We start from the raw sequence: 57671 nt of genomic DNA, 5'->3' as shown, positions 1-57671 counted from the left end.
GGTTTACACACCTTTTCGAGCGCCGAAATCAGATAGCTGACGCCGCCATCATTCAACGACAACGCCGCATCCCATGCGGCAGGCGGATCGGCAAAATGCCGTGTCACCGACGGGGCAGCCAGACAGCCGGAACGCAGTTCCGAGATACGGGATTGCTTTTCAGGTCGAACGCGGGTTTCACGCTTGCTGGCGTCATACTCCATCAACCCGTCGACATAGTAGTTCGGATTGCGGAGCCAGAAACAGTTGGAAAACGCCTGATCCGGTGTCCATTCCCCGACCCAATTGTCACTGCCGCGCCCGAATTTCTCCAAGAGCGAGGCCGCCATGCGCCGTTCAAACCGGGTCTCGTCCCCCCCTTCGGCGGCGGAGTCGCCAAGATGCTTGTCAAATTTGGTCAGCACCACAAACAGCACGCAATCCGTCTGCGCCCGCAGTTGGGGTGTCGCCCCATGCGTCGTGCCGATCCAGTTCTGAACGAGTCCCGGCAAGTCGACGGTTTCCATATTGCTGTCCGGAACACAAAGCAGCATCGAGGTAATTTCCTGATTTTGCACATATCTGTCAAACAGATAGGCAACTTTTCCGCGCAACAGAAGCTCGGGCAGGATTTGCTCGGCACCACCAGTGAACGCTTTGCTCAGGTGCTGCTCAAACCGGTTTCTGGCACCGGGAAAGTCCAGCAAATCCGTTTCAGAAAACATCGTCGAAGGCAGCGATTGCATCGGCAATACCAACTCTGCCGCCAGACCGCACACCACCGATCGGGGCAGTGTCACCGCAGAGTGCCCTTGCGCGATCACAGACAGCGGCGCACCGTCGGCACTTCCCGACAGCGTCTTGACATCGATAATCGAAGTGTCACGCGGCACCAAAGCATCAAGCCCGGCATATACCTCTTCGGCGTGTCCAAGCTGTGCCAAAGCATCAGCCAAACGGATATAGAGATCGGAAAACGCCTGATGCCCGCCCCAAAGTGGTGCAAGGAACGCGGCCCGGTCCGCAATGCTCAAGTTCGGCGCAATTGTCGCTGCCTCTTCCCAGAATGGCCGCAGCGCCACGGCATAGGCCTCGCGGCCAAAGGCAGCTTCGACATATTCCCCGATTTCGTAGACATCGTCGCCGACCATCCCGGCGCGCGCACCTGCGGCACGGGCCTTGAAGGCATCCAGATGTGTGGCAATTTCTGCCGGTTCGAGGCTGAGTTCCGATCGGTCGCCATCCATAAAGAAACTGTTAAGCAACGTGCGCACGATGTCCGCCTCGCTGAGCAAGGTCAGCCGCACCGGGTATCCGTCGGGCGTAGGCGCGCGATCCATGGTGAACCGGGTGACCAGCCCGGTGCTTTCGCCCTCGCCCTCGGGATTGATTTCGCGGATATAGTCGAGTGTCCCGCCCGGCCCGTCAAAATCGGCGACCAGCGGCCCACCTTCGGGGCGTGCCAGAACCGAGACCAGAAACGACTTGCCAGCCTGACTCGGACCAAAGACGCTGACCGACATGCGCGTCTGGGCAGCACGGGCCAAGCGTCGCGCACGGCGCGCGTTGCGACGCATCATCTGGACCAGTGACTTGGTCTCGGCTCCGACCAGTTCCGCATTCTCCGGGTCTTCGACCCACGCCTGCGCCTGCGCGGTCAACTCGGCAAATTCAGCGCATTCCCCGGCTAGTTTCTGTTGGTGTTCTGCGGTCATACTCGTCAGCCTCTTACAACCGGAACAGGCCGGTATCGATCCAGTAGTCATCCTGGAACCCAAGCGTGTGAAGCCGCAACTCGACTTCGCCCACCTTCATGCCGGTGCCTTCATTGTCTTCAAGTTCAGTCACCACAAACGCCTCGCGCATCGCCTCGCGGCGCAGCGCGGTTTCGCTGGTCTCGCGGTCAGGATCCTCGTCAAATTCGCTCCGCTCAAAGGTCACGGCCAAGGGCGCGCGCGATTGTGCGGATTGGTTTGCAAAATCAAGTCGGTACAGTGGCGTCGTCGTCCAACGTTCCAGCGGAAGCTGCCGCGATCCAAGATAAATCGGCGTATACATGGTGATCCGCGCCATCAGGTCGCTTTCGGTTTTGCGCGCATCCAGATCGACATCAGCAAACAGCACCCGTTCGGCCATGATCTGCCCGGATGTGTCCATCTCGCCGATATAGCGCGCGGTCGATTGCATTCGGAAAGCACTGGTCGTGACTTTGAAATTCGGAATACGTCCATCACTGAGCGCGATCAGCATGCCACCCACCGCGACCGTCGATTTCGGATCACCGATGCGTTGTGTGACCGGATCACGGAACGGATACCAACGCCCAGTCTTGTAATCATGCATGGAAATCAATCGTTTCGGCGACACCACCAGCATCTCTTCGAGGATAGCGCGCACTGCCGGGAGCCGCGAGGGTCGTCCGGTCAACAGCACCACGTCCACACCAAGATGGGCAATCACCTCTGCCAGATTGCTCAGCGCCTTTTGAAACACCTCGCGCGCGATGGCATCCACATCTTCGCGGCTGAAGGTCAGTTGCACATTGGCCAGACGAAAATCGGTGGCCCCCAGATCCCGCGCCGCATCCTCAATATAGGCAATGAGGGCAACCGGCATATGCAGGTCGTCCTCTGCGATCTCATCAAGTGGCAACACGTCGCGAACGCCGAGCGCCAGTGGTTCGAATTCGACCGCCGTTTCGCACGTTTTGAGGATTGCCACCGCAAGCGGCATCAGCGCGCGCAGGGCAAACTGGCGGCGCTTCTGCACGCTCTGCTGGTCCATCCCGCCAATATCGCCTGCGAACAGTTCGCGCAGCTTTTCCCCGACGAACCGCCCGCCTGCCTGCTCGATGGCCTGTTGCAGACCGGGGAGAATGATCGCTGCGATGACCCGTTGCAGCATGTCATCGCCTGCGACGCGAAACCCTTCGCGAAAGGTCTGGCGCGGATGCAGAACCCGCCCCGCTTCGCCCCAATAGGTCGTGACCATCAAGTCGGTTGTGCCGCCGCCGATATCGATACAGGCCAGCCGCAGAGAAGGCGCCGCCGCCTGCCCCGGTTCCTGCGGACGCGGTGTCCCTTTCAGTTTGAGGAACCGATCAATGCGGCCATCGAATTTCTGTGTCAGCTCGGAATAGAGATAGACCATCTGCGTCGCGCTGGCCTCGTCCCATTCGACGATCAGTTCCGGCATCCGGCTGATCGAGCTGTCGCTGTCGCGCAGCCCCATCATCGCCCAGACCAGCGCCAGTGCGCCTTTGGCCTTGGACCGTATGATTGCCTGTTCCTGCGCCGTCGTCGCGGTGGGCAAGGTCAGAATGATCCGGTCAAGCCTGCGTGGGAGCTCAGACTGCGGACGCCGCGCACGGTTGGCCGGTGCGTTCACCTGGATCAGCGCATGGGAGATGATTTCCGCCAACATGAACCCGAATAACGACGCGCGAGAGAACCGGGGGCGAATTGCCGGGGTCTTTGGCGTTTTGCCACGCGGACGCAGACGCGCCTTTTCATCTGCCTCGATCTGCTCGAGCACATCGCCGGCCTCGTTCAAATGGCGCATGGCGGCGCGCAATCCCTTGGGCAGATTGTTGGGATCGGAATGATGATGAAAGCGCCAGTCCTGCAAGACAGGCTTGTCATCCCAGAGATACCGCTTGGGGCTTGAGAGGCCGGATGCGGTCTCGGTGCCTTCCTCTCCCGCCACCAGCCGCAGGGCCTCGGGGCCCATACGAACAAAACTCGGCCAGAGAAAAGCATTGCGCCGCCCCGAACGGCTGGCATAGCGCTCGTCGCCCATGCGATGCTCGGCGAATTCAACCCGGCTTTCGAACAGGCCCGAATAATGGAATTCCGGTCGCGACAGATCGCGCACCTCAAGCGGAAAGGACCGCGCCAGATCAAGCCGGGATTCCCCGGGAAACCTTTCGATCAGGATGCCGCAAGTGCGCGAATTGCCCACATCCAGCACCAGTTCGACCTCAACCGGGGCGGTGCTGTCATAGGCGCTGACGGTGTTAGCAAAGCGCAGTTTCGGAATGCGTACAGCGTGGTCAATCAGGCGCAGATAGGCCAGATATCGCGCCCAGTGTTCGAATTTGTGCGGCAGGTCGTCATGCGTGATCCGGCGCCCTGGACGTTCTGCGCGCTTGTAGGACATGAACAGATCATCGAGCCAGTCTGAGACCCATTTCTGCAAATCCAGCATTTGCCCGTCACTCGCCGGGTCAAGCCGCCGCAGGAACCAATCCATCCGCGCAGGGTCCGCAACAAATCGAAAGTCTCGTGATTTCTCGGCATCGCTGCGCTCGGGCGCCAGATACTGAAAGCTCTGATCGCCATCCATCAGCGCCGTATCAAGCGCGAGCTGCACGCGATGTGTATCGCCGGTCATCGGGTCCGGTTCGCCCAGCTCAACCGTCCGCATCCTAGCCCAGCTTGAGGGGCCGGGATCGAACCGTTCTTCACCCCCTGCCCCACGGTCGGTTTTGACCCGCAGGACCGGCACAGGAATCCACTTTGACAGGAAGGGCTCCAACGCGGCGACGGATCGCACCGAATATTCGTCATCTTCCGGTGTCGCGGCCTCTTCCACCACAACGTCGCTTTCGGCGTCACCGGTCAGCGGCAGTAACGCCCATTCCTCGGCAGCGTCAGTTCCACCAACCACCCGTTCAACAAACCGCGCATTGCGCAGTTCGATCTTGTCCATGCGAAAACCGAAATCGAGGATCTGCGTACCCGAATACGGAACAAGGCTCACCTCGTCCCGCCACTCGACCAACTGCGCCAGGTGTTGAGATTGCTGCATCCTGCCTACCTCGAAATACTTATGTTTAACGACCACTCGGGGGCCTTGTCACTGACTGTACCAGAATATGTCAGGTTTCGGCCATCCCGCCGTAACACATGCAGAGTCACAGGCTTTTCACCTTCGCCTCGGTTGCTCTTGAGACGAACCTTGACCTTGTAGAGCCCCGGTGTGGCCTGATCAAACACGATGTTCTCAACCGGATCCTCGATGGCGTCCGCCCGCGTCACATTTGCGTCCAGATCAAGTGTGCCGTCGCAATCCCCACGGTTGGCATAGGAGATCGTCTGCCCCGAAGGACAGGTCACCGCCAGATCAATGTCATCCAGCGTGTTCCAGGACAGTGCGAAATTCAGTTCGGACAGTCGCGCCCCACGTTCGTCGAGATCTCGAATGACATCCTTGCTGTCCCGTTCAGTCTCGTCTTGCGGGTCGGGGGCTGGCGTCGGCTCAGGCGTTTCCACCTCGGGTGCTTCGGTTGCCGGGGACGAATCCGGCGGGGCGGGCAAGACTGGGATCGTCGGCTGGCAGGCTCGATCCAACAAGGCGATTTCATGCTCAAGCGCAGCGATCTCGGCTTCCAGAACCTGCCGTTCGACCGGAATTGCGGAAACCTCGGGCGCGGGTTCCGGGCAAAAGAACAAACGTCCACCGTTCAGCCCACAAGGTGCAATCATCAGGTACAGAATATAGACCAGCATCGCCGCAAGCAGCAGCCACCCGAGCAACAAGAGCCACCACCAAGCCACGGATCGAGGCGGGTGATCATGGACCACGGCACCCTCTGGCACGAGCGGTTGAGGACGGGGTATCATCGCAGTCAGGATGCCGCGCACGGATTGACGTTCCGCACCAAGCCACGCCCAATGCACCAACACCGGCTGAACCGAACCGTCGGGTTGACTTACCGCGTAAATCATCGACTCCGCCGGGATTTCGATAGCATTGTTCAACGCTTCGGCGAGACGTTGATCCTGCACATCCGCGCTTTCCGCCAATCCTGCTGCGTCGCTGCGGATATCGGCGATCAGCTCGCCCAGACGGGCGCGCAGATCGGCGGCGGCATCCGCGTCCAGATCGCCAAGCGGCACCGCCGTTCCTTTGACCGGAGCATACCAATCTATCATGTCGCCATGCTCGGTCGCCACAGGTTCTGCAAACAGGTTGGCGTGCTCCGGCGACAGTCGGCTGCGCACGGTATCACTCACCAGTTCATAGGACCGCTGCGCTGCAGCCCCCAATGGTTGCAGCCCTTCCGAGGACGTTGTGGCGAGCAGCGTTTCGAACATGCCCGGCCTACTCCGCCTCAGCCTTGCGAGCACCGGCCTCTGCCCTCTGGACAACCGGCGAACAGGCGGCGCTATCGACCGTTGGCGCGGCTGTGGTCCCTTGCAGGAACGCCATCATGTCCGCAGTGGTCAACGCAAATCCACGATTTTGCAGCCGCCCCGCACGAACGAATGTGTTCACCCCGACCAGCCGCCCGCACATGTCTACCAGTGGCCCTCCGGAGTTGCCGCTCGACAACGCTGCAGAGTGCATCAGCACATGCGTCTGAGAACCGATTTGCTGTTCGGTATTGACGATCCCCTCGGTCACGGTCAGCCCCGGCACGGCCTCAAGATCTCCGGCCTTGAGCGCCGCAAAGTTGATATCGCTCGCCAGCACATCGCCGGGATACCCCGCCGCAACCACGTTGCTCAGCTTGAGCGAACTTTGCGGAACATGAACCTGAAACGCCGACACGCCAGTATCGGCAATCTGTAAGAGCGCAAAATCTCCTCCGGTCTCCATCAATGGACCTTGGCTCTTAACCACGGTGGCGACCTGCGGTGTTTCGAGACTGCCGCCGGTCACGAGGATCTGCCCTCCTGCCGTCATCGCAGCCGCAACTACATGTTGGTTAGTCATGATAAGGTCAGGCCCGATGACAAACCCGGATCCTGTCGCGCCCTTGCCGTTTCCGGCGCTGGCGAGCACCAGAACCGTGCGCGCTTCGATTACCGCAAGCAAGTCGGTCGCAGCCTCCGGATCGGTCGCATCCGGTATCACCACCCGCGCCGAGCTGCTGGGCAACAGGGCGTCGGGCGCGATGCTCGCCCGGCTCTCGGGTTGGACACCAAGCGCCGGCGGGGTCAGCCCTTCGGGAGTTAGACCATCGGGCAACACCAGCATTCCATCCGCCCGGCACATCGCCCCCTCCAACGCGGTTGCAAGCGTCTCGCGACGCTCCCGCAAGCTGTCATTGAGTTCGCGTGCCGCGCGCAATGTCGCTTCTTCGGTTATGGCTGGCGGTTCGGCTGCATGAAACAGGCGCGAACCCGGCATGAGAAGCCAGGCAAGAAAACCACCGGCCAACAGCAACAGGATCAAAAGTGGAATCCACGCCAGTCGCGTGATCCGGCGCTGGACAGGCACGTCAGCGACCACAGGTGCCGCTGCCGCAACCGGCGCGACCGGTGGCGCGGCGACCGGAGCAGGTTTGGGTGTTTTTCCAGTCGTTGGGGTCAATGTCAGATAGCGGCCCAAAGTCCCTGCAAAATGCTCCGGTCGGCTTGATACATTGGCACCATGGCAATCCGGCATCAGGCCCCAGTTGATAATCATCGGACGGTCACCGACCATCACGACATCATCGCGTCCATAGGTGCTGAGCGCGCCCAGTGCGAGATCCGCGTTTTGAGGTTCTTCGGCCAGAGCTCGCAAGGGGCGCAGATGGTCTGCGAGATAGGCCTCGGCGCGATCGCGTTCTGCTGGGGAAAGGCTTGAGAGCGCTCGCGGTTCCGCGGTCGTTTCCGCATACCATGCGACAGTCGGGGGAGCGGCGTCATTTCCATGGCTGATCAGTGGCTCGGCAAACAGTGCCGCCACTTCTGGCCCGGCCCGTTCGTTCAGCAAGGCCTGCAAGGCATCGTATCGTTCCAGAACCGGCGTTCCGCCCGCCTCGACAAAATCTTGTGGCGCCACGCGCGTCTTGGACAGAAAGTGGTCGGCCATCGCTGTTATCTCCCGGCCCGGCGCAGGGTCGCTGCGCCGCGTCCATTGGTTTCAGGTTGGTGCGTATCGCAATTCGCGTTGCCGCGTGCGTCCAGCTTGCAGCTAACGTCCCGGCGAAAAATCGATGAACCATCGCTGCATTGCAGGTTTCCCGGTTCGCGCATGGTTAATGTCCCGTTTCCGCGCATGCGGCCAGACAACTGCCCTTCGCATCGCACGCCGTTGGTCGAGCGCATGATCTCTGTTCCATTTCCATTCTTGTCAAAACAGATGCGCCAGTATTTGAACCGGGTAATGCGGCGTGTGTTGATGTCGCGCACGGCATAGTCGGACGACAATTGCCAGCACCCTTCCATCACCGAGATATCGTTCTTGTCGAATGCATCCGGAGCCAACCCGCTCGGCGTCGCGGGCTTGGCCGGTGGCTTGGGTGGCGGAGGCGGAGGGGGTGGTGCAGGCGGTTCAGCCTTGCAGACCAGCCCGCCAAGTTTCTGCTCCAATGCGCCGATCCGAATGGCAAGATCGTCGTTGGCGCGATCTACCAGCGCCAAGTCCGCGCGCGTCTGCAGTTTTTCGTCAGAGTCACAAAAGCTGATGGTTGTCCCGGTGAATGGCAGTCGCAGGCCGCAAGATTGCAGCAGCAGATAGACAGACGCCCCGATCACTATGACCAACGCAATCGCCAGAAGGGTTACGGCAAGTCGCATGCCACCTGTTTTTCCACTACACCTGTCTCCTGCGACGTTCCGGGGTGCGACCGCCAATTGTTCGGCGTGATGAAGTCCCGGTTATCAATAGGTTGAGCCTATGCCGGGGGCATCGACAGCCGCAAGGGTCGAGTTTGAGGTTCGGCGGAAAGAAGAGCCAACTCGCATGAGACGGATCATCAAAACGCATATCTGACGATTCTCATGAATTTTTCCCCTGTACCAAGCGCCAATCTTACCCAGTCGAGGAAACGCTGACTGCGGTGTCCACGCGGCGAACCGCGTATCAGCGTATCAACGTATCAATTAAAGTATCGGATGGAATGGCCTTACGGGATCAGGCCGCGCTCCCGCGTGGCAATGGCCCGATTTCGGCATCACCAAATTGAGTCGGTTCGGAAGCAGCTGCCAACGCCTCATCAAAGTAGGTGTGTCGCCCTCGCCCCGTCCGCTTGGAGGCATACAACGCGAGATCCGCCTTGTGCAGCAAATCCGCAGGGTCGCGACCAAAGGATTGCCCCGACAGCACGGAGCCAATGCTCGCCGAGATGGTGCAGACCTGATCTTCAAACGGAACCGGTTCTTGCAGGCGCGTGATAATGCGACCGGCAATGCCGTCCAGCCGGCGCTTGTCACGAAGTCCTTCAAACAGAATCACAAACTCGTCGCCACCAACGCGCGCAACCATGTCCTGATCACGGGTTTCTTCGACCATGATACGTGCGGCCACCTGCAAGACGTGATCGCCGGCGGCGTGCCCCATCGTATCATTCACCGCCTTGAAGAAATCAAGATCAAGGTTCATAAGGGCAAAGGCTTCGGGTCCCGCCGCCATGCGCGACAATACGTGTTCCATTGCCCGGCGGTTCTTTAATCCGGTCAGCGTGTCGGTAAAGGCCTGTTCCTCGGCGGCGATCTTGGCACCCTGCAACCGTTGGTTAAGCTTGCGCGATGCGTCCATCGCGGCGCTCTTTGCTTCGACGAGATAGAGGAGCTCGATGGTCAGATCGGTGGCCGCAAAATCCGCACTGGTCAGCGCGTAGTCCCTGACCGCGTCCAAGACCGAAATTCCGAAAGACAGGTTCAGGATCGCCCCTTGATCCGTCGCAATGGCAACGCCCTTGAGGGCCGTGCGCGGTTCATCCCGCAATTCAAGGTGCAGTTTGGCACCGGCATGCGCCAACAATCCGGTCACGTTCGTGACGGCCCGTGGCCTGGTCAGCTCGAACAGCTCCAGAAACCGCTGCCCGACCATCGGTGTGTCCGGGCGCAGTTTTTGTAACGTCGGACCGGCACCGGTGATATGGCCGGTCTTGTCTAGCATCACATGCATCGGGCACAGGGTAGTGAGCCAAATAGCAAGCTGATCCCGTGCGATCATGGTGTCGCCGCTCCCAGTTCAAAGCTTCGGCCTTTGGCAAACGCCGTTTCGATCAGTGTGATGCTGATGACATCGCGCCCATTACTGCCGCCTGAATGTTCCAGCATCGCAAGCGCACCGTAGTCATCGGCCATCGCGCGCAGCACTCCGACCAACACATCTCCAAATCCCGGAAGGCCGGGAGCGCAGGTCAGGCTGAACCGCCCCGCCGCATGTTCGCGCAGTTCGAGGGCCGGGAGATGCAAATCCGATACCGCAAGCCGCGCCCTGTCAGGCAGATCATCCAGAGAATGCAGGAAATCCAGATAGCTTACACCGCAGAACCGGAGCAATCGGCGCAGCGATTCCGTGTGGGGATTGGACACAAGGAACGTGCCAATATCCTCGAGCACCTCGTTCAGGGGGCGTTCCAGTTCCAAAGCCATGGCATCCAGCAAGCGGCTGGACTGATCCTTGTCATAGATCAACATCGCCTCGAACTCGGGGCTTTCGAAACCAGCAGCTTCGGTCACACGCAACCAACGTTCCGTCCCATAGGTGGCGCAGAAGAACGATTGTAGTGCCTTGTTGACTAGCCCGTGCATATCCGACCCGCTTATTGACCACAGCGACAGTCGCCCGTGGCCGTTAAGAAAGGCCCAACAAATCAAATGCGATCTAGTTTTGCGACTCATTGCGAGGGCGCCAAGAGTTTTCCTCCGACAGCCAGCGCGTTCACGCCGGTCGGTTTCAGATCGAACGCACCATCCTGAACTTCGGAGATTGTCGCGGCGGGCAAACTGGGCCAGCGGCGAGTAGCCGGATCGAACACATCGCGCATGACAAACCCGTCGTCCGCACGCAGCAAAACATGGCTGACCCGGGTTTCGCCATTGTCACCGAAGAACAGGATCATGGCCTGCTCATCCTCCGGAACCGACGGGACAAACGCGCCCTTGACCAAAACACAGCCGGGTCGATCATCGGCGGTCTTGTGACGGCAGCCATTCAACCACAAATTCAGGGCGAATACCGGTAAACTGCGGAGCGTTTCGGCATCCAAAGTCGCGCCGACCGGCCGAACCGGCAGCACATCCAAAAGTTCGGCAACGCGTTCGGGCAAATCGTGATGCTGGACCTCTTGCTCGAATTGATACCGGTTTGTCGCGGCGCGAACATCTACGATACGTTGAACCAAATTCTGGTCGCCCGATGTGTCGGCCATCGTTTCCAATGTTACAAGACCCGTTTGCCCGGCCCTGCCCCATTCATGCGCAAGCGGCCAGAGCGATAGGTGGTCCTGCGAAGCGCTTTCATTTTGGAACCTGTCAATCTGGCTGGCGGTCGAAATTCGATAGATATCCAGCACAGGCGTCATCCACAAAACCGACACTACAATCACCAGCAAAGCTATGCCGACATTGACCTGTCGAATACGTGCCATCCAACCGCTGCGCAGCAAAACTGCGCCACAATAAGTCACGCCATAGGCCAACAAGAATAGTGCCGCGGTCATAGCCAGAATGCGATCCGGCGTCCAACCATACTGGCGCACGCGCAAGATCACCGCCCAGACTGCCAGCGCGGTCAGCAGAGGCATCAGAACCGCAAGAGCCTGCGTCGCGAGCCGTAATCCCAGCGTTTGCACCGCCATCCCGTCATCCCGGTCCAGCGCCATGCTGATCAGCGACACCGCAACTGCCGCTGCGCCCAGCAATGTCCCACCGGCAGAAAACTCTCCGAACAGACGATCCAATCCGCGAAGCGGCACCGCCAGCAGAAACACCGCGACGACCGCCAGAACCAGCGGCACCAGCAGGCGCAGCAAACGCAGCAGCGGATATGGCGACAGGGTCTGGCGGAGTTCCTGAACAACCGCGAGACCAAGGCCAAGCACTGCGCCGCTCAGGCCAAACCGCACCCAGCCCGGACCCAAAAGCGTGTTGATCACCTCGATGTCGACAAGTTCAAGCAGCGCATCGCTGAGAAAGGCAATCAACCAAAACGCAGCCACGAACACCCAGGCCAACGCATAGCGCGCGGTCAGCATCCAGGCCGCATCAAACAGCATGTCGTAACGCAGCACTGCAGAGCGATCCCGCAACCAAACCAGTAAAAAAGGTGTACAAAACAGAACCATCACCGCAGCGACGCTCATCACCACGGGCTCATCCAGCAGATTGGTTGCCTCAACATATCGCGTACCCGCCAAACTGATCAGCAGCGTGAGAAGTATGGCGAAAGCCAAGGCGCCGAGCAATGCGCGCATGATCGCGACAGGACCCGCCAAGGCAAGCGCGACGCAGGCATACGTCGCGACAAAGGCAAAGAGCGCCAGATACAACGCAGGCGGCACCGATGGATCGCCCCATCGTTCGCCCAGCCCCCAGAGCGCCAGACCCGCAAGCCCGCCCAACCCGACCATGATCAGCCGATGCGAAACTCCCGGCATCTGGACGTGGTGCGTTCCGTTGTTCTCCATCGCCACAAGCCTACCGCGCACCTGATGGACAGGCCAGCGCGAATAACCCGATCAAGACAAAACCCGGATCAGAAATCTGTCGGGGCGCCGCCTGCTTCCTTGCGACGGGCAACAAATGCCGCCAGCTCTTCGCGAATGGCCTCATGCATCGGCGGGGCTTCGAAATCAGCGATGATCTGTTTGAACAGAAGATGCGCCCGCTCGGGCGTCCAGACCGCACCAGCGGCTTCCCACCCTTCGTAGTTCTTCCAGTCGCTTAGAAACGGCTGGTAAAACGCCGTGGTATACCGATCCTGTGTGTGCTGAATGCCAAAGAAGTGACCGGCATTGCCCACAGAACGGATTGCGTCGAGTGCAATGTCATCCGGGCCCGTGGCAGTCAGCATCGGGTCCATATAGCGCTGAATTTGCTGCAGGATCTCGCAATCCATGATGAATTTCTCAGGGCTGGCGATCAGCCCACCTTCAAGCCAGCCCGCCGCGTGATAGACCATGTTGGTCCCCGACTGTACCGCCGCCCAGAGGCTGTTTGATGTTTCCCACATCGCTTGCCCGTCCGGCACATTGGCTGCACACACACCACTGGAGCGCATGGGCAACCCGTAAAAGCGTGCAAGTTGCCCGGTCATCTGCGTCGCCCGCATGTATTCCGGCGTGCCAAAGGCCGGGGCACCGGATTTCATGTCGACATTGCTGGTAAAGGTTCCGATGGCGCAGGGCGCGCCGGGGCGGATGTATTGTGCCAGTGCAATGGCAATCAAACCCTCGGCCAGTGACTGCGCCACCGCTCCGGCCATCGTCACCGGCGCCATAGCCCCTGCGAGTGTGAAAGGCGTCACAACGAGGCCCTGACCACGCCGGGCGAGCCGCATCCAGCCATCCAGCATCGGATAGTCATGTTTGAGTGGCGAAGTAGAGTTGATATTCGTGTACATACGCGGAGTTGCGTCGAATTCCTCATGTGTCAGACCACCTGCGATCCGCACCATTTCCATGACATCCTCGACCCGCTCCTTGCCCAGCGAATAGGCATGCATCACCTTGTCGGTGAGCGTCAGTTTGTCATAAAGAACGTCCAGATGTCGCACGCTGGCATGCAGATCAACAGGTTCAACCGGATAGCCGCCTGCAAAATGGATGCAATTGAAATACTGCGTCAGTTTCAACAGGTTGCGACACATTTCACGAGTGCCGGGGACCTTCTTGCCAATCTCCATGTCCCAATAATTCGGGGGCGACGATACATTGCCGAAGAGCAAGGTCTTGCCGCCAACGGTGATTGTCCGGTCCGGATTGCGTGGAGTTAGCGTGAATTCTGACGGCGCCTTTGCGATCATCTCCATGACGAAATCACGCCCGATCCGTACCACATCCCCATCAATCCGCGCGCCTGCCTCGCGGAAAATCTCGAGCGCTTCGGGGTTGAGGATCGCGATCCCGATATCTTCGAGGATTTCCATCGCGCCGAGATGAATGGCGGCAACACCCTCTTCTGTCAGCGGTTCAACGGGCCGGTCGATGTTGATCGGCGGTTTCCAGGGCATCTGCTCAATGACGACACCGCCGCGCCTTGCCGCATTACCCGCCCGACCTCCGCCGCGCCGCCTGCCTGCTGTACCATCCGCCATGATCCGACCTCCGATATGTGCTTGCCATTGAGCAACACCCCAGCCGTGCCTTCCGGTCTGAACGCGACAGGTCTTGTCGTTTTCGTTTTGAGGAGGTCGCTTTCAGCAGTGGAAGTCTAGAGGCCCAGCCAACGGGGCAAATGACCGATATCTGGCAGCACCACATCGGCGAACGGGTCGAGGTCCTCGGCGCCTGCCATGCCGGTCAACACGCCGACGGTTGTCATCCCCGCGTTGCGACCGGCGATCAGGTCATGCGTGCTGTCCCCGACCATCGCGACCTGTGCAGGCAATACATCGACCGCTCGGGTGAAGGCCAACAATTGGCCCGGAGCAGGCTTGGCACCATATCCGCTGTCAAACCCGGCTACAAAATCGAAACACGCCGCCACGCCCGCCGCATTCAGATGTGCAAGCGCCGGCGTCTCGGCATCATTGGTTGCCACGCCGAGCCGCATCCCACTTGCGCGAAGGGCCTGCAAATAAGGAATCAACGGCACCGCCTCGGACTGCGGTGCGGTCTCGGCCTCTTCATTCAGCATGTCGATCACCGCATTTCGCGACATATGTGGCAGGTGCGGCGCCATGGCATCAGCGATCTCGGCCGGTGTTCCGGCGATGACGATACTATCAGGGTGGAATCGCCCGGCAGCCAGATCAAAGCCGATTGCTTCGCCAAGCCGGTGTGCTCGCGCGTCGTCGCCCTGCGTGGCCCGACGCAAAAACGCGCTGGCCCAAGCCTCCCACGTCGCGCCGAATTGAAACAGGGTTCCGTCCTTGTCAAACAAGATGGCCGAGATTGTCACGGGCGCAGCCTTTCACGATTGGGTTTCATCAGGTCCAATGGATCTGCGCCCCACCCGGCAACGCCGCACGGGCCAGCATCGGGTGTTCGAAGGGGAGCGACTCAGCCTCGCAGAACTTCACCACCCAACCATCATCCATCACCAGGAAGTCCAGCACCGAACCGAGGAACTCGGCGTCCCCGGCGCGTGTTCTTAGATCCTGTTCAGAGGCACCGCTAGCCCCCAGAAACACTGGCAAAAGCTCGTCCTGGCCAAGCAGCCATGTCAGGGCCTTGAGAGCGAGAGTTTCGGCGGCATCGGCGGAATATTGCATGGTGCTCTGGCTTTTCCCTGATCGGAAACAGTTTGTTAACGACTCTCATAAACACTTTGAAACAATATTAACGCAAGACATGAAAGGCGCCACGTGTGCAAGGCACCATTCTGATCATCGACGGCGTATCGACCAACCGCATCATGCTGAAGGTTCAGCTGTCTGCGGCCTATTATCATGTGGTCCAAAGCGACGGTATCGACGGGCTCGAGGCCTTGATTCGCCGGACTCGACCGGAACTCATCGTGACAGCGATGAATTTGCCTGACGGTACAGCGCATGACGTGCGGGCGATCCTTAATCGCGACGACGAAATGCGGAGCACACCGATAATTGCTGTGACCGCACACAATGATCGCGCCGCACGATTTGACGCTCTTAAGGGCGGCATTGATGATGTGCTGAGCCAGCCGCTCGACGATTTGATCCTGCAGGCCCGGATCCGGAGCCTAATTCGCGCCAGAAGCAGCACGGAGGAACTGCACTGGTGTGATAGCTCCCCACCGGCAATCGGCTTTGCGGAACCCGCCGCAACCTTTGCCCCGCCATCCAACATCGCTTTGCTGACCAGCCAGCAATGCACGGGCGCGGTCTGGCGCGCGCGGTTGAAGGAACGAACAAGCCACATTCTGCAATGCCATCGGATTGACGACATTCACGCTATGATGACCGGCCAGCCGCCCGATGCGATTGTCGTGGATCTGACCGACACACAGACAGAGCCACCGCTGCGGTTGCTGGTCGACCTCAGATCACGTGCCTTTACCAGTCATGCGGCACTTATTGCCATAGTGCCTGAAACCGCACGCCATCTAGGGGCCGAGGCCCTTGACCGCGGGGCACACGACATCCTGCAAGGCGGTTTCTGCGGCGAAGAGCTTTCGCTGAGAATCGATGCGCAGTTGCGCCGGAAGAAGCAATCAGACCGGTACCGGGATTCTGTCCGCGATGGCCTGCGGGCCGCCGTGCGCGACCCGATGACCGGATTGTTCAATCGCCGATACGCGCTGCCACATTTGGCTGCGACAGCCAACGAGGCCGCGCGAACCGGCAGCAGTTTTGCGGTCATGCTTGCCGATCTCGATCACTTCAAACAGATCAACGACTGCTTTGGCCATCCGGCAGGCGATTCCGTCTTGATCGAAACCGCACGTCGCCTGCAAAGTCAGGTTCGCGCTCGCGACATGATAGCCCGCGTCGGCGGCGAAGAGTTCATGATCGTGATCCCCGAAGCCGACCAGCACAGCGCCACCCATGCAGCCGAGCGACTGTGCCGACAGATCAACGCGTTGCCATTTCATTGCGCCGGCGTTTCCCAGCCGATCAAAGTCACCACGAGCATCGGCGTCGTCGTCGGCGCGCCACCCTGCTCCATGGCGCAGATGCAGCCCGATCAGCATGCCCAGTTACTCATCAGTCAGGCCGATCGCGCCCTTTATGGCGCGAAGCACGCCGGTCGCAATCAGATCTCGCTGATTGGAGTGGCGGCCTGAAACTTGCCTTTGGATGTGCTCTGCACCAAGCACCCCATCGCCGAGGCAAAACACTTGGCGCCCGGTGCCACGTTAAACACCCAACCACCGACCCAATGTTCGAACGCCAACCCGATACACGCTTTTTATCTTGATTGGTGCGCCGGTGTTGGTCAGACTCGGCATCATGTCTGATCAGTCTAACCTCGTTATCCGTCCGCTGCGCGCTGAAGACCGTCCCCAATGGTCCGAGATGTGGACCGCGTATCACGACTTTTACCAGACCAAGGTCGGGCCAGAAGTCCATGACAGCACATTCGCCCGACTGCTAGGGGATGACCCGCAGGATTTCAGCGCCTTTGTTGCCGAGCAGGACGACCGGCTTGTGGGGCTGACACATTATCTGTTTCACCGCCACGCCTGGAAGATCGAAGACGTATGTTATCTGCAAGACCTTTATGCCCGCTCGGAATGCCGGGGAACCGGTGTCGGTCGTGCGTTGATCGAGGCGGTTTATGATGCGGCGGACCAGAACGGCACGCCAAGTGTTTACTGGCTTACACAGGATTTCAATGAAACCGCCCGAAAGCTGTATGATCGCATCGCAAACGTAACACCATTTATCCGTTACCAACGCCCATGATCCGTATCGCCATCTTTCTTGTTGTTGCCGTTGTTGCCGGGTGCAGCGCCAGACCGTTGGGCGACACTCCGACCCGCGCCGCAATCGCCGAGTCAAGCCTGCCGCCGATGAAGGGCTTTGCATCCACACGTCCAAGCGCGCCGAGACAATCCAATGCCAACATCGCCGCCGACTTCCTGTCGTTGCATTTCGAACTGGAAAGCGGCCGCAGCCTGCCGGTGTTTACCCGGTTTGAGGGCCCGATCACCGTGCGGGTCACCGGCAAGCCACCCGCAAGCCTAGAGCCGGATTTGCGCCGACTGCTTGACCGCCTCCGCCAAGAGGCCGGTCTCCAGATCAGACAGGTTCAGGGCAACAGCGCGAGTATCACCATTCAAGCGGTCAGCCGGGCCGAGATTCGCCGCGCCCTGCCACAAGCCGCGTGTTTCGTCGTGCCGAATGTGTCCAGTATCGAAGAGTTCCGCCGAAAACGCCGCAGTGCGGGTACCAACTGGTCAACGCTGCGCGAACGCGAAAAGATGGCGATCTTTCTGCCCTATGATTCCACGCCACAGGAAATCCGCGATTGTCTGCACGAAGAACTTGCACAGGCGCTTGGCCCGCTCAATGATCTCTACCGTCTGTCCAATTCGGTGTTCAACGATGACAACGTGCATACCGTTCTCACCGGGTTTGACATGCTGATCCTGCGCACCGCCTATGCGCCCGAAATCTATAGCGGCATGACCAAGGCCGAAGTCGCGACAGAACTGCCCGACATCCTGTCCCGCATCAATCCGGGCGGTAATCGCCTTCCGGCGCAGGCCATTGCACCGACACCGCGGAGTTGGATCGACTCGGTGCAGATTGTCCTCGGACCGGGTGCTGGAACGTCCGAACGCCGCAATGCCGCGCAATCCGCAGCGGCAACAGCGCAACAACTTGGCTGGCAAGATCACCGCCGCGCCTTTGGCTATTACATGCTTGGTCGGATGACCCAGCTCGACGATGCCGAACTTGCGCAGCAGTATTATGCCAGTGCAATCAGCTACCTGCGCCGTGCTCCAGGTACAGAGCTTCATCAGGCCTATATCGTCACTCAAACGGCCGCATATGCGGTTTCGCGCGATGAAGGCTCCGAAGCGCTACGCCAGATCGAACCCTATCTGGATGTCGCCGCGCGCTCGGAAAATGCGGCCTTGCTGGCAACGCTCATGCTACTCAAGGCCGAAGCGCTGGATCAGACCGGCCAGAGCGACGCGGCACGCACCGTCAGGCTGGACAGTGTGGGATGGGCAAGATACGGCTTTGGCACGGATTGGGCGGTACGGGCGAAGATGCAGGAAATTGCATCGCTGAACCCTCAAAACAGGCGCAATGGCCAATCAAACGGGTAACAGACGATGATCGTGATCGCAGGTGTTCTGCTGGGGGCCGCATTTGGTGCGGTTCTCGCCAAGAAAAACGGCGGTAAAGCCGCTGATATCGCGCAATATGCCGCCGCTTCGGCAATGGCATTCGGGATCGTTGCCATGATCGCGACTGTGCTGATTGATCGGATCGCGGGCTGACGCGATGTTTGTACCCTTCTACGAAAACCTCCGCAAAGCCGGCATCCCCGTCTCGCTGCGTGAATACCTGAGCTTTCTCGAAGGCATGAAGGTCGGGCTAACCACCTATGACGTCGAGGCGTTCTACTACCTGGCCCGCGTGTCGATGGTGAAGGACGAGCGCAATATCGACAAGTTCGACCGCGCCTTTGCCACCAGTTTCAAAGGTCTGGAACAGATCAGTTTTCAACAGGTCATGGAAGCCGTCGATATTCCTGGTGAATGGCTGCGCAAGATGACAGAGAAACACCTGTCAGCCGAGGAAAAAGCCGAGATTGAGGCGCTTGGTGGGTTCGAAAAGCTGATGGAGACGCTGAAAGAGCGCCTGAAAGAACAGGAAGGTCGTCACCAAGGCGGCAACAAATGGATCGGCACCGGCGGCACCAGCCCGTTTGGCGCCTATGGTTACAACCCCGAAGGCGTGCGCATCGGCCAGAAGGAAAGCCGCCACCAACGTGCGGTCAAGGTCTGGGACAAGCGTGAGTTCAAGAACCTCGACGACACGGTTGAACTGGGCACACGTAACATCAAGGTGGCATTGAAACGGCTGCGCAATTGGGCCCGCGAAGGCGCAGCCGAAGAACTGGATATGGACGGAACCATCCGCGCCACGGCAGAGCACGGTTACCTTGACGTGAAAACCAGACCCGAGCGCCACAACGCGGTCAAGGTTGTCTTGTTTCTGGATATCGGCGGATCAATGGACCCGCATGTCAAAGTGGTTGAAGAACTGTTTTCCGCCGCCCGCAGCGAATTCAAGCATCTGGAATACTACTACTTTCACAATTGCCTCTACGAAGGCGTCTGGCGCGACAATCGGCGTCGCTGGGACGCGCAAACACCGACACATGAAGTCCTGCGAACCTATGGCCCCGACTACAAGTGTATTTTTGTCGGCGACGCCTCGATGAGCCCCTATGAGATCGCCTATCCCGGTGGCGCCAACGAACATTGGAACGCAGAGGCTGGCAGCGTCTGGTTGCAACGGGCGCGCGAACAATGGAGCAGCAATCTTTGGGTTAATCCGGTGCCGGAGAAATACTGGTCCTACACCCATTCGATTCAGATGATCCAAGAGATCTTCGCCGATCAGATGGTCCCCATGACGCTCGACGGGTTGAGCCGCGGGATGAAAGCGCTGACGCGCTAGTCCCGTATAACTTTGGTAAAACAGGTCTTTGCACAGGTCAGCAGTCTGCATAGGCTGATCGCATGTCCGACGCGCCCATCACCAACATCGATCTGAAATCGTTTACCGCCGATCCCTACCCCACGCTCGCGCAGATGCGGCGCAGTGCGCCCATCACCTATGTGCCGCAACTCGGGGCAACGCTGATTACCCGGCGTGATGATGTCCACGCTCAGGAAAAACGGATCGACGTGTTTTCTTCGGTGCAGCCCGAGGGGTTGATGACCCAATTGATGGGTGAAAACATGATGCGCAAGGATGGTGCGCAGCATCAGCATGAACGGCGCATCTTGTTTCCCGCACTCAGCCCGCGCACGGTTCAGGATCATTGGAAACCGATCTTTGAACGTGCCGCGCTGTCGATCCTGCAGGATCTGCACCCCAAAGGCGCGTGTGATCTCGTCCGGGACTATGCGATGCCGGTGTCCGCCGAAGCACTCAAGGCAATCACCGGACTGACCGACATGCAGGCGGCCGAGATGGACGGCGTCAGTCAGGCGATGATCGACGGCTGCGCCAATTACGGTGGCGATCCGGACATCACCACACGCTGCAACACGGCGACTGCGTTGATTGATGCCCATATCGACCGGATGCAGGACGCCCCTCCACCCCGGTCGGCGCTGGATGTACAATTGCAGGCGGGCCTTGCCGATGCGAACATTCGCGCGAACATCAAACTGATCATTTCAGGAGGTCAGAACGAACCGCGTGACGCGATCGCCGGAACGATTTGGGCCTTGCTCACCCACCCGGACCAACTGCGACTGATCCTCGATGGTCAGGCAAAGTTCGCACAGGCCTTTACCGAATACGCTCGCTGGATCAGCCCGATAGGCATGTCGCCCCGGCGCATCGCCCGAACCGAGACCGTTCAGGGCGTGACGTTTGAGCCAGAGGACAAGGCGTTTCTGATGTTCGGTTCCGCCTGTCGCGACGAAGCACACTTTGACAACCCGGACAGCTTTGACATCACGCGCAACACCCAGCCCGCAATCAGCTTTGGGGCCGGACCACATTTCTGCGCAGGTGCTGCAGCGTCGCGATCTCTGATTGCAGAGGTGGCTTTGCCTTTAGCATTCAAGCACCTGAAAAACCTTCAGATTACCGTGGAGGTTCCCTTCACCGGTTGGGCCTTTCGCGGCCCCACCCACATGCCGGTGAGATGGGACTGCTGATGCCATTGCATTTTGACGCCGCCGAATATGCCACCCGCCAGTCTGCTGCCACCCGCGCTGTTCAGGAGGCCGGTCTCGACGCATTGTTGATGTTCGCGCCGGAAAGCCATTTCTGGATTTGTGGATATGACACATTCGGGTTTGCAATGTTTCAATGCCTCGTTCTGACGGCCGACGGTGATTTGCACCTGTTGACCCGTCTGCCGGACATGCGCCAGGCGCAACTGACCTCGACACTGCCAGATGATCACATTCATATCTGGCCAGAACATCAGGGGGCAACGCCTGCGGAAAACCTACGGTCCCTGCTTGCCGATCTGGGCGTGGCACAGGGGCGCATAGGATTTGAAAGCCAGACCGCAGGGTTGACCGATGCGAACGGCCAATTGCTGCGCGCGGCGCTGCCCGATCTGATCGACGCCTCTGCTCTAATCCGGGATTTGCGGCGGGTAAAATCAGCTGCCGAAATATCCATGCATCGTCGGGCGGCGAACCTCTCGGATGATGCGCTGGATGCCGCTGTTGAGGCCACAGGAGCAGGCGCGTTTGAAGGTAACATTCTTGCGGCAATGCAGGGCGCGGTGTTCAAGGGCGGTGGCGATTACGCTGGCAACGAATTCATCCTTGGATCGGGCCCCGGCGCCCTGCTCTGCCGCTATTACTCCGGTCGCAGACATCTGGATGCACAGGATCAGCTCACGTTGGAGTGGTCGGGCGCCTATGCCCGATATCATGCGGCGATGATGCGCACGCTGGTCATCGGAAGTCCCGATCCCCGACAACGCGCGATGCAGGACGCGGCTGAAGAAGCTCTCGCCGCCTGCGAAGCGGCCATTCAACCCGGCAACCCAATGGGCGATGTGTATGACGCGCATGCCCGCGTCTTTGATGCGCATGGGTTTGCAGAGTCCCGATTGCAGGCCTGCGGCTATGGGATGGGCGCGGTCTATACGCCGATCTGGGTGGACTTTCCGATGTTCTACGAAGGCAACCCGCTGGTCATGCAGGAAAATCAGGTCTTCTTTCTTCACATGGTCCTGATGGATAGCGATGCAGGTCTTGCAATGTGCCTCGGTCATAGCGTGCTTGTGACCGCAACCGGTGCCGAGCGACTGTCGCGACATGGAACCGAATTGATCACCTGCTGATCACTTGCCGAAGGGCAGTTCAAGGACCATATCTTATACATGCTCAAGTTCACGCCGATCCTCCTGGCCATTCTTTATGCTCTGGCGATGTATCGCTTCTCTGTCTGGCGGACGGGCAAGGAACTTGACCAGAAATCAACCGAACTTGCCGATCCCCATCTCAAGCGGCTGACCGACAGGCTCGCCGCCTCGCTCGATCTGCATCGGATCCCGGTTTACGTCTACGAGATCGACCCGGTAAACGGGCTGGCCGCGCCGGATGGGCGGATCTTCATCACACGTGGATTTTATCGCAAGTTTCAGAACGGCGACGTGACGGGTGAAGAGATGGCCAGCGTCATCGCCCATGAACTGGGCCATGTGGCCTTGGGTCATGCCCGTCGCCGCATGATTGATTTTTCAGGTCAAAACGCGTTGCGCACCGCGCTGATCATGGTGCTCGGGCGGTTCATACCCTTTGTCGGCATCTGGATTGCGAACATGCTGACCAGCTTGCTTGCCGCCGGGCTATCGCGTTCGGATGAATACGAGGCGGATGCCTATGCTGCCGCCCTGCTGACCAAAGCCGGCATTGGCGTCGAACCACAGAAATCCCTGTTTCGCAAACTTGACGCGCTGACCGAACAGCGGGCCGGTATGGCCCCGGCCTGGTTGCTGAGCCATCCGCATACCGATCAGCGGATCGAGGCGCTCGAGCAACTGGAACGCCAGTGGCACGCCCCCGGCTAAGGTCAGGAACCGCGACCGACCGCCTTGGCTAGTCGCGGCAATCTTGCCTTTTTCAAAAGCGACCGCATCTCCCAATTGTCACCAGACAACCGACGGGCCTCTGCAAGGACACGTTCGGCAACCGAAGTGATCCCGTCGGGATCGATTTGCCACAACGAATGCAGAAAGCCGTCGGGATCGAGCCGCTTCAGACCTTGCTCATCCAACGTACGACGCGGAAAGTCCTTGGCGTTCAGGGTCATGATCGCATCAGCCGAACTTGCAACCGCAACGGCGAGCACATGGACATCGGCTGGATCGGGCAACCACAGTCGCTGCTCCAACCCCGATGCGGGCGGGTATTCGGCATCCGGCCAGGCATTGCGCAACAACGCGATTTCCGCCCGCGCCTGCGCCTCGCCCTGTGGCCCCAGCTTGATCGCCGCCCGCGCCCACTCTTCCAGTATCCGCGCCGACCACACTGGCACGAAATGCCCTGCTCGGGCGGCCCCAAGAACAACTTCGCGCATCACCGTCGGGTAGAGCACGCAGGTGTCGATAACGATCTTCACAGGCGAAAGAACAACGACTTGAGATAGCCACTTTCAGCAAGCTGCGGAAGTTGCGGATGATCCGGTCCGGCAAACCCCGTGTGGATCAGCTGTGCCTGCCGCCCGCCGCGTCCGATACCGCGCGAGCTTGCGGCGTGGAATCGAGCGAGATCAGCCGCATGCGAACAGGAACACAGGCACAGATAGCCTCCATCGGCCACCAAGGGTGCCGCCAGCTTGGCAATACGTTCATAGGCGCGCAAACCCGGTTCAAGCGCGGATTTGGATGGTGCAAAGGCGGGCGGATCGCAGATCACCACGTCAAACTCTGCGCCCTCGCTGCCAAGTGCGGTCAGAACGTCAAACGCATCCCCCTGCCGCGTCGCAAACCGTTCGGACATCCCGGCCGCTGCGGCACCCTGTTCAGCAAGCGCAAGCGCCGGGGCAGAGCCATCTACCGACAACGCTGTCGTCGCGCCGCCCGCAAGCGCGGCAAGGGCAAAGCCGCCGACATGGGAAAACACATCCAGAACCCGTGCGCCGGAGGCGAGCCGTGCTGCAAAGGCATGGTTGGGTCCTTGGTCAAAGAACAACCCGGTCTTCTGGCCGCCCGTCAGATCCGCCATATAGATCGCGCCATTCATCGGCACCGGGATCGGTGCGTCAGGGGCTGACCCGCGCAACACGCCCGACACGTCATCCAGCCCCTCAAGCGCCCGCGTGCGTCCGCCAGCGTTTTTCAGGACAGTCGCGACACCGGTGGTTTCGATCAGGGCTTCGGTCAGCGTTTCCAGATGGGCTTCGGCCCAGGCGGCGTTGGGTTGTACAACGCAGATGTCTCCGAACCGGTCGATGATGATACCGGGCAGACCGTCCGCCTCGGCGTGGACAAGCCGATAAAACGGGTCAGGAAACAGGCGTTCCCGCAACCGCAGAGCCTTTGTCAGCCGCTGTACGAACCAGTTCTTGTCCAACGGTATGGATATGTCGCGCTCCAGCATCCGGCAGATGATCTTTGAGTCGGGATTGACCGCGACAAGGCCCAGCGGACTGCGTTTGTCATCCTCAAGCACGGCAATTGTGCCCGCAGTCAGGGCGCGTGTGCGCCGGTCTGTCACCAGGTCACTGGCATAGACCCAAGGAAAGCCGTGGCGGACGCCACGAGCATTGGCCTTGGGTTTGAGGCGTACACGAGGCAGGTCGGGGGTTGGCAAGGTATCTGTCATGCCGCCCTCATAGCCGCACCGCCAGCGCGATAACAGCCTCGATGACGCAACCAACGCAGCCAGCGTTCAGTTTCTCGGACGCGAGCGCCATCCGCCCCGCCGCTGAGGTGATGCGACCGACGTCAGCCCGTCGCGCAGGACGCCCGACATCGGATGATCCGGTGCAGGTTCAGCATATTGCGCAATAAGGTGGCGGAGCGCCGGACCGGTTTCGCGTCCTTCGGGCAGGCTCAGCGCCCAGTCCAGAAAGATGGACCGACATTCGGCGGCGCCGATATCCTCGATCTGGTAGGCTTCAAAGATCAGCCCCTTTGGATCCATGTCACTGCGTGATTTCATGGCTCTTTCCCTGACGCCAGCAACGACCCGATCACCGTGGTCGCCGCTGCATATGCAGTTTCAAGTGCTGTGCTCAGCGCGTCAAGCGTGTCGTACCCGGTGCTCCGACACAAGAACGCGGCGCCGCCCTCGCCTAGATCTTTCAGCTGAAGGGTCTGACCCGAAAGCAATCGCGCCGCTGCCTGTACCGACCAGTAGAGATCATAGCATTGGTTCAGTTGCGTCGCGTTCTCTTCACTGATCCAGCCGCAGGTCACCCCGCCTTGCAATCCTGAGGGTACATCGCGCGCGCCTGATCCTGAAAGCAAGGCACCGGCCTGAGCAACCAGTTCGATGTCCTGCATCCGCCCGGCACCGATCTTGGCATCCCACACACCGTCGGGCGATTTGGCCCCGGCGATCTTCTCCCGCATCTCGGCAACCTCGCTCAGCACCTGTGCACGATCGCGGGGCGATGACAGAACATCTTCGCGGAACGCTTCGATATCATCCGACAGTTCCTGAACCCCGGCGATCACGCGCGCACGGGTCAGGGCAAGGTGTTCCCACACCCATGCCTCGTCCTTTTGATAGTTCTGAAAGCTCGACCAGCTGGTTGCCACGGGACCCTGATTTCCCGAAGGACGCAGGCGCATGTCGACCTCATACAGTCGCCCTTGCGACATCTGTGCGGTCAGCGCGGTTATCAGCGCCTGTGTCATTCGCGCATAATAGGTGCGTGTTGCCAGAGGGCGCGGCCCCTCGGACGCATCGGCATCCTGCGGATCGTAAATGACGATCAGATCAAGGTCGGACATGGCATTCAGCCGCCCCGCGCCCAATGATCCCATCCCCAGAACTGCAGCGCCGCGTCCAGGTGGCGGCCCGTGTTTTTCGGAGAATTGCCTGACAACCAGAGGACAAAGCGCAGCAATCACTGCACCCGCGAGATCCGCATATTGCAACCCCGCCGCCGTGGCATCAATAAGGCCCCGCAAGTGGTGGACACCAATACGAAAATGCCATTCCTTGTTCCAGCGACGGGCGGTGTCCAGTTGGGTCTCATAGTCTGGTTCATCCCCTAACAACCGCGTCAATTCGGCCTCAAGCGCGTCTATTCCGGGCCAGTCGGAAAAGAAATCACCGCCAATCACCGCGTCAAAAACCCCGGCGTTGCGTGACAAATGCCCCGCCAGCGCGGGTGATGTGCCAACGATATCGACCAGCAGGTCAATCAGTTGGGTGTTTGCCTCAAACAACGAGAACAGTTGCACGCCTGCAGGTAGCCCCGACAGGAAGCCATCAAGCGCGATCAGCGCTTCTTCGGGTTTTGAGGTTCGCCCCAGTCGCGCCAACAGTTCCGGCTTGAGACGATCAAATATCTGTTGCGCCCGCTGCGACCGCAGCGCGGGATAGGTTGGCCATCGTGCGAGAATACTGTCATCAAAGTTGACAGGCTCCTCCGAGGGGGGCGTCGCATGATCGGGTGCAAAGAAATCCTCGGTCAATGCGTGAACTTCATCCAGCCGTTCGCCAATGTTCTCCAGCAAGTCCGCCGGGTTCATGTCCATCAGACAGGCAATGCGGGCAATCCCTTCCTCGGATTGCGGAACTTTGTGAGTCTGCGCATCGTTCACCATCTGGATCCGATGTTCAACCTCGCGGTGAGCGCGGTAATGATCGCTGAGTTGCGCTGCGACCTCGGGCGGAATCCACTCCTTCTCCGCAAGTGCGACGAGCCCAGCCACGGTCTCGCGCTGGCGCAACCCGACATCCCTGCCCCCGGCGATCAATTGCCGGGTCTGGGTAAAGAATTCAATTTCGCGAATGCCGCCGCGCCCCAGTTTCATATCGTGCCCGGGCACCGAAACCGCACCGCCGGTACCCTTGGTCTCGCGAATGCGCAAACGCATATCGTGGGCGTCCTGAATGGCCGCAAAATCCAGATGCCTGCGCCAGACAAACGGCGTGAGCGCGGTCAGAAACTGCTCGCCCGCCGCAATGTCACCTGCCGCTGGCCGCGCCTTGATATAGGCGGCGCGCTCCCATGTGCGACCCAAGCTCTCGTAATACCGCTCTGCCGCCTCTGCCGCCATGCAGACCGGGGTGACGGCGGGGTCCGGACGTAGCCGCAAATCGGTCCGAAACACGTAACCGTCGGCCGTCCGCTCGCTCAGCAAAGTGCACATGTTGCGCGTCGCCCGAACCATGCCCTGACGCGCCTCGTAAAAATCATCAGGGTCAAAACGGGTTTCGTCAAACAGGCATATCAGATCGATATCCGAGGAATAGTTGAGTTCGTGCGCGCCCATCTTGCCCATCGCCAGCACAAACAACCCACCGGCGGTTGCAACATCATCCTCGGTCAGGCCCGGTAGTTTCTTGCGGCGGATCAGGTTCGCAATCTCTGACTTGATCGCCACGTCACAAACCTGTCCGCCCAGATCGGTAAGAATTCCAGTCACACGTTCCAATGGCCAGACACCGGCCAGATCGGCCAATGCGGTCATCAGCGCCACCCGCCGTTTGGCCTGTCGCAACCCGGTTTTGAGTTGGTCGGGCGGCAGCGCGGCGAGGTCGGAAATGCAACTTGCAATGGCGGCGTCGGGATCGTCGGCGGCCTCGAGCAACCACTCGGCCTCGCTTTCGATCAAGGCCCGCAGATAAGGGCTGCTGCCGGCCGCGCCTTCAATCAGCGACGCCAGATCACCGGTCGCGCCCGGCACGGCGGCGCGGGTTTCTGCCCCGAGTTCACGGTCATAGGCGCGCGGCATACGGGATATATTCTTACACAACGACATGAGCGCAGATTGAAGCCGGGTGGCGAGCGCGTCAATGCAGGAACGGCTTGCGAAAGCGAACTGTTTCGGGTCAGGGTGCGCGCCATGAGCAAAAGCATGAGACGTGTCCGCGCAGCGTTAGAGGCGGCTGGATTTGAACCCGAGATCCAGGAAACCAAACTGGCCCGCACGGCGCTGGACGCGGCCGATGCCGTGGGCTGCGAGGTCGATCAGATTGCCAAATCGATCATTTTTCAAGGACAGAACAGCGGTGACGCCATCCTGTTTCTGACCGCTGGCGGCAACCGCGTCGATGAGACCAAGGCCACTGCGGTGGCTGGTGAACCGCTTGGCAAGGCAAAGGCGGCGTTGATCCGCACGCAAACAGGCTTTGCCATTGGTGGGGTCGCGCCTGTTGGGCACCTAAACCCGATCCGTGCGTTCATGGACCCAAAACTGCTGGAATTCGACGAAATCTGGGCTGCAGCGGGGACTCCGCACCATGTTTTTCGCACCTCGCCGGATGATCTTATAAAAATATCAAACGCGCAAATATATGAATTTACATCATAAAATAAGTAAATGTAAAAAACATTCACATTAACTCTTGCAATACGCCCTCTCAATCCCGATCTTGGTGATGTGAAAGACATTCACATTGAAACACCTTCAGGAGAGAGACGACCATGACCATGATGACCGAAACCGTTCCCGCCACGGCCCATCCGGGCTGGTTTTCCCGCGCCGAGTCCTGGCTTGACAGCAAGGGCAAAGGAGCCTGGATCGCTGCAATGGTCCTTGGCTTCGTGTTCTTCTGGCCCGTCGGCCTCGCCTTCCTCTTTTACATGATCTGGAGCAAACGCATGTTCAGTAAATCCTGCAGCCGTCGCACGTCGCGCAAACTTCACCGCATGACCATGTCGTCCTCGACGGGAAACAGCGCGTTCGATGCTTACAAGACCGAAACGCTGCGCCGCCTGGAAGAGGAACAGAACAATTTTGAATCCTTCCTCGAGCGTCTGCGCGAAGCCAAGGACAAGGCCGAATTCGATCAGTTCATGGACGAACGTGCCAAACAGGCCGATCGCGACCGTGACGAAGGCGAAGCAGCCTGATATCGTACCAACCGTCCCCGCCGAAATGCGGGGACGGGCCGCGTTTAATAGGTCAACTCAGGGTATACACAATGTTCAACCTGCCGGATCCGGATCGCCAGCCGGAATTTTATTCCTCCGTTCCGCTCAAACGCCTGCTCGCCTGGATCATCGACACGTTCCTTGTGCTGCTGATGTGCATCGTTGCCGTGTTTCTGACATTCTTTGTCGGGGCATTCCTCTTTGGCATTTTGTGGATCGTTCTCAGCTTTTGCTATCGTGTTGTCACAATGGCCAACGGCTCCGCGACCTGGGGTATGCGCTTTGTCGGAATCGAGTTCCGCACCGCCGATGGCAACCGGTTTGACCTGCCAATGGCCCTCGCCCACACCACCGGCTACACCGTCAGCATCGCGCTTCCGATCCTGCAGGTCATTTCGATCGTTATGATGTTGACTGGCGCACGGGGTCAGGGTCTGACTGACGCCTTTCTGGGCACTGTTGCACTAAACAAAAGGTCTGAACTGCGCGCTTAATTCCGCACTTGGCGACCCAGAGATCGGTTGTTATCATTTTCATGAAAGCAACTGCGGACCGTTCATGCGACACACTCTACCCATTGCACCACAATTCTATGTAACGGCACCTCAACCCTGCCCTTATCTTGAGGGCAGGATGGAGCGTAAACTGTTCACCTCGCTTCAGGGTGACAATGCCGATCGCCTCAACAACGGGTTAAGCCAGCAAGGCTTTCGGCGCTCGCAGAATGTGCTCTACCGACCGTCCTGTGCAGAATGCTCGGCCTGCCTGTCCGCCCGCATTGACGTCAGCCGGTTCAAACCCACAAAGAGCCAGAAACGCGCCGCGCGCCGGAACGCGGGTCTGGTTCGGCACGCCACTTCGCCTTGGGCCACAGAGGATCAGTATGACCTCTTCCGCCGCTACCTTGATGCGCGTCACGCTGATGGCGGCATGGCGGACATGGATGTTTTTGAATTCTCAGCGATGATCGAAGAGACCCCTATTCGCAGCAGGGTCATCGAATACAGTGATCTCGAGGCGGATACGCTTGTCGGCGTCAGCCTGACCGATGTTCTCGAAGACGGGCTGAGCATGGTTTATTCGTTTTACGCCCCCGACAGGCCACAGCACAGCCTGGGCACGCACATGATCATGGACCACATCGAGATCGCGCGGAATGCCAACCTGCCCTATGTCTATCTCGGGTATTGGGTGCCGGGCAGTCAGAAAATGGGATACAAGGCCAAGTTCTCGGGTCTAGAAGTTTACATTGGCGGCGAATGGAAATCGGTATCAAACCCCGATGCTTTCAATGCCGAAACCCATCCGCTGTCCACCGACCCGATCGCCGAACAGGTCGCCAATATCAGCCTGCCGGATGGTCGACCGACCCGTCTCTAAATTTCGTATATGCCAACCACAACGGGTGCGCCCTCCTTTCAGCGGCGGCATTTGCCACCATGCGAACACACTGCAGACGGTGTAAACGTACCCCGGACAAGCAATATTTGATGCATTCTTTCGTCTGAGTTCAGCCATGCGCAACAAAACGCCGCACTCAATGCCGAATTGAGGCGCGGTTTCGCGACGTTTCGCGGTTGACGCCCCTGTTTTGCGAACCTAATGTCGCCGCAGCATGAAAAGGAGCGGTGACCATGTCACGCCTAGTCGTCATTGTAGGAACCACGCGCATGGGCCGGTAACGGTAAACCATATTTCGACCCATGCGCCCCCGCCAAGAACGGGGGTTTTTTTATGCGCAGGACGTTGTCTCGGATGGAGCAAAACAGATGACACGTGAAATGACCGGAGCAAAAATGTTGGTGCAGGCGCTGAAGGATCAGGGCGTCGACACGGTTTTCGGATATCCCGGCGGCGCTGTGCTACCTATTTATGACGAGATCTTTCAGCAGAACGATGTCCGGCACGTGCTGGTACGACATGAACAAGCCGCCGTTCACGCGGCCGAAGGGTATGCCCGCGCCAGTGGCAAGCCCGGTGTGGCCCTTGTGACGTCCGGACCGGGTGCCACCAATGCGGTGACCGGACTGACCGATGCCTTGATGGATAGCATCCCGATTATTGTCTTTTCCGGACAGGTGCCGACATTCATGATCGGATCGGATGCGTTCCAGGAAGCGGACACCGTGGGCATCACCCGCCCCTGCACCAAGCATAACTGGCTGGTGAAAGATACCGACAAGCTGTCAGGTGTTATCCACGAGGCGTTCCATGTGGCCACGTCAGGTCGGCCCGGTCCGGTGCTCGTGGACATCCCAAAGGATGTTCAATTTGCTACCGGCACCTATACCAAACCCTCGCCAACCGCGTCGCACTATCAGCCGCGCGTGAAAGGCGATCTCGAAGAGATCACCGAACTCGTCGCAGCGATGGAAAAAGCCAAGCGCCCGGTATTTTATACCGGCGGTGGCGTGATCAATTCCGGCCCTGCGGCCAGCCAGTTGCTGCGTGAACTCGTGGACGCGACCGGCTTTCCGATCACATCCACGCTCATGGGGTTGGGTGCCTATCCGGCCTCGGGCAAAAACTGGCTGGGTATGCTGGGAATGCACGGGCTCTACGAGGCCAACCTCGCGATGCATGATTGCGACCTGCTGATCAATATCGGCGCGCGGTTTGATGACCGGATCACCGGGCGGATCGATGCGTTCAGCCCGAAATCCATCAAGGCGCATATCGATATCGACCCCAGTTCCATCAACAAGGTGATCAAGACCGATATTCCGATTGTCGGCGATGTCGGCCATGTTCTGGAGGACATGTTGAAGGTCTGGAAGTCGCGCGGCCGCAAGACGAACGCAGAAGCCGTGACCAAATGGCAGATGAAGATCAACGAATGGCGCAAGGTGGATTGTCTGGCCTATTCGCCCGACGACAAGTCCATCAAACCGCAGCACGCGCTTACCCGCCTGCAAGCGCTGACCGAGGGCATGGACCGCTATATCACGACCGAAGTTGGTCAGCATCAGATGTGGGCGGCACAATATCTCGGGTTTGACGAGCCGAACCGCTGGATGACATCCGGGGGCCTTGGCACGATGGGATATGGCTTCCCTGCATCAATCGGTGTGCAGATGGCCCACCCCGACAGCCTTGTGGTCAATGTTGCCGGCGAGGCAAGCTGGCTCATGAACATGCAGGAAATGGGAACAGCGGTTCAGTATCGCCTGCCCGTCAAGCAGTTCATCCTCAACAATGAACGTCTTGGCATGGTCCGCCAGTGGCAGGAACTGTTGCACGGCGAGCGGTATTCCCACAGCTGGTCCGAAGCCCTGCCCGATTTCGTGAAACTCGCCGAAGCCTTTGGTGCCAAGGGTATCATCTGCAAGGATCCCGCCGATCTGGATGATGCGATCATGGAAATGATCAAACATGACGGTCCGGTGATCTTTGATTGTCTTGTCGAAAAGCATGAAAACTGCTTTCCAATGATCCCGTCGGGCAAGGCCCACAACGAAATGCTGCTCGGCGAAGCGGAAACCCAAGGCGTGATTCAGGCCGGCGGCGCGGTTCTGGTTTAACAGGCAATTCGGATAGTGGTGGTCAGGCGCCTGAGACGCGCCTGACATTCGGAACATCTCAGGAGTAAAGACAGCATGTCTGCCCTACACATCAAAAAAGGCGCAACCAAGCACTCGGCTTACAACCTGCGCCCGACCTTTTCCGATACGCAGGAACGTCATACAATTGCGGTTCTTGTCGAAAACGAGCCCGGCGTGCTGGCCCGTGTCATCGGGCTGTTCTCTGGTCGTGGTTACAACATCGAAAGCCTTACAGTGGCCGAAGTGGACCATACCGGCCACCTGAGCCGCATCACGATCGTCACCACCGGCACGCCGCAGGTGATCGAGCAGATCAAGGCCCAGCTCGGACGAATCGTCTCCGTTCACGAGGTGCACGACTTGACGGTCGAAGGGGCGTCGGTCGAACGGGAATTGGCGATGCTCAAGGTTGTTGGAGATGGGGAGAAGCGCGTCGAGGCATTGCGCCTGGCCGATATCTTTCGCGCCAATGTCGTTGACAGCACGCTGACCAGCTTTGTCTTTGAAATCACGGGCGCTCCGGAAAAGATCGATGCATTTGCCGATCTCATGCGCCCGCTGGGTCTGTCCGAGGTCGCCCGCACTGGCATCGCCGCCCTGATGCGTGGCGATTGATCAAGACGTTATGAAGCGGACAAACGTCCGCTTCGAACACATCTGACGCGGTTTAGAAGAAAGCGAAACCTCAGGCGCGGCTTGCGGTGCTGGTGCGGTGTTTGTTGCGTCCCGACGTGTGCGATGCCGCGAACGGGATGATCTCGGCAGACCCGCGATGCTTTTGGGTTGGTGTCGCTGGTGAAACCTGAACCGTTCCAACCGCCCCGATAGACTCGGGCAACTCCGGAAACACGCCTTCGGCGATCAATCGAGGATTGTGGGCTAACCGCATATTCCGATCCATCGACAGGTCGAACTCAACCCAGTCTCCGGCATCCATCGGAACCATTTGCGCATCAATCGGCGACCGGTAAAATGCAAGATCGCCATGATCTTCGCACCAAATTACCGCCTTATGTTCTTCCTCGTCACTCCAGAGCACTACACCAAACATGATTTTTCCCACTTAATCTCTCTAAACTAAGTTTGAGCCAATTCTTTACAATCAGACATGGAAAACCTGGCGTCGTACTCTTGCATTTTGTGTCTGAACAAGTAGCTTAGCGACCCAAATTGGCGTCAATATTGACGCTAGTTGGCATCTAAGTTTGAAATTCAATCCCAATTTTGGTATTTGCATATACCAGTCTTGGGTGCAGCCTACGTGCAAACGCACATCAAAGTGGAGGCTCTATGTCCAAATCGACACGATCTCCGGCTGAATTGCGGAATATGTTTGGTGCCAACCTGCGCACCTTGTCCAAACGCTATGCGTCGATATCCGAATTGTCGCGCCAGCTCGGAATAAACCGGACCCAATTCAATCGCTATCTTTCCGGCGAGAGCTTTCCGCGGCCCGACGTGCTCGATCGGATTTGCGCTTTCTTTGATGTGGACGCTCGCATTCTTTTGGACCCTGTCGCCAATCTCGACACCAGTGGGTCCGTTCTCAATGGTCCTGTGTTGAAGGAGTTTACCGGTCCCGGCGTCAATGGCGTCAGCGACCAGATCTTTCCAAGCGGGTTCTACCGGTTTTCGCGGCGCAGCTTCATCAATGAAAACCAGTTCATTGTTGGCCTTGTCCACGTCTTCCGCCAAGGCGACCACGTCTATGTGCGCGGCTACGAAGCACGCGAGGCGATGCGGCAGCAAGGGCTTCCGATTGATGCCAAGGCGCGCGAGTTTCGTGGATATGCCATTCGTCAGGAAGACGGTGTCGCCCTCATGATCTCGCGCCGCAAAGCGATGACCAGTTCATTCAATTATCTGGCGCGTGTCGCATCGTTCGAGAACAATTACTGGGTCGGATACGTGGCGCGCTCAGTGCGTGAAAGCACCACGGGCAACCGGGTGACGCGCATGGTGTATGAGCATCTTGGCGGGACCTGGGGCGATATCCTCGAGGCGGCACGTCATACCGGGTTTAAGACCGAAGACGAGCTGTTGCCATTTCATCGTCGCCTCTTGCAGCCCAGCGATCCGTTTCGCTGATTGATGGAAGCCGATTTTCGAACGCCTGTGTCGCGGTGAGAAAACTTTCGTCGCTGAGAGAACTGAGGAGTCATGCCGTGAGCGTGTATGACATGTGGGCAAGCCAAGGAGAGCCCCATGCCCCAGCCCGTCTCGGATCTGTCCGCTGTTCGCCGCCCAATTCAAGACGCGCAGGGTCTGCCAAACGCCCATTACACTGACACCCGCGTTTTTGAGGAAGAAAAGCAGGCGCTGTTGTTTTCGCAATGGGCCGGGTTGGCCACGGCTTCGGATGTGCCCGAAGCGGGCGATGCCGTGCCGATGACATTTCTCGGCATGCCCCTGCTTTTGATCCGCGACAAACAGGGCCAGGTCAGAGTGTTTCAGAATACCTGCCGTCACCGGGGCATGATCCTTGTGGAAGAACCGCGCAAGATCGAAGGCGCGATCCGTTGCCCCTATCACAGCTGGTGCTATGCGACTGACGGGCGCCTCGTCAGTACCCCCCATGTCGGCGGACCCGGTCAGAACACCCACGCAGGCATTGATCGCGACACGCTGGGGCTGATCGAAGTTCGCAGCCATCTTTGGTTCGGCGTAGTCTGGATCAACGTGTCTGGCAATGCGCCCGCATTCGAAGACGCCATGTCGGACCTGCTGGCCCGCTGGGCGGAATTTGACAAACCGCTTTTTCATGGCGGAGCCGAAAGCCGGTTTCAGCTTGAGGTAAGCTGCAACTGGAAGCTCGCCGTCGAAAACTACTGCGAGAGCTATCACCTGCCTTGGGTTCATCCCGGTCTGAACAGCTATTCCCGCCTTGAAGATCACTATCACATTGAGAAACAAGGCGAGTATTCCGGACAGGGGACGATGGTCTACCGCCAAATCCGCAACGAAAACGGCGACGTGTTTCCCGACTTTGAGGGGCTGTGCGACAAATGGGATACCGCCGCTGAATACATTACCGCCTATCCCAATGTTCTGCTGGGCGTACATCGCGACCACGCGTTCGCCATCATCCTCGTACCTGATGCCGTTGACCACACGACCGAGCATGTGCATCTTTTTTATACGCAACCGGCCACCGACGAAGGCCTGCGCGCCCGCAACGCCCAACAATGGAAAACCGTGTTCGAAGAAGACATTTTTGTCGTCGAAGGCATGCAGCGTGGCCGCCTTGCGCCTGGCTTTGACGGCGGGCGATTTTCCCCTGCAATGGACGGACCAACCCACCTGTTTCACGACTGGGTGGCGGGCAAGCTTGAAACCCATCGCGCACAGTCCCGCGCGGCCGAATGAGCGAACTTGACGCCAGATTGCTGGCGGCGCATGCGGCGCGCGATCACCGCGCGCTTGTCGGTCTCTACCTTGAGGCGGCAGAGGCTGCGAACAATCCGGAGGCAGCCGGGTTTTACCTGACCCACGCCTATATTTTTGCGTTGGAACAGAACCACCCGGCCGCGCCCGATCTGCGCGCCCGACTGATTAGCGAAGGGCGTGAGCCCGCCTAGGCAACGGGGGTGTCCCTGAGCTGATCATAGAGATGCCATGTCGCGTGGCCCAACAGCGGCAAAACCAAAAACAGGCCGACAAACCACGGCAACATCGCCGCAAATGTCGCAATCGCGATAAAGACGGCCCAGATCAGCATCGGCACAGGATTGGCCATGACATACTTGAAGCTGGTGATCATCGCGGTGACAAAATCAACCTCACGATCCAGCAGCAACGGCAAGGACAGCACGGTAATCATATAGAGCAACAGGGCGAACAATGCCCCGACCACGGTTCCGATCGTCAGCATCATCAATCCGTTCACGGTCAGAAAGACATCAAACGAACTTGAGATGTTGGTCATGGTCGACAGGCCAAGGAAGAGTGCGAAAATCATGTGGCCGATAAAGAACCACCAAAGAAAGACCACGATGATGATGGCGCAGATTGACGGCAACTGGCGCCGGCTCTGATGGATGACCACGCCAAGCACGCCCCCCCAATCCAGCGGAATACCTCGTTCCAAACGTCGGGAGACCTCGTACAATCCGACCGCCGCAAAGGGTCCGATCAGCGGAAACCCGATCGCGGCCAGCACCAGCCAGAACGTCGTTTGCGTCTGCGCGGTAATCAGCGCCATGAGCCAGCCGGCGATCACGTAAAACCCGGCGAAGACCAACCCATAGACCGGCGCGCGACGAAAATCCTGCCACCCTCGGGCAACTGCGGTGCGCAGGATATCACCTGACACCGGCTGCAACACTGGAACCCCGTGCTCAAGTTCTGTGGCCATCCTGTTTCCTCCCTGGACAACGCTGCCCTATAGGGGCGGTAAATGCTTCGGCCACTCGGTCTCTGCGTGATAGGCCGCGCCAAGGGCAAGCAACCGTGCATCGCTGCCCCGTGGCCCGAACATCTGCACCCCCATGGGAAGCCCCTGCGGCCCGAAACCCGCCGGAACCGCGAGAGCGGGCAAGCCGATCAGGCTGATGGGCACGACGACCTGCATCCAGCGGTGGTAGGTATCCATGGTATGACCTGCAATGCTGGTCGGGTACGGGATATCCACGTCAAACGGCCAGGCCTGCGCCGATGGCAGGATCAAGGCGTCATAGGTTTTAAACAAGGCCGCCGCCGCCTTGAACCACTGCGACCGTATTACGCTCGCCTTGTGAATATCCATTGCCGTTAGTGCCAGACCGCGTTCTGTTTCCCAGATCGCGCTGTCCTTTAACTCGGCACCCTCGGCAAGAAGCGGGGCAAGCCCGGTCGACACCTGCCATGAGCGCAGGTCGATCCAGCTCTGCCACATGGCATCCGCCGAAAACGGGGCCGCGACCGGTTCAACATTGCAACCCAGATGTTCCAGCACTTTCAGCGTGCCCGCCGAAAGGTCCAGAATACCCTCCTCCATCGGAAAAGCGCCGTCCCAATCCCCAAGCCATCCAATACGCAACCCTTTTGGGTCCAAAGGCTGAAGGGGCGCCACAGGCTCGACCGCCATGCCATGCGGTTGCTGCGGATCCGGCCCAGAAATTACATCAAGCAGTATCGCCACGTCTTCGGGGTTGCGGGCCATCGGTCCAAGCGTGGACAATTGATGCAGGAAGATGTCTCCCTCGGGTTCCGAAGGCACCCGCCCCCAACTTGGCCTGAACCCGTAAACATTGTTCCACGCAGCCGGGTTGCGCAGGCTCCCCATCATGTCCGACCCATCCGCAAGCGCCGTCACTCCCGCCGCTAGTGCCACCGCCGCCCCGCCGGACGAGCCGCCGCAACTGCGTGACAGGTCGTAGGGATTTCGGGTCACCCCATGGACGGGGTTGAACGTATGACTGCCAAGACCGAATTCAGGCGTGTTGGTCTTGCCGATCAGAATGGCCCCCGCCGCCCGCATCCGTGCGGCAATCAGGTCGTCCTTTTCAGGAATATTGTCGGAAAATTTCGGCGAGCCGTGTGTCGACAAGACCCCGGCGACATTCACCAAATCCTTGACCGCGATCGGCAATCCGTGCAGCGGACCACGCTTTGCTCCGCTGTCCATCTCGCGCGCTTCGGCCAGCAGGGCATCGGAATCTCGCAACCCGACTATTGCATTCACCTTGCCGTTAACCGCATCAATCCGCGCCAGCGTCGCCTGCATGAGTTCGGCGGCCGACAAGGCGCCGTCTGAAAGGTCGGCGAGCAGGCTGGTTGCAGATCGCTGGGTCAGGGACATCGGCGCGGCTCCTCGGTATGCGGCGACGCCAGCCTACCGTCTGCCCTATGTCATGCAAGCCCCTGAATGCACTAACACAACGCCGTCAGGCGATGACAAAATCGAAATCGGCCTGCGTCAGCGCCAAACCGGCCTGCCCGACCAATACGATCGAGCCATTGTCATGCTCAACCAGCAGGTTGCCGTTCTGATTAATTATCGTCAGCATGTCGAACCCGCCTACGTGACCGTCCAGTCGCAGGATGTCGGTGCCATCCTCAAAATCAGTCACGCGGTCCCGGCCGCTTTGCTCGCCAAAGACAAAAACATCGGCTCCCGCGCCGCCGGTCATCACATCGGTTTGCCCTTCATCAACTTCGGGGGTGAAATCGACGCCGCCATTGATGATGTCATCACCCTCGCCGCCCTGCAGCCTGTCTTCGCCTGCGCCACCGTCGAGCGTGTCATCACCGCCTCGACCGCGCAACCAATCGCTGCCGTCGTTTCCAGATAGCCGGTCCGTCTTGTCATTGCCAATCAGCGTGTCGTCCCCCATGCCGCCGTCAACTTCGCCAGTCATGATGCCGGATTCGGTCAGCTTGTAGTAATCATCGCCTTCTCCGAAATTGATATCACCCGCGATGGTCCCGTGATTGGTCAGTTGATAGTCACCCCCGCTTTGGCCCGCGTCGATATCTCCGGCGATCAACCCGTGGTTCACCACGTCGCGCTGCCCCCAGCCATGATCGAACATCGCGGCGGACTCTCCGGAGATGACTCCGGAATTGCGCAGCACCAGTTCTCCCAGACCGTCAACCCAAAGACCGTGATCGCCGGAGATTGTCCCCGAGTTGATCAGGCGGGACTCCACATCGATCAAATAGACCGCATTGTCTGCCGCATCGATGACACCCGAATTGTTGATGGTCGCCAATTCACTGCCATAGACGATGCCGATGCCGTCCCAGCCACTCGCAAAAATCGTGCCTTCGTTTCGGATCAGGAGTTCCTGATTTCCGGCAGCATAGACACCGGTGGCTCCGGAAACCGTGGTGGTATTTCGGAATTGCCCACCCGCATCCTGAAAGTAGACTGCGACATAATCATCTGACCTGATCGTTCCCGCATTTAAAATCGAGGCGAAACCGATGGGATTGCTCTGGCGTTGACTGTCGATCTGGAGTGCGGCGCCACTGCCTCCGCTCACCTCACCCGATATTCTGAGCGTGCTATTCGGAGCGGCCAAGAGAACTCCGCCGTAACTGCCACTGGCCACACCCGCAACACGAACATCGGCGCCGAAGTCTTGATAGATCATCAACCCCATTTGACCCGAAACGGATCCGGTTTCGCCTATGCTGACATAGGATCGAATGCCCGGTGCAACCTCGGTCTCTGGTCCCGACCTGAGCAAGATACCAGCGAGCTCCGCCTGCACCCGTCCCATGATCTCAAGGCTCACTCCGATATCGGCATCTGTTCGGTTAAAAAGCCCCATGTCGTCATTTGTGACAATCGCACCCGAACGCTTGATGATCACCTCGTCAAAGGCATCCAGATAAAAGGTTTCTGTCAGTTCGGAATTGATGATTTCAGTCGCCACGCGTCACGCTCCTCTGATCAGGCACGAGACATATGGGTTCGAACCATGGCCAAATTATGGAAGATTTTACCGACGTCGCGTCAGTCAGGCCAGTGAACCGTCTGGCAATCAGGCCGTCAAGTGTCGCCTGACACTCATCGAAACTGCGTGGCGATCATCACCTTGCCGCCAGATCAGCCTTCGCCCTGCGCCTCGGCCCTGCTTTTCCCGGTCACATCCATCGCCAGCGTTGCCCCCATGAACCCATCCAGATCACCGTCCAGAACGCCTTTGGTATCCGATGTTTCATGGTTGGTCCGCAGGTCTTTGACCATCTGGTAAGGTTGCAGAACATAGGATCGGATCTGGTTGCCCCAGCCCGCATCGCCTTTGTTTTCATGCGCTTCGTTGATTGCCGCGTTCCGTTTGTCCAGCTCCAGCTGATACAGCCGCGATTTCAACGCTTTCATCGCGATATCGCGGTTCTGGTGCTGCGACTTCTCGGAACTCGTCACCACGATCCCGGTGGGGTGGTGGGTGATCCGAACTGCGGAATCCGTGGTGTTGACGTGCTGCCCACCCGCGCCCGAAGAACGATAGGTGTCGATACGGATATCCGCCGGGTTCACTTCGATCTCGATATTGTCGTCCACGACTGGATAGACCCAGACCGACGAGAATGACGTGTGGCGCTTGGCGGCGCTGTCAAACGGGCTGATCCGGACCAGCCGGTGCACACCGCTTTCGGATTTCAGCCAGCCATAGGCGTTTTGACCGCTGATCTTGTACGTCGCCGATTTGATGCCTGCCTCTTCGCCTGCACTCTCGGACTGCAGTTCGACCTTGTAACCTTTTTTCTCGGCCCAGCGGACATACATCCGCGCCAGCATCGAGGCCCAATCACAGCTTTCGGTGCCACCTGCCCCGGAGTTGATCTCAAGAAACGTATCGTTCCCATCGGCCTCGCCATCCAGCAGCGCCTCAAGCTCTTTCTGCGCGGCCTTGACGGCCAGCGCCTTGAGCGCATTCTCAGCGTCGGTCACGACCTCCTGGTCGTCTTCCATCTCGCCCAATTCAATCATCTCGACATTGTCGGACATATCGCGCTTGATCGACTCGTAGGTTTCCATCGCATCGACCAAATTCTGCCGGTCGCGCATCAGTTTCTGTGCGGCGTCCGGATCATCCCAGAGATTGGGATCTTCGACGCGCGCATTGAATTCCTCAAGCCGATGGGGCGCAGTTTCCCAATCTAGTCGCTGCGCCAGTAGTTCCAGCGATTTCTCGATTTCGGCAACGGTATTCTGGGTCTCGGCGCGCATGGCAATCCTAGTGGTTCAATCTGTGAGACCCGGTGATAAACCAGCCCCGGCGGAGCGGCAAGCGCCGCTTGCAACAGCGGCGTTAATACAGCCCACCGGAACTGACCGTACCGAAATTCGCCTTGGGTCCAACTACAGCGGTACCGCCGGTCGATGTCTTGACCTGTCGGCCACCGCCACTCACGCCTTCGACCAGCGGGAGGTTGGAGCCCATGGCAAAGCCGCCGTCATAGGTCCGGCCAAAGTCGGGATCGGTGCCATCACGGAAATACTCGGCAACCACGTTTGGTCCGCTCGCACTGTCGGGCAGCCGGCCACCGGTAAAGCGGTCGATCTTGATAAAGTATCCGCCCGGAGGCACCTCGAATGGACCGCCGCCGTATTTCTCGGTCGCCTCGGTCATGAACGACTGAAACACCGGACCACACAGGGATGACCCATAAGCGCTGCGCCCCAGAGGACGCGGACGGTCGTAGCCGATGTAACAGCCAGCTACGATGTTGCTCGTAAAGCCGATGAACCAGACGTCACGGGCCTCGTTTGTGGTGCCGGTCTTGCCTGCGGTCGGAACCGGCAGCTTGACAACTCCGCTGGCGGTTCCGCGATCCACAACACCCTTCATCATCGACGTCAGCTGATAAGCGGTGACGGCATCCATCACCCGTTCGCGGTCGCTGACAATCCGGGGCGTCGCGCCGGGGTTCAGAGCGGCGGAGTTGCAGTCGACGCAGTCGCGCTTGTCATGGCGATAGATGGTCTTGCCATAACGGTCCTGAATCCGGTCAACCAAAGTCGGCTCGACCCGCTCACCACCATTGGCAAACATCGCATAGGCCGCCACCATTTTGTAAAGCGTCGTCTCTTCCGAGCCGAGCGCGTTGGCGAGATAGGGGCCCATGTCGTCGTAAACACCAAATTTCTCGGCATAGTTGGCGACCGTATACATACCCACCTCTTGGGCAAGACGGATGGTCATCAGGTTCCGCGACTGTTCGATCCCGGTTCGCAACGGCGTGGGGCCATAGAATTTGTTTGACGAATTGCGCGGTCGCCACAGACCCTGCGGTGTATTCACTTCGATCGGCGCGTCCACAACGATCGTCGCAGGGCTATAGCCGCTGTCCAAAGCCGCCGCATAAACAAAAGGCTTAAAGCTTGATCCCGGCTGGCGCTGTGCCTGTGTTGCACGGTTAAAGACCGAGTCCTGATAGGAGAATCCGCCCTGCATCGCCAGTACACGCCCGGTGTTGACGTCCATCGCCATGAATCCGCCCTGAACATCGCTGACCTGACGCAAGGTCCAGCGGATGAACGAACCGTCATCGTCATTGGTCATGGCCCGCACCAGCACCACGTCACCGACATCCAGCAGGTCATCTGCCGCCTGCGCCTTGCGGCCCAGCGTACCGTCACTGTTGCGCTTGCGCGCCCATTGAACATCCTTGGCCACGATCCAGTGACCATCCCCGTCCTCGTCGACACCTTCGATGCCAATCCGGGCGTCTTGTGTTCCCATTTCCAGAACCACGGCCGGGTGCCACCCACCATTCAGGACGACATCGCGCGGCACCTCGGCGCTGCGCAGTGCCTCGCGCCAGCTCGCCTCGTCCACTAGGTTCTCAGCAGCAATTGTATCCTCAGTGCCATGCCAGATCCCACGACCACGGTCGTATCTTTCAAGCTGACGACGCAGCGACTCGGCGGCCACTGTCTGCATTTCTTCGTCAATTGTGGCGCGAATACTGAAACCGCCGGTAAAGAACTCACCATCCCCGAAATCGTCCTGCAGCTGGCGGCGGATCTCTTCGGTGAAATAATCCCGTGGCGGCAAAGCGGTGCGAAAGCTCTCGAAATCGCCATTCTGAACCGAGCGCAGCGGTTGCTGCACCTCGTACTCATATGTGGCCCGGTCGATATAGCCGTTCTCAAACATCTCTCGCAGCACGTAATCGCGCCGCTGGGTAACGCGTTCCTTGGCCAGCACCGGGTGGTATTTGCTCGGCGCTTGCGGCATCGCGGCCAGCATCGCGGCCTCGTGCGGCGCAAGTTCGGCCAGGGTCTTGTTGAAATAGGTTTGGCTGGCGGCGGCTACACCATAGGAGTTCTGCCCCAGAAAGATCTCGTTCATGTAGAGTTCGAGGATCTGTTCCTTGTCCAGCGTTTCCTCAAGCCGTGCGGCGAGGATGATTTCCTTGATCTTGCGTTCGATCTTGCGATCTGCCGAGAGCAGGAAGTTCTTCATGACCTGCTGTGTGATGGTTGACGCACCGCGCACGTTCTGCCCGCGCGATTTCACCGCTTCAAACGCCGCTGCAGCGATGCCGCGTGTGTCATAGCCACCATGGGTGTAGAAATTCTTGTCTTCCGCCGAAACAAAGGCCTGTTTCACCAGGTCCGGAATTTCGTCCGCCGGTGCAAACAGCCGCCGCTCCTTGGCGAATTCGTCGATCATGTGACCTTCGCCGGAATAGATCCGGCTGATCGTCGCGGGCTTGTAGTTGGCCAACGACTCGTGGCTGGGCAAATCGCGCCCGTAGATCCAGAATATCGCACCAATGCTGAGCGCCAGCACGGCGATACCAAGGGTCACGAGCGTAAAAATCGCTCCAAAGAAGGATAGGACGAAACGGATCACTTGATTGCCTCTGTTGGCGCGGTGGCCCCTATATAGGGATGACCGGGCAGAGGGTCAAAACACAACGCGTAATAATCGTCGTCCCTGCCACAACATCAGCGGAAAAACACGCATGACGCGGCGTTGCAAAACGCTGCTATCCTCGATCTGCCATGAAACGGGCAAGGCGCGTCAGGCCCTCTTCGATATCCGCAGTCGCACGGGCATAGGAAAAACGCAATGTGCCGTGACCGCGCACGGGGTCAAAATCAAGTCCCGGAGTCACCGCCACGCCCGCCTTTTCAAGGATTTCAGCGGCAAAGGCACGGCTGTCATCGGTCAGCTCGGACACATCGGCATAGACATAAAATGCACCGTCGGGTGGCGCGATGTTGGTAAAGCCAGCCTTTGGCAACCCGTCGAGCATCAACGCCCGGTTGGCCTTGTAGACTTCTAGGTTCGCAGTCAGTTCGGCATCACACTCCATCGCGGCCAACGCCGCCACCTGACTCGCATGTGGCGCACAGATGAACATGTTCTGCGCGATCCGCTCCAGCACACGAACATGATCCTCGGGCACCACCATCCAGCCCACGCGCCAACCGGTCATGCTGAAATATTTCGAGAAGGAATTGATGACATAGCATTCGTCGGTGAGTTCAAGCGCGCTGACCGCTTTCGCCTCGTACTCGATCCCATGATAAATTTCGTCGCTGATGAACGCCGCATCCTGTGCTGCCGCAGCGTTGATCAATCCGCCCATCGCATCACGATCCAGCATCGTGCCGCTCGGATTCGCGGGCGAGGCCACCATCAACCCGGCAAGGTCCATCCCGGCAAAATCCGCCGGAACCGGTTGCAGACGATTCTGAGGTGCCGTCTGCAAATCGACCGGCACCAGATCCAACGCCCTTAATATCTGGCGATAGCTTGGATACCCTGGTGCGCCAATGCCGACCCTGTCGCCCGTGTCAAACAAAGCCGTAAACGCCAGCAAGAATCCGGCAGAAGATCCCGATGTCACCACCACCCGGCCCGGATCAAGATCGCTGTTGTACCATTCGCCATACAGCTGCGCGATCCGTCGCCGCAATGCCGGCAAGCCGAGCGCAACGGTATACCCCAATGGTTCGCTCTCAAGCGCCGTGGACAAGGCGCGCATTGCGGCTTTGGGTGCTCCGGTGCCCGGTTGCCCCACCTCCATGTGAATGATCCGCCGTCCGGCTTCTTCGGCACGCCGCGCCGCGTCCATCACATCCATCACGATAAACGGATCGACCTGTGATCGGGTTGAATTTCGCATGCGTTTCTCCCTTGGTGCGGCCATGGGGTTTGACCGCTAATCGGGACCAACGTCAATGCCGCCCGTCGCATGCAGCAATCCGCGTGACATCAGGGCCGCCGCGCGTTCGAGCGCGGGCACGCTTGGCCACAAGGTTGTTACCAAAGGGGTCCGCACCTTGGCAGCGGGCAAAAGATGTGTTCATTGCGTCATGACAGCTTTCCAAAAGGAAGAACAAACGATGATCCGCTTTGCCGCCCCTACCCTGACCGCGGTCGCCCTGCTCGCCGGATCGGCCAGCGCCGCCGACCTGACCGACCTGACCGATCCCGAACGCGCGGCGTTCCGGGCCGAGGTCCGCGCCTATCTGATGGACAACCCAGAGATCATCATCGAGGCCGTCGATCTGTTGAAAGAACGCAATGCACAGGATCAGGCACAGGCGGACGTCTCGCTGGTCAAGGACAATGCGGATGCCTTGTTTGACGACGGTTATTCCTGGGTTGGCGGCAATCCGGATGGCGACATCACATTGGTCGAATTCATGGATTATCGTTGTGGCTATTGCCGTCGTGCGAAACCCGAAGTCGCCAAGCTGCTGGCCGCAGATGGAAACATCCGTCTGATCGTCAAGGAATTTCCGATTCTGGGCGAGGCATCGATGGCCTCATCCCGCTTTGCCATCGCCACGCGCAAAGTGGCCGGCGACGAAGCTTATGAACAGGTGCACGATGCCCTGATGGAGCTGGATGGTGACGTAAACGACGTTGTTCTGGGTCGCCTTGCCGATGGTCTGGGTCTGGACAGCGCGCCGATCCTCGCCCGCATGGGCGATGAGGATATTACCGCCGAAATCGCCGAAACACGCGCGCTGGCACAGCGTATGCAGATCAGCGGCACTCCAACCTTTGTGTTGCACGACGAATTGCTGCGCGGCTATCTGCCTGCCGATCAACTCGAAATCATCGTTTCCGAAAAGCGCGAGGGCTGAATACAGAGTTTCTGACGCCAATGACCATCGCCCCGAATGCGGGGCGATGATCGCCCGACACCCGACGACAATGGCGATCACGCCGTTGTTCTTGACGCTTCAGCGTGATTGACGCATCGCCGCGAGCCAGAGCAGCATGAGGAACAATGAGGCGATCATGTTCCAGCTGGCCATAGACAACCCCAACATTTCCCACGCCACCTCGTCACAGCGCACGAGCGGTGCGGCCATGATCTGATCCAGCAATTCCTGCGGAGTCAGCCCCCCGGTCGGCCCGGAGGTGCAGGTGGTCGGCCCTTCCCACCATCCGCGCTCGACACCTGTGTGGTAGGCACCAATCGCGGCAGTGCTCAGCGCGGCAAGCGCCCCCAGAAAGGGCAGCAAACGCCCCGGCACGGCCAGCGCCGCGATACCGATCAGGATTGCTGCGGCATGGGGCCACCGCTGCCACAGGCACATGTCGCAGGGGGCCATGCCGCCGATATACTGAAATGCAAAGGCCCCGGCGAGCAGCGCAAATGATCCTGCGGTTGCGGCCAGTACGAAAACCCGCCGCGTCATAGGTATTTGACCACTGCAAAGCCACCGACCAGCAGCAGAATGAATAGTGTAAACACCAGCCCGAGCCTCAGTTCGATGAACTCACGCACAGGCGCACCAAAGGCGCGAAGCAACCCGGCCACGACAAAGAACCGCAGCGCACGGGCCAGGATGGATGTTGCCACAAAGGTTGCGAGCGGCATCCCTGTCCACCCCGACATGATCGTGATGACCTTGTAGGGAAATGGCGTGACACCGGCCGTAAGCACCGCCCAGAACCCGAAATCGTTGAATCGCGTGTTAAACTCGGCCATCGCGTCAGCCTTGCCCATCGCGGCCAGAATCGGTTGCCCAATGCTCTCATAGGCAAGCGCCCCGATGGCATAGCCCAGAAGCCCGCCAAGAACCGAAGCGACAAGCGCGACTCCGGCAATCACCCACGCCCGCTGCGGCCGTGCCAGAATCATCGGGATCATCAGGAGATCAGGCGGAATCGGAAAAACCGAACTTTCCAGAAAGGCTATAACAGCCAGCCACCACAGCGCATGGGGGTGGTCGGCAAGCTGGATCGTGCGATCATAGGTCTTTCTGAGCATCGGGTCAGCACCTCTGGTCAAAGGGTTTGCTTCGAAAACCACGCGGCGCAGACCGGGTCAACCGCGTCGTCACACTTTTTCCGGCAATGGCCTGGTTCAGGCCGTGTTGCGACCCCTATTTGCTCGGGCGCCCCTACGGACCATCTGTGAAAATCATCCAAATTCTGAAAAAGTGAAAGCCATCGCTTTGAGGCGCAGGTTGTGTCTGGACGACCGCGATTCTCCGCGATATACGCAGCTTCGTGCCCGAGTGGTGGAATGGTAGACACGACGGATTCAAAATCCGTTGCCTTAACGGGCGTGCCGGTTCAAGTCCGGCCTCGGGTACCATCCTTCTTCCTGTTATTGATTGAGAAAAGATGCTCTGTCATATTCAGCCCACCGTGTGATCGGAGGGGCCAACCGACTGGGGCATCGCCCAATATGTATTTATAAACCAGAGCACACGACACTCAGACCTCATCGGAATCGGGACCCATATGAGCGAAGCTGTCCAGACCACGGAACATCTGATCAATCGCATCCTCGCGTGTCGATCAGCGACCAAGCGGTGTCTTGTCGGAATCGCCGGTGCTCCGGGCAGCGGCAAATCAACCCTTGCCGCAGATCTGGCGGACGGATTGGCCGAGGCCGGAGCGCAGGTTCAGGTGATTCCGATGGACGGGTTTCATCTGGATAACACGATCCTGATTGAGCGAGACCTACTCGATCGCAAGGGCGCGCCAGAAACCTTTGATTTCACGGGGTTTCACCGATTGGCGCGGGCTCTCGCAAATGACACGGATGTCTATTACCCAGTGTTTGATCGCAGCCGGGACATCGCAATTGCAGGCAAGGGGCATGTCGGCCCCGGATGCAGCATCGTGCTGATCGAGGGCAATTACCTGCTATTGGACGAACCCGGCTGGCGGGAACTGGCTCCTCTATGGGATCTGTCGATCCGCTTACAGGTCCCTCTGGCAACACTGCGCGCCCGGCTGATCAATCGCTGGCTGGCGCATGGGCTGGATCATACCGCAGCCCAAGCACGCGCCGAAGAGAATGACATGGCAAACGCGACCCGCATACAAACCGCCGCCCTGCCCGCCGATCTTGAATTTAGCAGCGACGTCTGAGCAAACGCATTGCTTTAGCTTGGCGCGCTGGGGTTTTTTGCACGCCCATCCGGATGTAACGCGGTTCCTAGGATATGGTTGGATTTGTGGATGACGTGATGGGCCTGCCCGACGATCAACGGGTCGGGCGAACCAACAGCGTCATGGTCTTTGTCCGGGTACTCCAGCGAAGATAGGAAATGCCGCATACAGTTCAACCGCGCACGCTTCTTGTCGTTTGACTTGATCACCGTCCAGGGCGCATCTGCGGTATCCGAATAGAAGAACATCGCTTCCTTGGCCTCGGTATAGTCGTCCCACTTGGACAGCGATGCCTTGTCGATCGGGCTCAGCTTCCAACGTTTGAGCGGATCGGTCTCGCGGCTATCAAACCGGCGCTTTTGCTCATTTTGCGTGACCGAGAACCAATATTTGTAGAGTCGGATGCCCGAACGCACCAGCATCCGTTCAAGCTCGGGTGTCTGGCGCATGAACTCCAGGTACTCGGCCGGGTCGCAGAAATTCATTACCCGCTCTACGCCTGCGCGATTGTACCAGGACCGATCATAAAAGACCATTTCACCAACTGTGGGCAATTCCTGAACGTAGCGCTGGAAATACCACTGCCCCTTTTCCTCTGAGGTCGGCTTGTTCAGCGCCACCACGCGGGCCGAACGCGGGTTGAGATGCTCCATGAAACGCTTGATCGTGCCGCCCTTTCCCGCTGCGTCGCGGCCTTCAAACAACAGCACAAATTTCTGGTCGGTTTCCTGTCCCCAAAGCTGTACCTTGAGCAGTTCGGCCTGCAGTTTGGCCTTGTCTGCCTCGTAGGTGCGCCGGCTCAGCTTGCGCGAATACGGATATCTGCCGCTTTCAAAGGCGCGCCGCACCTGTTCGTTTGTCGGCGGACTAGACTGCTGTTCAGCGACAGGCGGCGCTGTGGCGGGCGCTGCGGCCACTTTTGCAGGTTCGTCAGGTGTGACGGGTTGAGCGGCGTCGGTTGTGGATTTGGTACTGGCGGCGGTCTTGGGCAAGGTCATTCGCATCTCCGGCTGGTGTGGGGCTCGAACCACGCCTAACGCAGCTTTCACCTCTCTACCTTGATCCCTGTCAAGAAACTGTCACAGTCCGGGTTGCCGTTGTAGCTTGCCCACATAAGGCGGGCGATTTGCACCAGACAGCCAACAGGTGAGGCCAGACAATGACCAACGCGTTTCGAACCGAAACCGTCACACTGCAGGGACATCCGTTTTTCCTGCGCCATTGGGGAGACCCGTCGCTGCCCCCTTTGCTGATGTTGCACGGCTTTCCCGAATACGGTGGTGCCTGGGCTGATCTTGCCCCGCTCTTGGCGCATCGGTTTCACTGTATCGCGCCGGACCAACGCGGTTATGGTCAGAGCTGGGCGCCAGAAGGCGTTGAGAACTATACCGCGTCTGCATTGGTTGCGGATATGGCGGAACTCATTGATCAAATCGGGGCTCCGGTGACGGTCATGGGGCATGACTGGGGTGCGGCGGTTGCCTATGGGCTTGCCATGTTCAAACCTGATCTGGTCAGTCGTCTGATCATCGCCAATGGCGTCCATCCGGTGCCGTTTCAACGCGCGATGGCATCAGGCGGCGCGCAGTCTGAGGCCAGCCAGTACATCAATTTCCTGCGCCGGGACGACAGCCATGACCTGCTCGCGGCGAATGACTTTGCCAAGATGCGTGACTTGTTTCTGGCCAAGATGGATACCGGTTGGCTGACCGATGAGGCGCGCGCGGCCTATCTCGTTGAATGGTCGCGGCCCGGTCGGCTCAAGTCGATGATCCACTGGTATCGCGCCTCGCCCCTGCGGATCGCGGAACCGGGCAGTCCGCTGACCGACCTGCCGGTTCTGCCTGTTGAACGGCTTATGGTCCGCTGCCCGCATCTGCTCCTTTGGGGCGAACGTGACACCGCATTGCTGCCTGAATCAACGGCGGGCCTTGGCGAATTCGCCCCCGATCTCACCCGCGTCACGCTGCCCGACCTTGATCACTGGCTGATCCATCAAGATCCGCAGACGATCGCAGACGCAGTGATCGCATGGCTGGGCAAAATTCAAAGCTAGATTACTGGGCAAGGCTGCGAGTTGGCGCAGTCATGCTTCGGTTTCTGAAGCCATCAATCGCTGCGCTTCAGTGTCGTGCAGGAAACAAGGAATGCGGCGTAAACCCAGTACCTCGACTTGAATTGCCGCTTTGACCTTCGGGCAGATCAAACTGACGACACACCACTCCCGACCAGAATGGCATTTCCCGCTGCGCCGAGGCCAGGCGCGCCAAACAGTGCGCCTTAGCCCCGCTCGCCAAAAAGCACCGAGCGAACCATAGCCCCTAGGCTGTGATGGCGGCGCCGGCAGACATACTTTACCCGGATGCCACAATCGCCGCGGATTTCAGCGCCTCTTGCGCCAGTCTCGGAATGGATCGCCCGACATCCAAAAAAACCCTTGGCATTTAAACCGTTATCGCGCCAATCTGCGCTCACAACAGTCGGGGGACTATGTGACAGGACAAGACACAGAGGTTCTGGTGATCGGCGCGGGCATCGTTGGGGTCGCAACGGCGCTCTGGCTTCAGCGGGCCGGATCAAAAGTGACGCTGATCGACCGGATCGGCCCTGCGGGCGGGACCTCGTATGGCAATGGCGGCATTCTCGCAGCTTGCGCCGTGGTGCCTGTGACCGTTCCGGGTCTGATGGCCAAGGCCCCCCGAATGTTGTTTGACCCTGACCAGCCCCTGTTTCTGAAATGGGGGTATCTCCCGCGCCTGCTGCCCTTTCTGCGCCGCTATCTTGCAAACAGCACCGATGCCCAGGTCGAACATGCGTCTCAGGCCCTGAGCGAACTGCTCAGCGATTGTGCGGATCAGCACCTCGCGCTCGCAAATGGCACGCCGGCTGCAGAATTTGTGAAACCCGGCAGCTATCTCTTTGGCTACCCTGACAAGGCAGCGTTTGAGGCCGACAACTATGCATGGAACATCCGCCGCAAACGCGGATACCGATATCACGAACTTTCGGCCGAGGACATCGCCGCCTACGACCCGGCGCTGGCGGGCTGCTTTGGCTATGGCGTGGAATGTCCCGAACATGGATTGATCACCGATCCCGGTGCCTATGTAACAGCCTTGGCCGATGAGTTCGTGTCCCGTGGCGGTACGTTGCTCACCGGAGAGGTGACCGGATTTGACCGCGAGAACGGCAAGGCCGTTGCCGCCCGGACTTCCGCCGGGCAAATCACGGCTGACAGTTTCGTCATGACCACCGGTGTGTGGAGCGGCCCGTTGGCGCGTGACCTTGGCATCAGCGTCCCATTGGAATCCGAACGCGGCTATCACGTGGAATTCGTAAACCCGTCGATCACCCTGAAATCACCAATTATGGTGGCTGCGGGCAAGTTCGTGGCAGGGTCGATGAATGGACGGCTGCGTTGCGCCGGTGTCGTGGAATTTGGGGGACTAAAGGCCGGCCCTTCCTCGGCTCCATTTGACCTTTTGAAACGTCAGGTGGCGCGCTTGTTTCCGCATCTGACCTATGACGATACTCTGGAATGGATGGGCCATCGCCCGGCCACTGCGGATTCCATTCCCGTGATCGGACAGACCCCGGCAGCACCAAACGTCTATGTCGGCTATGGTCACCAGCATATCGGCCTCAGCGGTGGTCCCAAGACGGGTCGCTGGCTGGCGCAGATGATCACCGGGCAACCGGTCAATACCGACCTGTCGACCTTTTCACCGGACCGACGGGCGTAATAATCCAACCAACCGAGAGGATGTGACGATGAAACTGACAAGACTGATGGGCATGACTGTTGCGACGCTTGCCTTGGGCGCTGCTGCACAGGCCGAAAGCTGGGATATGCCGATGGCCTATTCCGCGTCGAACTTTCATTCAGAGATGGGGCAGACCTTTGCCGAAAAAGTCGGCGAATATTCCGGCGGCGATCTAGTCATTACCGTGCATCCCGGTGGCTCGCTCTTTAAGGGCGGCGAGATCAAGCGCGCGATTCAGACCGGCCAAGTGCCAATAGGCGAGCGGCTGATGTCCTCTCATGCCAACGAAACGCCGCTCCTGGGCTGGGATAACGTTCCGTTTCTGGCCACATCCTATGCCGACAACGAAAAGCTTTGGCAGGCCGCCAAAGATCCTGTCAATGCCGCATTGGCCGAACAGAATCTGGTGACGCTCTACAGTTGTCCTTGGCCGGGACAAGGTTTCTATTTCAACAAGGAAGTGACTTCCTCTGCCGACACGCAGAACGTCAAATTCCGCAGCTATAACACCGCGACGGCCACTTTTGCAGAGGCGCTCGGCATGATCCCGGTACAGGTCGAAGCCGCAGAGCTGAGCCAGGCGCTTGCAACCGGCGTTGCCGAAGCGTTCATTTCCTCGGGTTCAACCGGTTATGACCGCAAGGTCTGGGAACATCTCAGCCACTACTACAAGGTCAACGCCTGGTTGCCGCGCAACTACGTGATGGTGAACAAGCAGGCGTGGGATGCGCTGGACGCCGACACGCAGGCCGCGGTTCAGAAAGCTGCCGATGAAACCGGCGCCGCCTGTCTCGCAAAATCCGAAGAACTGGCGGACTGGTATTTCGAACAGTTGGAAGAGAACGGCATGACAGTCATCGATGCCGGACCCGAATTCCTTGCAGAGCTCGAGGCAATTGGCGCCACGATGCAGGATGACTGGCTCGCCGCTTCGGGCGAGGACGGTCAGGCGATCATCGACGCCTACAAGGCACAGTAACACGGCAATCAACGGCGCGCGCCGTTTCCATTATCGGAGAACACAGGATGAGTGATTGGTCCATCTGGATGGGGCTGCCCCTATGGGTCTGGCTGTTTATTCTGCCTGTGGTTCTGGTCGTGCTCTGCGCGGTACGGCCCGAAGCGGCGCAGCGATTGCTCTCTCCGATTTGGCCCCTGCTCGATCGGCTTTATCAGCTTGCCGGCGCGATTTCAGCGGTTTTTCTGGTGATGATCCTGGTGATCATCGTCCTGCAAATGGCGGCCCGGTGGAGCAGCATCGCCTTTCCCGGCTCGACCGAGTTTGCAGGGTATGCGATGGCAGCGACGTCGTTTTTTGCGCTGGCTTACGCGCTCAATCGCGGTGCACATATTCGGGTGTCGATCTTTCTCAATCTGAACCCGTTTACCCACCGTTGGCTTGACCTGTTCGCCACTTTGATCGCCGCGATTACCGCCACCTATTTCGCGCGCTACGCGGTCAAAACCAATCTGTTCTCCAAGATCCTCAACGACCGCACTCAGGGGCAGGACATGGTACCAGAATGGCTGCTGTCGTTTTTTGCCATGTTTCGCACGGCACCAACCAACTGGGGAGAGCTCTGGGCCCAAACCGGCAGCGAATGGGTGTTCACTCCTGTTTGGCTACCGCAATTGCCGATGTCCATCGGCACCATCCTGTTGGCCGTGGCGCTCTGGGACAACCTGACTCGCATGGCTGCCACCGGCCAAAGCCGCATCAGATCGGAGGCCGTGGAATGAGCGAACTTTACGCCACCATCATCTTTCTATTTGTCCTCTTTGCCCTGCTTGGCAGTTCCGTCTGGATCGGTCTTGCCCTGATGGGTGTCGCCTGGGTCGGAATGGAGTTGTTTACCAGTCGCCCCGCCGGTGACGCGATGCTGACGACGATCTGGACAGGCGCCTCGAGCTGGACGCTGACCGCCCTGCCCCTGTTCATCTGGATGGGCGAAATTCTCTATCGCACACGGCTGTCCGAAGACATGTTTCGCGGCCTCGCACCATGGATGCGCGGCCTACCCGGTGGCCTCTTGCACACTAACATCGCCGGTTGCACGATCTTTGCCGCTGTCTCCGGCTCGTCCGCCGCAACTCTGACCACGGTGGGCAAAATGTCGATCCCGGAACTGCGCTCACGTGGCTATCCGGAATACATGATCATCGGCACGTTGGCCGGGGCCGCTACGTTGGGCCTGATGATTCCACCGTCCCTGACGCTGATCGTCTATGGCGTGACGATCAATGAATCGATCACCAAGCTGTTCATGGCCGGTATCATTCCGGGCCTCGTGCTGGCGGGACTTTTCACCACCTACATCATCGGCTGGCACTATCTCCGCAAATCCGAACACGCCCGACCGGAGCCAAAACTGAGCCTTGCCGAGATGCTGCGAGAAAGCCGCTTTCTGATCCCGGTGCTGCTGCTCGTCTCGCTGGTGATCGGATCGATGTATTTCGGCTGGGCCACAGCGACCGAGGCGGCGGCGGTGGGTGTTCTCGGCGCGCTCCTGCTCGCCGGAGCACAGAGGTCACTCACATGGTCGACCTTCCGCGAAAGTCTGATGGGCGCCACCGCGACCTCGGCGATGATTGCCCTGATCCTGATGGGCGCGTCATTCCTGTCGCTTGCGATGGGCTTTACCGGCCTGCCCCGTGCGCTGGCGGGTTGGATTGACCAGATGAATCTGTCGCCCGTCGTGTTGATCGTGGCCCTCACGCTGTTCTACATCGTGCTTGGCATGTTTCTGGACGGAATCTCATCGGTCGTCCTCACCATGGCCATCGTCGAACCAATGATCCGTCAGGCCGGGATCGACGTGATCTGGTTTGGTATCTTCATCGTCGTCGTGGTCGAAATGGCGCAGGTCACGCCGCCCATCGGCTTCAATCTCTTTGTGCTGCAAGGCATGACCAATCACGAGATCTCCTATATCGCGAAAACCGCAATCCCGATGGTGCTTTTGATGATGGTTATGGTGGTGATCCTTGTGGCGTGGCCGGAACTGGCCACCTGGTTGCCCGACAACATCCGCCAGTCCCCTGGATGACGCTGCCTGATCCGCTGCTGCTGGTGTCACGCTATGCGCGGTCGGTTCTGGTAGCTGGCCTTGCAGCAGGCATCGCCCTACCCGCTCTTGCGCAGGCACTGTCAGGCTGGATACCCGAAATGGTGGTCGTGCTGTTGTTTCTGGGCGCACTGCGCCTGTCACCCACGGACCTGCGGGCACTTGGCACCGACCTGCCCCGTGCCGCGTGGTATGTACTAATCTCTCAGCTCGTCTTGCCGTTGGCAGTGCTGGCAGCGGCCTTTGCCCTTGGGGCCACACAATCGCCAGTACCGCTGGCACTGGTTCTGCTGGCTTGCGCTCCCCCAATCGTCAGCAGCCCCAACATCGCCGCGATCATGCGCCTCGACGTCCCAACCGCCATGCAACTCATGGTGTTGGGCAGTGTTCTGCTTCCCGTCACGGTGTTGCCGGTTTTCTGGCTCATGCCAGCTCTTGGCTCTGCCGAACAAGTTCTCGGTGCGACCCTTCGATTGGTCCTGACTATTCTGCTTGCTGGTGGTGGCGCACTTATCTTACGCCGTCTCACGCTCCGCGGCATCTGCCGAAGGACAACGCAACGGATCGACGGTCTGTCCGTACTGGCGCTGGCCGTATTCGTCATTGCGCTGATGGCATCTGTTTCAGTCGCCATCGCCAATACACCCGCGACGTTCATCTTCTGGCTGGTGATCGCCTTTGCCGCCAATTTCGGCACCCAAATCGCGATGCTCCTCAGGGGACGCGATCCGATCTCAGGGGCCCGCGCCCTTGTCGCCGGAAATCGCAACGTCTCGCTTTTTTTTGTGGCCTTGCCGCCAGATGTCACCGCACCACTTCTGGTGTTTCTGGGCTGTTACCAACTGCCCATGTTGTTGACCCCGATCTTGCTGGCGCGCCTGTACCGACGTTAGGCCAATCACACCGGGGTCGACATGTTCAGACCCCCAGCGAAGCGCTCGCCCCGGCACCGGAAAACCACAACCGTTCACCATCAAGCAACTTCATCGCGCGGCTCTGATACGGCAACAGCGGATGCCCCTGTGCCGCGCCCAAGGAAGGTGCCGTATCGGAGGTCGTGAGAACCCAGTTGACGACACGCCCGCTGGTATTGCTGAGAATAATATCGGTCTCGCCGCTGGAAGTATACCGGTTCGCGGCATTCCAATCGGCCAATAAACTATAGGCTGTTGTGGCCATGTCATATCCTTCGGATCAATGCCCAAATGGGCGGAAAACTGGCAAAGTGCGCGTCTTTGATATCCGCGCGTCACCGGCCAGTGATCTATCAGGCCCATGTTTATCGACCGCCTAAGCAGCGGACCGATAGGTTAACCGTCAATTTACCCGGTCCCTGTCTGCGCCAATCGCGCCTGTGCCCGGAGCTCGCCGACGGGCACACTGGATCCGATTGGCCGCCCGTTTGGCACGCCCAAGCGCACACAAAAATTCCGGATCAACATCGGAGTGCGCCCCGCCGAGGCATGGTTTCAACTCGACTGGGTTCGACAACGAAGCTTAATCTCGCCTTCTGACAACGGCAAAACCGGCTTGCCGCAAGTAGGTGCTTCTACTTCGGAGGGAATAAGAACGTGCTCAACAACTAAGATCTGTTCAAAGGAACATGCATTGGACACGCTACACGAACCCTTTTTTCTGGATTGCCCATTCCGGGAGCACCGCACCTATGTCCACAGTACCAGCCTGTGCAACGAGTTGACCAAACGGTTCGGCCACTATGAAACCTTCACTCTGGTGCTAAAAGGCTGGATGACCAACCGGGTCTGCTTCACGCCCGTTGAAACCCCCGCCCCAAGAGCGGCACCGGCCATGCCACAATTTCTCAGGACGGGCAGGCATATACATGGGAAATGTCAGAAGACGTTGATTTCCCCGTCTCCAAACATGACCGCTACGAAGAAGCCGCATTGGCCATTGTAGAGGATTTCGTTGGGGAACAGATCCGGTCCCACCCCGCTTCAAACGCGACGGTCTTTGACAGGCTGATTGCCGCCAACAAGCTGCTGATCAACACGAAACTGAATCCTAGCGTAAAATTGATCGCTGCCAAGGTGGACCTTAAGAAATTTCTGCCAAACGATGCACTTTTTGATCTAGAGCTTGCTTCGCACATGGGAACGCAAATATTTAAATCGAATATCCTGTCGGACGGATCAGTTTGTGGAGAGTTGGTTGTTGAATGTCACTGAGAACTGACCCGGTATTGTCACCGAGATTTGACCCGCTCTTAGTTATGTATCCGCAGCTATACTTTGGTCAATGTGGTGGCCTCCTTTGTGGTTTTCTTTGCGGCCTCTGAGCTGGCTTTGAAGCGGTAGCTATCGTTGCCTGTTTCTAAGATGTGGCAGCGGTGCGTGAGCCGGTCGAGCAGTGCTGTTGTCATTTTTGCATCACCGAAGACCTGCGCCCATTCACTGAAGCTGAGGTTGGTAGTGATGACGACGCTGGTCCGCTCATAGA

53 protein-coding genes and 1 tRNA gene (1 of these 54 running past the window's edge) are annotated in these 57671 nt (G+C 59.0%); 27 read left to right on the top strand and 27 right to left on the bottom strand.

Going from position 1 to position 57671, the window contains the following annotated elements; genetic code table 11:
• The 11 genes from ABJO75_RS25270 to ABJO75_RS25220 form a co-directional block, all read right to left on the bottom strand.
• Nucleotides 1-1694 carry the 5' portion of a virulence factor SrfC family protein gene (locus ABJO75_RS25270; RefSeq protein ID WP_348133111.1) on the bottom strand. 955 nt of this gene lie to the left of the window's left edge, so the window shows 1694 of its 2649 coding nt (coding positions 1-1694); its start codon is at nucleotides 1692-1694; the stop codon falls past the left edge of the window.
• 13 nt (nucleotides 1695-1707) lie between these two features.
• Nucleotides 1708-4788, bottom strand: a complete 3081-nt coding sequence (locus ABJO75_RS25265; protein WP_348133114.1) for a virulence factor SrfB — start codon at nucleotides 4786-4788, stop codon at nucleotides 1708-1710.
• 5 nt (nucleotides 4789-4793) lie between these two features.
• The gene (locus ABJO75_RS25260) at nucleotides 4794-6077 is read right to left on the bottom strand and encodes a hypothetical protein (RefSeq protein WP_348133117.1); all 1284 of its coding nucleotides are present in this window, start codon (nucleotides 6075-6077) and stop codon (nucleotides 4794-4796) included.
• A 7-nt stretch (nucleotides 6078-6084) separates the two neighbouring features.
• Nucleotides 6085-7785, bottom strand: coding sequence for a serine protease (locus ABJO75_RS25255; protein WP_348133120.1), 1701 nt, complete (start codon nucleotides 7783-7785; stop codon nucleotides 6085-6087).
• Nucleotides 7786-7790: 5 nt separating this feature from the next.
• Nucleotides 7791-8492, bottom strand: a complete 702-nt coding sequence (locus ABJO75_RS25250; RefSeq protein ID WP_348133122.1) for a hypothetical protein — start codon at nucleotides 8490-8492, stop codon at nucleotides 7791-7793.
• Between the two features lie 337 nt (nucleotides 8493-8829).
• Complete coding sequence (locus tag ABJO75_RS25245) at nucleotides 8830-9873, bottom strand: diguanylate cyclase (protein WP_348133125.1); 1044 nt, start codon at nucleotides 9871-9873, stop codon at nucleotides 8830-8832.
• Nucleotides 9870-10457 carry a heme NO-binding domain-containing protein gene (locus ABJO75_RS25240; protein ID WP_348133128.1) on the bottom strand — a complete coding sequence of 196 codons (588 nt, stop codon included), beginning with the start codon at nucleotides 10455-10457 and terminating at the stop codon, nucleotides 9870-9872. The genes ABJO75_RS25245 and ABJO75_RS25240 overlap by 4 nt, the downstream gene beginning before the upstream one ends.
• 86 nt (nucleotides 10458-10543) lie before the next feature.
• A complete protein-coding gene (locus ABJO75_RS25235) occupies nucleotides 10544-12334 on the bottom strand; it encodes a hypothetical protein (protein WP_348133131.1) in 1791 nt (596 codons plus the stop codon).
• A 68-nt stretch (nucleotides 12335-12402) separates the two neighbouring features.
• On the bottom strand, nucleotides 12403-13962 hold the full coding sequence (locus ABJO75_RS25230) for a trimethylamine methyltransferase family protein (RefSeq protein ID WP_348133134.1): 1560 nt from the start codon (nucleotides 13960-13962) through the stop codon (nucleotides 12403-12405).
• A 116-nt stretch (nucleotides 13963-14078) separates the two neighbouring features.
• Nucleotides 14079-14768, bottom strand: a complete 690-nt coding sequence (locus tag ABJO75_RS25225; protein WP_348133137.1) for an HAD family hydrolase — start codon at nucleotides 14766-14768, stop codon at nucleotides 14079-14081.
• 28 nt (nucleotides 14769-14796) lie between these two features.
• A complete protein-coding gene (locus tag ABJO75_RS25220; protein ID WP_348133140.1) occupies nucleotides 14797-15081 on the bottom strand; it encodes a DUF3572 domain-containing protein in 285 nt (94 codons plus the stop codon).
• A gap of 95 nt (nucleotides 15082-15176) precedes the next feature.
• Between ABJO75_RS25220 and ABJO75_RS25215 the strand changes: the two genes are divergently transcribed.
• The 8 genes from ABJO75_RS25215 (at nucleotide 15177) to ABJO75_RS25180 (ending at nucleotide 23029) form a co-directional block, all read left to right on the top strand.
• Nucleotides 15177-16574, top strand: a complete 1398-nt coding sequence (locus tag ABJO75_RS25215; RefSeq protein WP_348133142.1) for a diguanylate cyclase — start codon at nucleotides 15177-15179, stop codon at nucleotides 16572-16574.
• 166 nt (nucleotides 16575-16740) lie between these two features.
• On the top strand, nucleotides 16741-17196 hold the full coding sequence (locus ABJO75_RS25210; RefSeq protein ID WP_348133144.1) for a GNAT family N-acetyltransferase: 456 nt from the start codon (nucleotides 16741-16743) through the stop codon (nucleotides 17194-17196).
• A complete protein-coding gene (locus ABJO75_RS25205; protein ID WP_348133147.1) occupies nucleotides 17193-18572 on the top strand; it encodes a DUF2927 domain-containing protein in 1380 nt (459 codons plus the stop codon). Before ABJO75_RS25210 ends, ABJO75_RS25205 begins: the two co-directional genes overlap by 4 nt.
• A 6-nt stretch (nucleotides 18573-18578) precedes the next feature.
• Nucleotides 18579-18746, top strand: a complete 168-nt coding sequence (locus tag ABJO75_RS25200; protein WP_348133149.1) for a hypothetical protein — start codon at nucleotides 18579-18581, stop codon at nucleotides 18744-18746.
• A gap of 4 nt (nucleotides 18747-18750) precedes the next feature.
• The gene (locus tag ABJO75_RS25195; RefSeq protein ID WP_348133152.1) at nucleotides 18751-19935 is read left to right on the top strand and encodes a VWA domain-containing protein; all 1185 of its coding nucleotides are present in this window, start codon (nucleotides 18751-18753) and stop codon (nucleotides 19933-19935) included.
• A gap of 62 nt (nucleotides 19936-19997) precedes the next feature.
• On the top strand, nucleotides 19998-21152 hold the full coding sequence (locus tag ABJO75_RS25190) for a cytochrome P450 (protein WP_348133155.1): 1155 nt from the start codon (nucleotides 19998-20000) through the stop codon (nucleotides 21150-21152).
• Nucleotides 21152-22300 carry a Xaa-Pro peptidase family protein gene (locus tag ABJO75_RS25185; protein ID WP_348133158.1) on the top strand — a complete coding sequence of 383 codons (1149 nt, stop codon included), beginning with the start codon at nucleotides 21152-21154 and terminating at the stop codon, nucleotides 22298-22300. The genes ABJO75_RS25190 and ABJO75_RS25185 overlap by 1 nt, the downstream gene beginning before the upstream one ends.
• Nucleotides 22301-22339: 39 nt before the next feature.
• On the top strand, nucleotides 22340-23029 hold the full coding sequence (locus ABJO75_RS25180; RefSeq protein WP_348133161.1) for a M48 family metalloprotease: 690 nt from the start codon (nucleotides 22340-22342) through the stop codon (nucleotides 23027-23029).
• 2 nt (nucleotides 23030-23031) lie between these two features.
• On the opposite strand, the gene ABJO75_RS25175 is transcribed toward ABJO75_RS25180, so the two are convergent.
• From ABJO75_RS25175 to ABJO75_RS25160, 4 genes are all read right to left on the bottom strand, one after another.
• Nucleotides 23032-23580 carry a PIN domain-containing protein gene (locus ABJO75_RS25175; protein WP_348133164.1) on the bottom strand — a complete coding sequence of 183 codons (549 nt, stop codon included), beginning with the start codon at nucleotides 23578-23580 and terminating at the stop codon, nucleotides 23032-23034.
• The gene (locus ABJO75_RS25170) at nucleotides 23577-24785 is read right to left on the bottom strand and encodes a class I SAM-dependent rRNA methyltransferase (protein WP_348133167.1); all 1209 of its coding nucleotides are present in this window, start codon (nucleotides 24783-24785) and stop codon (nucleotides 23577-23579) included. Before ABJO75_RS25170 ends, ABJO75_RS25175 begins: the two co-directional genes overlap by 4 nt.
• Before the next feature lie 66 nt (nucleotides 24786-24851).
• The gene (locus tag ABJO75_RS25165; protein ID WP_348133170.1) at nucleotides 24852-25124 is read right to left on the bottom strand and encodes a hypothetical protein; all 273 of its coding nucleotides are present in this window, start codon (nucleotides 25122-25124) and stop codon (nucleotides 24852-24854) included.
• The gene (locus ABJO75_RS25160; RefSeq protein ID WP_348133172.1) at nucleotides 25121-27904 is read right to left on the bottom strand and encodes a glutamine-synthetase adenylyltransferase; all 2784 of its coding nucleotides are present in this window, start codon (nucleotides 27902-27904) and stop codon (nucleotides 25121-25123) included. The genes ABJO75_RS25165 and ABJO75_RS25160 overlap by 4 nt, the downstream gene beginning before the upstream one ends.
• A gap of 84 nt (nucleotides 27905-27988) precedes the next feature.
• On the opposite strand from ABJO75_RS25160, the gene ABJO75_RS25155 reads away from it, so the two are divergent.
• The 6 genes from ABJO75_RS25155 (at nucleotide 27989) to ilvN (ending at nucleotide 33176) form a co-directional block, all read left to right on the top strand.
• Complete coding sequence (locus tag ABJO75_RS25155; protein ID WP_348133174.1) at nucleotides 27989-28456, top strand: YbaK/EbsC family protein; 468 nt, start codon at nucleotides 27989-27991, stop codon at nucleotides 28454-28456.
• A 113-nt stretch (nucleotides 28457-28569) separates the two neighbouring features.
• Entirely contained in the window at nucleotides 28570-28998 is a 429-nt protein-coding gene (locus ABJO75_RS25150) for a DUF2852 domain-containing protein (RefSeq protein WP_348133177.1), read from the top strand.
• 71 nt (nucleotides 28999-29069) lie between these two features.
• Nucleotides 29070-29513 (top strand): RDD family protein, encoded by a 444-nt coding sequence (locus ABJO75_RS25145; RefSeq protein WP_348133180.1) that lies wholly within the window; start codon nucleotides 29070-29072, stop codon nucleotides 29511-29513.
• Between the two features lie 64 nt (nucleotides 29514-29577).
• Nucleotides 29578-30399: an arginyltransferase gene (locus ABJO75_RS25140; RefSeq protein WP_348133182.1), complete on the top strand. Its 822-nt coding sequence runs from the start codon at nucleotides 29578-29580 to the stop codon at nucleotides 30397-30399.
• Nucleotides 30400-30788: 389 nt separating this feature from the next.
• A complete protein-coding gene (locus ABJO75_RS25135) occupies nucleotides 30789-32540 on the top strand; it encodes an acetolactate synthase 3 large subunit (RefSeq protein WP_348133185.1) in 1752 nt (583 codons plus the stop codon).
• A gap of 75 nt (nucleotides 32541-32615) precedes the next feature.
• The gene (gene ilvN, locus ABJO75_RS25130; RefSeq protein ID WP_348133188.1) at nucleotides 32616-33176 is read left to right on the top strand and encodes an acetolactate synthase small subunit; all 561 of its coding nucleotides are present in this window, start codon (nucleotides 32616-32618) and stop codon (nucleotides 33174-33176) included.
• Between the two features lie 70 nt (nucleotides 33177-33246).
• Here ilvN and ABJO75_RS25125 read toward each other — a convergent pair whose 3' ends face one another.
• A complete protein-coding gene (locus tag ABJO75_RS25125; protein ID WP_348133192.1) occupies nucleotides 33247-33612 on the bottom strand; it encodes a hypothetical protein in 366 nt (121 codons plus the stop codon).
• Between the two features lie 239 nt (nucleotides 33613-33851).
• On the opposite strand from ABJO75_RS25125, the gene ABJO75_RS25120 reads away from it, so the two are divergent.
• From ABJO75_RS25120 to ABJO75_RS25110, 3 genes are all read left to right on the top strand, one after another.
• On the top strand, nucleotides 33852-34649 hold the full coding sequence (locus tag ABJO75_RS25120; protein ID WP_348133195.1) for a helix-turn-helix transcriptional regulator: 798 nt from the start codon (nucleotides 33852-33854) through the stop codon (nucleotides 34647-34649).
• Nucleotides 34650-34766: 117 nt separating this feature from the next.
• A complete protein-coding gene (locus ABJO75_RS25115) occupies nucleotides 34767-35927 on the top strand; it encodes an aromatic ring-hydroxylating dioxygenase subunit alpha (protein WP_348133197.1) in 1161 nt (386 codons plus the stop codon).
• Nucleotides 35924-36139, top strand: coding sequence for a hypothetical protein (locus tag ABJO75_RS25110; RefSeq protein WP_348133200.1), 216 nt, complete (start codon nucleotides 35924-35926; stop codon nucleotides 36137-36139). Before ABJO75_RS25115 ends, ABJO75_RS25110 begins: the two co-directional genes overlap by 4 nt.
• Here ABJO75_RS25110 and ABJO75_RS25105 read toward each other — a convergent pair.
• From ABJO75_RS25105 to ABJO75_RS25080, 6 genes are all read right to left on the bottom strand, one after another.
• Nucleotides 36136-36915 carry a DUF2189 domain-containing protein gene (locus tag ABJO75_RS25105; RefSeq protein WP_348133203.1) on the bottom strand — a complete coding sequence of 260 codons (780 nt, stop codon included), beginning with the start codon at nucleotides 36913-36915 and terminating at the stop codon, nucleotides 36136-36138. The genes ABJO75_RS25110 and ABJO75_RS25105 overlap by 4 nt on opposite strands.
• 27 nt (nucleotides 36916-36942) lie before the next feature.
• Nucleotides 36943-38340, bottom strand: coding sequence for an amidase (locus ABJO75_RS25100; protein ID WP_348133205.1), 1398 nt, complete (start codon nucleotides 38338-38340; stop codon nucleotides 36943-36945).
• An 85-nt stretch (nucleotides 38341-38425) separates the two neighbouring features.
• Nucleotides 38426-39922 carry a hypothetical protein gene (locus ABJO75_RS25095; RefSeq protein ID WP_348133208.1) on the bottom strand — a complete coding sequence of 499 codons (1497 nt, stop codon included), beginning with the start codon at nucleotides 39920-39922 and terminating at the stop codon, nucleotides 38426-38428.
• 173 nt (nucleotides 39923-40095) lie between these two features.
• A complete protein-coding gene (gene prfB / locus ABJO75_RS25090; RefSeq protein WP_348133211.1) occupies nucleotides 40096-41223 on the bottom strand; it encodes a peptide chain release factor 2 in 1128 nt (375 codons plus the stop codon).
• A gap of 82 nt (nucleotides 41224-41305) precedes the next feature.
• On the bottom strand, nucleotides 41306-43858 hold the full coding sequence (locus ABJO75_RS25085) for a PBP1A family penicillin-binding protein (protein ID WP_348133214.1): 2553 nt from the start codon (nucleotides 43856-43858) through the stop codon (nucleotides 41306-41308).
• Between the two features lie 136 nt (nucleotides 43859-43994).
• Entirely contained in the window at nucleotides 43995-45140 is a 1146-nt protein-coding gene (locus ABJO75_RS25080) for an aminotransferase class I/II-fold pyridoxal phosphate-dependent enzyme (protein WP_348133217.1), read from the bottom strand.
• Between the two features lie 220 nt (nucleotides 45141-45360).
• Between ABJO75_RS25080 and ABJO75_RS25075 the strand changes: the two genes are divergently transcribed.
• A complete protein-coding gene (locus tag ABJO75_RS25075) occupies nucleotides 45361-46110 on the top strand; it encodes a DsbA family protein (RefSeq protein ID WP_348133220.1) in 750 nt (249 codons plus the stop codon).
• A 99-nt stretch (nucleotides 46111-46209) separates the two neighbouring features.
• Here the strand turns inward: ABJO75_RS25075 and ABJO75_RS25070 are convergent, their stop codons facing one another.
• Together ABJO75_RS25070 and ABJO75_RS25065 are read right to left on the bottom strand one after the other, a co-directional pair.
• Nucleotides 46210-46671 carry a disulfide bond formation protein B gene (locus ABJO75_RS25070; RefSeq protein WP_348133222.1) on the bottom strand — a complete coding sequence of 154 codons (462 nt, stop codon included), beginning with the start codon at nucleotides 46669-46671 and terminating at the stop codon, nucleotides 46210-46212.
• Nucleotides 46668-47246, bottom strand: coding sequence for a YqaA family protein (locus ABJO75_RS25065; RefSeq protein WP_348133224.1), 579 nt, complete (start codon nucleotides 47244-47246; stop codon nucleotides 46668-46670). Before ABJO75_RS25065 ends, ABJO75_RS25070 begins: the two co-directional genes overlap by 4 nt.
• A gap of 244 nt (nucleotides 47247-47490) precedes the next feature.
• Here ABJO75_RS25065 and ABJO75_RS25060 point away from each other — a divergent pair.
• Together ABJO75_RS25060 and ABJO75_RS25055 are read left to right on the top strand one after the other, a co-directional pair.
• Nucleotides 47491-47576 (top strand) — tRNA-Leu (locus ABJO75_RS25060).
• Nucleotides 47577-47725: 149 nt separating this feature from the next.
• On the top strand, nucleotides 47726-48361 hold the full coding sequence (locus ABJO75_RS25055) for a nucleoside/nucleotide kinase family protein (protein ID WP_348133226.1): 636 nt from the start codon (nucleotides 47726-47728) through the stop codon (nucleotides 48359-48361).
• A 14-nt stretch (nucleotides 48362-48375) separates the two neighbouring features.
• Here ABJO75_RS25055 and ppk2 read toward each other — a convergent pair whose 3' ends face one another.
• Nucleotides 48376-49374, bottom strand: coding sequence for a polyphosphate kinase 2 (gene ppk2, locus ABJO75_RS25050; RefSeq protein ID WP_348133254.1), 999 nt, complete (start codon nucleotides 49372-49374; stop codon nucleotides 48376-48378).
• 167 nt (nucleotides 49375-49541) lie between these two features.
• Here ppk2 and ABJO75_RS25045 point away from each other — a divergent pair, with 167 nt between their 5' ends.
• The 6 genes from ABJO75_RS25045 to ABJO75_RS25020 all read left to right on the top strand — a co-directional run bounded on the left by ABJO75_RS25045 (nucleotide 49542) and on the right by ABJO75_RS25020 (nucleotide 56104).
• The gene (locus ABJO75_RS25045; RefSeq protein ID WP_348133229.1) at nucleotides 49542-50438 is read left to right on the top strand and encodes an alpha/beta hydrolase; all 897 of its coding nucleotides are present in this window, start codon (nucleotides 49542-49544) and stop codon (nucleotides 50436-50438) included.
• A gap of 436 nt (nucleotides 50439-50874) precedes the next feature.
• Nucleotides 50875-52125, top strand: a complete 1251-nt coding sequence (locus ABJO75_RS25040; RefSeq protein ID WP_348133232.1) for an FAD-dependent oxidoreductase — start codon at nucleotides 50875-50877, stop codon at nucleotides 52123-52125.
• Nucleotides 52126-52153: 28 nt separating this feature from the next.
• Nucleotides 52154-53125 carry a TRAP transporter substrate-binding protein gene (locus ABJO75_RS25035; RefSeq protein ID WP_348133234.1) on the top strand — a complete coding sequence of 324 codons (972 nt, stop codon included), beginning with the start codon at nucleotides 52154-52156 and terminating at the stop codon, nucleotides 53123-53125.
• 47 nt (nucleotides 53126-53172) lie between these two features.
• The gene (locus ABJO75_RS25030) at nucleotides 53173-53886 is read left to right on the top strand and encodes a TRAP transporter small permease subunit (RefSeq protein WP_348133237.1); all 714 of its coding nucleotides are present in this window, start codon (nucleotides 53173-53175) and stop codon (nucleotides 53884-53886) included.
• On the top strand, nucleotides 53883-55193 hold the full coding sequence (locus ABJO75_RS25025) for a TRAP transporter large permease subunit (protein WP_348133239.1): 1311 nt from the start codon (nucleotides 53883-53885) through the stop codon (nucleotides 55191-55193). Before ABJO75_RS25030 ends, ABJO75_RS25025 begins: the two co-directional genes overlap by 4 nt.
• Entirely contained in the window at nucleotides 55190-56104 is a 915-nt protein-coding gene (locus ABJO75_RS25020; protein WP_348133242.1) for a hypothetical protein, read from the top strand. The genes ABJO75_RS25025 and ABJO75_RS25020 overlap by 4 nt, the downstream gene beginning before the upstream one ends.
• A 25-nt stretch (nucleotides 56105-56129) precedes the next feature.
• On the opposite strand, the gene ABJO75_RS25015 is transcribed toward ABJO75_RS25020, so the two are convergent.
• Complete coding sequence (locus ABJO75_RS25015; protein WP_348133245.1) at nucleotides 56130-56390, bottom strand: hypothetical protein; 261 nt, start codon at nucleotides 56388-56390, stop codon at nucleotides 56130-56132.
• Between the two features lie 671 nt (nucleotides 56391-57061).
• On the opposite strand from ABJO75_RS25015, the gene ABJO75_RS25010 reads away from it, so the two are divergent.
• Nucleotides 57062-57400 (top strand): hypothetical protein, encoded by a 339-nt coding sequence (locus ABJO75_RS25010; protein ID WP_348133248.1) that lies wholly within the window; start codon nucleotides 57062-57064, stop codon nucleotides 57398-57400.
• Nucleotides 57401-57456: 56 nt separating this feature from the next.
• Here ABJO75_RS25010 and ABJO75_RS25005 read toward each other — a convergent pair.
• Nucleotides 57457-57671 (bottom strand): ATP-binding protein (locus ABJO75_RS25005; protein ID WP_348133251.1); only part of this gene is annotated, 215 nt, incomplete at its 5' end.

It is taken from the genome of Sedimentitalea sp. (assembly GCF_039973035.1).
Lineage (GTDB): Bacteria > Pseudomonadota > Alphaproteobacteria > Rhodobacterales > Rhodobacteraceae > Sedimentitalea.
The sequence above is the reverse complement of the archived record's forward strand: the minus strand, read 5'-3'. Positions and strand labels throughout refer to the sequence as shown.

Coding starts and splice junctions, on each gene's coding strand:
- ABJO75_RS25265 (WP_348133114.1), bottom strand. CDS start 4,788: ATGCAGCAATCTCAACACCTGGCGCAGTTGGTCGAGTGGCGGGACGAG.
- ABJO75_RS25260 (WP_348133117.1), bottom strand. CDS start 6,077: ATGTTCGAAACGCTGCTCGCCACAACGTCCTCGGAAGGGCTGCAACCA.
- ABJO75_RS25255 (WP_348133120.1), bottom strand. CDS start 7,785: ATGGCCGACCACTTTCTGTCCAAGACGCGCGTGGCGCCACAAGATTTT.
- ABJO75_RS25250 (WP_348133122.1), bottom strand. CDS start 8,492: ATGCGACTTGCCGTAACCCTTCTGGCGATTGCGTTGGTCATAGTGATC.
- ABJO75_RS25245 (WP_348133125.1), bottom strand. CDS start 9,873: ATGATCGCACGGGATCAGCTTGCTATTTGGCTCACTACCCTGTGCCCG.
- ABJO75_RS25240 (WP_348133128.1), bottom strand. CDS start 10,457: ATGCACGGGCTAGTCAACAAGGCACTACAATCGTTCTTCTGCGCCACC.
- ABJO75_RS25235 (WP_348133131.1), bottom strand. CDS start 12,334: ATGGAGAACAACGGAACGCACCACGTCCAGATGCCGGGAGTTTCGCAT.
- ABJO75_RS25230 (WP_348133134.1), bottom strand. CDS start 13,962: ATGGCGGATGGTACAGCAGGCAGGCGGCGCGGCGGAGGTCGGGCGGGT.
- ABJO75_RS25220 (WP_348133140.1), bottom strand. CDS start 15,081: ATGCAATATTCCGCCGATGCCGCCGAAACTCTCGCTCTCAAGGCCCTG.
- ABJO75_RS25210 (WP_348133144.1), top strand. CDS start 16,741: ATGTCTGATCAGTCTAACCTCGTTATCCGTCCGCTGCGCGCTGAAGAC.
- ABJO75_RS25205 (WP_348133147.1), top strand. CDS start 17,193: ATGATCCGTATCGCCATCTTTCTTGTTGTTGCCGTTGTTGCCGGGTGC.
- ABJO75_RS25200 (WP_348133149.1), top strand. CDS start 18,579: ATGATCGTGATCGCAGGTGTTCTGCTGGGGGCCGCATTTGGTGCGGTT.
- ABJO75_RS25195 (WP_348133152.1), top strand. CDS start 18,751: ATGTTTGTACCCTTCTACGAAAACCTCCGCAAAGCCGGCATCCCCGTC.
- ABJO75_RS25190 (WP_348133155.1), top strand. CDS start 19,998: ATGTCCGACGCGCCCATCACCAACATCGATCTGAAATCGTTTACCGCC.
- ABJO75_RS25185 (WP_348133158.1), top strand. CDS start 21,152: ATGCCATTGCATTTTGACGCCGCCGAATATGCCACCCGCCAGTCTGCT.
- ABJO75_RS25180 (WP_348133161.1), top strand. CDS start 22,340: ATGCTCAAGTTCACGCCGATCCTCCTGGCCATTCTTTATGCTCTGGCG.
- ABJO75_RS25170 (WP_348133167.1), bottom strand. CDS start 24,785: ATGACAGATACCTTGCCAACCCCCGACCTGCCTCGTGTACGCCTCAAA.
- ABJO75_RS25165 (WP_348133170.1), bottom strand. CDS start 25,124: ATGAAATCACGCAGTGACATGGATCCAAAGGGGCTGATCTTTGAAGCC.
- ABJO75_RS25160 (WP_348133172.1), bottom strand. CDS start 27,904: ATGTCGTTGTGTAAGAATATATCCCGTATGCCGCGCGCCTATGACCGT.
- ABJO75_RS25155 (WP_348133174.1), top strand. CDS start 27,989: ATGAGCAAAAGCATGAGACGTGTCCGCGCAGCGTTAGAGGCGGCTGGA.
- ABJO75_RS25150 (WP_348133177.1), top strand. CDS start 28,570: ATGACCATGATGACCGAAACCGTTCCCGCCACGGCCCATCCGGGCTGG.
- ABJO75_RS25145 (WP_348133180.1), top strand. CDS start 29,070: ATGTTCAACCTGCCGGATCCGGATCGCCAGCCGGAATTTTATTCCTCC.
- ABJO75_RS25140 (WP_348133182.1), top strand. CDS start 29,578: ATGCGACACACTCTACCCATTGCACCACAATTCTATGTAACGGCACCT.
- ABJO75_RS25135 (WP_348133185.1), top strand. CDS start 30,789: ATGACACGTGAAATGACCGGAGCAAAAATGTTGGTGCAGGCGCTGAAG.
- ilvN (WP_348133188.1), top strand. CDS start 32,616: ATGTCTGCCCTACACATCAAAAAAGGCGCAACCAAGCACTCGGCTTAC.
- ABJO75_RS25125 (WP_348133192.1), bottom strand. CDS start 33,612: ATGTTTGGTGTAGTGCTCTGGAGTGACGAGGAAGAACATAAGGCGGTA.
- ABJO75_RS25120 (WP_348133195.1), top strand. CDS start 33,852: ATGTCCAAATCGACACGATCTCCGGCTGAATTGCGGAATATGTTTGGT.
- ABJO75_RS25115 (WP_348133197.1), top strand. CDS start 34,767: ATGCCCCAGCCCGTCTCGGATCTGTCCGCTGTTCGCCGCCCAATTCAA.
- ABJO75_RS25110 (WP_348133200.1), top strand. CDS start 35,924: ATGAGCGAACTTGACGCCAGATTGCTGGCGGCGCATGCGGCGCGCGAT.
- ABJO75_RS25105 (WP_348133203.1), bottom strand. CDS start 36,915: ATGGCCACAGAACTTGAGCACGGGGTTCCAGTGTTGCAGCCGGTGTCA.
- ABJO75_RS25100 (WP_348133205.1), bottom strand. CDS start 38,340: ATGTCCCTGACCCAGCGATCTGCAACCAGCCTGCTCGCCGACCTTTCA.
- prfB (WP_348133211.1), bottom strand. CDS start 41,223: ATGCGCGCCGAGACCCAGAATACCGTTGCCGAAATCGAGAAATCGCTG.
- ABJO75_RS25080 (WP_348133217.1), bottom strand. CDS start 45,140: ATGCGAAATTCAACCCGATCACAGGTCGATCCGTTTATCGTGATGGAT.
- ABJO75_RS25075 (WP_348133220.1), top strand. CDS start 45,361: ATGATCCGCTTTGCCGCCCCTACCCTGACCGCGGTCGCCCTGCTCGCC.
- ABJO75_RS25070 (WP_348133222.1), bottom strand. CDS start 46,671: ATGACGCGGCGGGTTTTCGTACTGGCCGCAACCGCAGGATCATTTGCG.
- ABJO75_RS25065 (WP_348133224.1), bottom strand. CDS start 47,246: ATGCTCAGAAAGACCTATGATCGCACGATCCAGCTTGCCGACCACCCC.
- ABJO75_RS25055 (WP_348133226.1), top strand. CDS start 47,726: ATGAGCGAAGCTGTCCAGACCACGGAACATCTGATCAATCGCATCCTC.
- ABJO75_RS25045 (WP_348133229.1), top strand. CDS start 49,542: ATGACCAACGCGTTTCGAACCGAAACCGTCACACTGCAGGGACATCCG.
- ABJO75_RS25035 (WP_348133234.1), top strand. CDS start 52,154: ATGAAACTGACAAGACTGATGGGCATGACTGTTGCGACGCTTGCCTTG.
- ABJO75_RS25030 (WP_348133237.1), top strand. CDS start 53,173: ATGAGTGATTGGTCCATCTGGATGGGGCTGCCCCTATGGGTCTGGCTG.
- ABJO75_RS25025 (WP_348133239.1), top strand. CDS start 53,883: ATGAGCGAACTTTACGCCACCATCATCTTTCTATTTGTCCTCTTTGCC.
- ABJO75_RS25020 (WP_348133242.1), top strand. CDS start 55,190: ATGACGCTGCCTGATCCGCTGCTGCTGGTGTCACGCTATGCGCGGTCG.
- ABJO75_RS25015 (WP_348133245.1), bottom strand. CDS start 56,390: ATGGCCACAACAGCCTATAGTTTATTGGCCGATTGGAATGCCGCGAAC.
- ABJO75_RS25010 (WP_348133248.1), top strand. CDS start 57,062: ATGTCAGAAGACGTTGATTTCCCCGTCTCCAAACATGACCGCTACGAA.